Origin of the sequence: Xylanibacter rodentium (assembly GCF_013166575.1) — a bacterium.
GTDB lineage: Bacteria > Bacteroidota > Bacteroidia > Bacteroidales > Bacteroidaceae > Prevotella > Prevotella rodentium.
The window spans coordinates 57,672-100,373 of sequence record NZ_JABKKE010000014.1 but is presented as its reverse complement, the minus strand read 5'-3'; the positions used below and the strand labels follow the sequence as shown (position 1 = coordinate 100,373).

Annotated in this window: 37 protein-coding genes and 2 tRNA genes (1 of these 39 cut by a window edge); 16 read left to right on the top strand and 23 right to left on the bottom strand. The window is 49.3% G+C overall.

The features are described from left to right. Window positions 1-1,209: 1,209 nt before the first annotated feature. From HPS55_RS09375 to cbiB, 5 genes are all read left to right on the top strand, one after another. Window positions 1,210-2,268: a glycosyltransferase family 4 protein gene (locus HPS55_RS09375; protein WP_172324921.1), complete on the top strand. Its 1,059-nt coding sequence runs from the start codon at window positions 1,210-1,212 to the stop codon at window positions 2,266-2,268. Between the two features lie 737 nt (window positions 2,269-3,005). Beyond that, complete coding sequence (locus HPS55_RS09370) at window positions 3,006-4,073, top strand: glycosyltransferase (RefSeq protein WP_172177665.1); 1,068 nt, start codon at window positions 3,006-3,008, stop codon at window positions 4,071-4,073. Between the two features lie 11 nt (window positions 4,074-4,084). Beyond that, the gene (locus HPS55_RS09365) at window positions 4,085-5,623 is read left to right on the top strand and encodes a cobyric acid synthase (protein WP_172177667.1); all 1,539 of its coding nucleotides are present in this window, start codon (window positions 4,085-4,087) and stop codon (window positions 5,621-5,623) included. Then, entirely contained in the window at window positions 5,620-6,672 is a 1,053-nt protein-coding gene (locus tag HPS55_RS09360) for an aminotransferase class I/II-fold pyridoxal phosphate-dependent enzyme (RefSeq protein ID WP_172177669.1), read from the top strand. The genes HPS55_RS09365 and HPS55_RS09360 overlap by 4 nt, the downstream gene beginning before the upstream one ends. A gap of 23 nt (window positions 6,673-6,695) precedes the next feature. Further along, a complete protein-coding gene (cbiB, locus tag HPS55_RS09355; protein ID WP_172177671.1) occupies window positions 6,696-7,679 on the top strand; it encodes an adenosylcobinamide-phosphate synthase CbiB in 984 nt (327 codons plus the stop codon). Here the strand turns inward: cbiB and metG are convergent. Next, on the bottom strand, window positions 7,645-9,690 hold the full coding sequence (gene metG, locus HPS55_RS09350; RefSeq protein ID WP_172177673.1) for a methionine--tRNA ligase: 2,046 nt from the start codon (window positions 9,688-9,690) through the stop codon (window positions 7,645-7,647). The two genes, cbiB and metG, sit on opposite strands and share 35 nt — an antisense overlap. A gap of 702 nt (window positions 9,691-10,392) precedes the next feature. Between metG and HPS55_RS09345 the strand changes: the two genes are divergently transcribed. From HPS55_RS09345 to HPS55_RS09310, 8 genes are all read left to right on the top strand, one after another. After that, entirely contained in the window at window positions 10,393-11,412 is a 1,020-nt protein-coding gene (locus HPS55_RS09345) for a hemolysin activation protein (RefSeq protein ID WP_172177675.1), read from the top strand. Between the two features lie 104 nt (window positions 11,413-11,516). Further along, a complete protein-coding gene (locus HPS55_RS09340; RefSeq protein WP_172177677.1) occupies window positions 11,517-12,392 on the top strand; it encodes a YicC/YloC family endoribonuclease in 876 nt (291 codons plus the stop codon). A 129-nt stretch (window positions 12,393-12,521) separates the two neighbouring features. After that, a complete protein-coding gene (gmk, locus tag HPS55_RS09335; RefSeq protein ID WP_172177679.1) occupies window positions 12,522-13,088 on the top strand; it encodes a guanylate kinase in 567 nt (188 codons plus the stop codon). A 42-nt stretch (window positions 13,089-13,130) separates the two neighbouring features. After that, window positions 13,131-13,712 (top strand): nicotinate (nicotinamide) nucleotide adenylyltransferase, encoded by a 582-nt coding sequence (nadD, locus tag HPS55_RS09330; RefSeq protein WP_172177681.1) that lies wholly within the window; start codon window positions 13,131-13,133, stop codon window positions 13,710-13,712. Window positions 13,713-13,758: 46 nt separating this feature from the next. Beyond that, window positions 13,759-15,600, top strand: coding sequence for a sulfatase-like hydrolase/transferase (locus HPS55_RS09325; protein WP_172177683.1), 1,842 nt, complete (start codon window positions 13,759-13,761; stop codon window positions 15,598-15,600). After that, window positions 15,584-16,645: an acyltransferase family protein gene (locus HPS55_RS09320; protein WP_253945863.1), complete on the top strand. Its 1,062-nt coding sequence runs from the start codon at window positions 15,584-15,586 to the stop codon at window positions 16,643-16,645. The genes HPS55_RS09325 and HPS55_RS09320 overlap by 17 nt, the downstream gene beginning before the upstream one ends. 22 nt (window positions 16,646-16,667) lie before the next feature. Further along, entirely contained in the window at window positions 16,668-17,558 is an 891-nt protein-coding gene (locus HPS55_RS09315) for a decaprenyl-phosphate phosphoribosyltransferase (RefSeq protein ID WP_172177685.1), read from the top strand. Between the two features lie 19 nt (window positions 17,559-17,577). Beyond that, on the top strand, window positions 17,578-18,222 hold the full coding sequence (locus HPS55_RS09310; RefSeq protein ID WP_172177687.1) for an HAD family hydrolase: 645 nt from the start codon (window positions 17,578-17,580) through the stop codon (window positions 18,220-18,222). A 79-nt stretch (window positions 18,223-18,301) separates the two neighbouring features. Here HPS55_RS09310 and HPS55_RS09305 read toward each other — a convergent pair whose 3' ends face one another. From HPS55_RS09305 to HPS55_RS09250, 12 genes are all read right to left on the bottom strand, one after another. Then, complete coding sequence (locus HPS55_RS09305) at window positions 18,302-19,273, bottom strand: Rpn family recombination-promoting nuclease/putative transposase (protein ID WP_216655536.1); 972 nt, start codon at window positions 19,271-19,273, stop codon at window positions 18,302-18,304. Between the two features lie 177 nt (window positions 19,274-19,450). Further along, window positions 19,451-20,146 (bottom strand): HAD family hydrolase, encoded by a 696-nt coding sequence (locus HPS55_RS09300; RefSeq protein WP_172177942.1) that lies wholly within the window; start codon window positions 20,144-20,146, stop codon window positions 19,451-19,453. Window positions 20,147-20,170: 24 nt separating this feature from the next. Next, complete coding sequence (locus HPS55_RS09295; protein WP_172177940.1) at window positions 20,171-20,866, bottom strand: VanW family protein; 696 nt, start codon at window positions 20,864-20,866, stop codon at window positions 20,171-20,173. Next, a complete protein-coding gene (locus tag HPS55_RS09290; RefSeq protein ID WP_172177938.1) occupies window positions 20,863-21,549 on the bottom strand; it encodes a class I SAM-dependent methyltransferase in 687 nt (228 codons plus the stop codon). Before HPS55_RS09290 ends, HPS55_RS09295 begins: the two co-directional genes overlap by 4 nt. Before the next feature lie 126 nt (window positions 21,550-21,675). Continuing rightward, entirely contained in the window at window positions 21,676-23,223 is a 1,548-nt protein-coding gene (locus tag HPS55_RS09285; RefSeq protein WP_172177936.1) for a YifB family Mg chelatase-like AAA ATPase, read from the bottom strand. A gap of 70 nt (window positions 23,224-23,293) precedes the next feature. Next, window positions 23,294-24,352 (bottom strand): DUF4369 domain-containing protein, encoded by a 1,059-nt coding sequence (locus tag HPS55_RS09280; protein ID WP_172177934.1) that lies wholly within the window; start codon window positions 24,350-24,352, stop codon window positions 23,294-23,296. 115 nt (window positions 24,353-24,467) lie between these two features. Beyond that, window positions 24,468-26,147, bottom strand: coding sequence for a tetratricopeptide repeat protein (locus tag HPS55_RS09275; protein WP_172177932.1), 1,680 nt, complete (start codon window positions 26,145-26,147; stop codon window positions 24,468-24,470). A 328-nt stretch (window positions 26,148-26,475) separates the two neighbouring features. After that, window positions 26,476-26,561, bottom strand: a tRNA-Leu gene (locus tag HPS55_RS09270). 24 nt (window positions 26,562-26,585) lie between these two features. Then, window positions 26,586-26,658: transfer RNA gene (locus HPS55_RS09265), tRNA-Gly, on the bottom strand. Between the two features lie 208 nt (window positions 26,659-26,866). Then, window positions 26,867-27,694, bottom strand: a complete 828-nt coding sequence (locus tag HPS55_RS09260) for an energy transducer TonB (RefSeq protein WP_172177930.1) — start codon at window positions 27,692-27,694, stop codon at window positions 26,867-26,869. A gap of 620 nt (window positions 27,695-28,314) precedes the next feature. Beyond that, the gene (locus tag HPS55_RS14245; protein WP_253945872.1) at window positions 28,315-29,175 is read right to left on the bottom strand and encodes an energy transducer TonB; all 861 of its coding nucleotides are present in this window, start codon (window positions 29,173-29,175) and stop codon (window positions 28,315-28,317) included. 301 nt (window positions 29,176-29,476) lie between these two features. Continuing rightward, window positions 29,477-30,280, bottom strand: a complete 804-nt coding sequence (locus HPS55_RS09250) for a hypothetical protein (protein WP_172177928.1) — start codon at window positions 30,278-30,280, stop codon at window positions 29,477-29,479. A 1,085-nt stretch (window positions 30,281-31,365) separates the two neighbouring features. Here HPS55_RS09250 and HPS55_RS09245 point away from each other — a divergent pair. Then, window positions 31,366-31,773, top strand: coding sequence for a GNAT family N-acetyltransferase (locus HPS55_RS09245; protein ID WP_172177926.1), 408 nt, complete (start codon window positions 31,366-31,368; stop codon window positions 31,771-31,773). A gap of 31 nt (window positions 31,774-31,804) precedes the next feature. Here HPS55_RS09245 and HPS55_RS09240 read toward each other — a convergent pair whose 3' ends face one another. From HPS55_RS09240 to prmC, 7 genes are all read right to left on the bottom strand, one after another. Next, a complete protein-coding gene (locus HPS55_RS09240; protein WP_172177924.1) occupies window positions 31,805-32,404 on the bottom strand; it encodes a hypothetical protein in 600 nt (199 codons plus the stop codon). Further along, complete coding sequence (gene argH / locus HPS55_RS09235; RefSeq protein ID WP_172177922.1) at window positions 32,401-33,750, bottom strand: argininosuccinate lyase; 1,350 nt, start codon at window positions 33,748-33,750, stop codon at window positions 32,401-32,403. The genes HPS55_RS09240 and argH overlap by 4 nt, the downstream gene beginning before the upstream one ends. A gap of 19 nt (window positions 33,751-33,769) precedes the next feature. Next, window positions 33,770-34,183: an SRPBCC family protein gene (locus tag HPS55_RS09230; protein ID WP_172177920.1), complete on the bottom strand. Its 414-nt coding sequence runs from the start codon at window positions 34,181-34,183 to the stop codon at window positions 33,770-33,772. Between the two features lie 207 nt (window positions 34,184-34,390). Then, window positions 34,391-35,029 carry an orotate phosphoribosyltransferase gene (gene pyrE / locus HPS55_RS09225; protein WP_172177918.1) on the bottom strand — a complete coding sequence of 213 codons (639 nt, stop codon included), beginning with the start codon at window positions 35,027-35,029 and terminating at the stop codon, window positions 34,391-34,393. 233 nt (window positions 35,030-35,262) lie between these two features. Then, a complete protein-coding gene (locus HPS55_RS09220) occupies window positions 35,263-35,964 on the bottom strand; it encodes a ComF family protein (protein WP_172177916.1) in 702 nt (233 codons plus the stop codon). Then, window positions 35,954-36,466, bottom strand: a complete 513-nt coding sequence (locus HPS55_RS09215) for a regulatory protein RecX (protein ID WP_172177914.1) — start codon at window positions 36,464-36,466, stop codon at window positions 35,954-35,956. Before HPS55_RS09215 ends, HPS55_RS09220 begins: the two co-directional genes overlap by 11 nt. Window positions 36,467-36,537: 71 nt before the next feature. Continuing rightward, window positions 36,538-37,425: a peptide chain release factor N(5)-glutamine methyltransferase gene (gene prmC, locus HPS55_RS09210; protein WP_172177913.1), complete on the bottom strand. Its 888-nt coding sequence runs from the start codon at window positions 37,423-37,425 to the stop codon at window positions 36,538-36,540. 80 nt (window positions 37,426-37,505) lie between these two features. Between prmC and ribD the strand changes: the two genes are divergently transcribed. Beyond that, entirely contained in the window at window positions 37,506-38,450 is a 945-nt protein-coding gene (gene ribD / locus HPS55_RS09205; protein ID WP_172177912.1) for a bifunctional diaminohydroxyphosphoribosylaminopyrimidine deaminase/5-amino-6-(5-phosphoribosylamino)uracil reductase RibD, read from the top strand. A 245-nt stretch (window positions 38,451-38,695) separates the two neighbouring features. Here the strand turns inward: ribD and HPS55_RS14240 are convergent, their stop codons facing one another. The 3 genes from HPS55_RS14240 to argS form a co-directional block, all read right to left on the bottom strand. After that, window positions 38,696-38,929: a hypothetical protein gene (locus HPS55_RS14240; protein ID WP_253945871.1), complete on the bottom strand. Its 234-nt coding sequence runs from the start codon at window positions 38,927-38,929 to the stop codon at window positions 38,696-38,698. A gap of 325 nt (window positions 38,930-39,254) precedes the next feature. Next, window positions 39,255-39,710 carry an RNase H family protein gene (locus tag HPS55_RS09195; RefSeq protein ID WP_172177911.1) on the bottom strand — a complete coding sequence of 152 codons (456 nt, stop codon included), beginning with the start codon at window positions 39,708-39,710 and terminating at the stop codon, window positions 39,255-39,257. 12 nt (window positions 39,711-39,722) lie between these two features. Beyond that, the gene (gene argS / locus HPS55_RS09190; protein WP_172177910.1) at window positions 39,723-41,537 is read right to left on the bottom strand and encodes an arginine--tRNA ligase; all 1,815 of its coding nucleotides are present in this window, start codon (window positions 41,535-41,537) and stop codon (window positions 39,723-39,725) included. Window positions 41,538-41,889: 352 nt separating this feature from the next. Here argS and HPS55_RS09185 point away from each other — a divergent pair, with 352 nt between their 5' ends. After that, window positions 41,890-42,702, top strand: the 5' portion of a protein-coding gene (locus tag HPS55_RS09185) for a glycosyltransferase (RefSeq protein ID WP_172177908.1). 441 nt of this gene lie beyond the right edge of the window; only the first 813 of its 1,254 coding nucleotides appear in the window; its start codon is at window positions 41,890-41,892; its stop codon lies off the right edge, out of view.

Sequence of the window (42,702 nt, the reverse complement as noted above, 5' to 3'; positions counted from 1 at the left end):
TTATATATTTGTTTGTGGTTATTCAAATATACAAAAACTTCGGCAGTTTTCTTTTATTTTTTTTATTGACTTTATCACTCGAAATGTCGGATGAGCCTTTCTTTTTACTACTTTTTTATGATTTTTAATTTCATATGCAAAGGTAAAGTCCCTACAAGCAAAATGGACCGGATTTTGACACAGCCCCTTCTATTCCCTTTCCCAGAGACTTAATGTTATGATAATTCTGAAAAAAACGCATTTTATTTTTCTCAAACCAGAAAAGCCGTAAGGCCCTCTCTGCTTTCTTGACACACGTTTTTCACCCTGTTTTCTTGCCGTAAGGGCCTCCCGGCACTCCCGTAACGGCCGTTTCGCATCGCAATAAGGCCTCCGTCGCAATGCAATAACGGCCCCGTTGCAAGGCAATAAGGGTCTCTCTGCTTTCTTGACAAAGCCACATTATCGTAACACGCTGACAGTCAGCGCTTCCCGTTTGAAGCAAAAATCGAGATTTTCGGGCCACAGTGCGGAAATCGCGATACGGATATCGCTTAACATATGTTAAAGTAAAAATTATTCTAAGCATTACATATCAAATGCCCTCTATGGCTTTTTCATTCCGTCAAGAGTTCAAATCTTGATGTGACAAAATTATAAATAATACAAGTTGATCAACAAAATTAAACTACATTGTAATACGTAACTTTGCTGTACCATACATTATCGTCCGGATATTAGGATGGATGCACTCTGGATGATGGATGCACTCTGGATGGATACGCCCCAACGGGGTAACGAGCACATAGCCCGGGGCAGAGCGAAGCGGCACCCCGGGAATCAAACATCGCCAATTCCCGCGCCCTGAAAGGGCAAAAGCATAAAAATATATGGAATGTAAAAAATGTAAGTATTTGATAATTAACGCTTTTGCCCTTTTAGGGCGAATGTGTGAATCGTATTATCCCCGGGGTGCCGCTTCGCTCTGCCCCGGGCTATGTGCTCGTTCCCCGTTGGGGCGCGTTCTAGTTTAATACTGTGACTGACTTAATATATTTTTGACTATGATTTCAAACATAAACGACAAGTTTTGGACGCCTTACCCGTTGAATCGCATTTTGTCAGGAGGATGATATTGTTTAATTTTGTTAACTAACTTATATATTATATCTTAAACAAATTGAATACGATAAATTATATTTATATTTGTTGTCATAAACGGATACAGATATGAAAAATATTAAAACGACAAGGGTTGCTTTTTTCTTTGAAAACAACAGGCACTCCGGATTGGATTTCAGCAATATCAAAAATGGGAATTCAGGTTTGAGCGGTACTGCATTCATGTTCCATTTCATACCATGGCTTTTGTCAATAAGAGACAATGGGCTTGATGTTGTCTTCTATACTACACACAAAGAAATTTTTCCATCCGAGCTACACAACGAGCAGGTGGCAGACTGGACAGAAGCATGGAAACGCTGCGACGAAAATGGGACGGATTTCCTTGTGGTAAAATTTTCCTCATCAATGATGCACGACAAAAGGGATGTGATGTTTGGCGCCCACACCACAAAAATGATTGTATGGTGTCATAATTTCCTGACAAGCAGAGAACTGACGGCATATGCCCGTTGCCAGAATGTCACGCGTCTTATCGCCGTAGGTCGTGAACAGATGGATTTATATAGAGACCATCGCGCTTTTCTGAAATCCGACTATATATATAATTGTGTGGATATTCCTGATTATTATCTGTCTAAAAAGAAAAAAATCAGAAAACATACTGTTGTATACATGGGAGCTGTCATTCCGTCAAAAGGTTTACATTTACTTGCAAAAGCATGGCCGGAAGTAAAGAAAGCCGTTCCTGACGCAGAACTGTTTGTCATCGGCAACGGCAATCTCTATTCAAGAAACAAAGACACATCTGGACTCGGCGCTCTTGGACTTGCGGAGAAGGACTACGAACAAATGTTTTCCAAATATATAACAGAAGACAACAAGTTATCCGAGGGAGTGCATCTGTTAGGAGTGCTTGGAAAAGAGAAATACGATGTTCTTGCCGAAATGAAAGTCGGTGTTCCCAATCCCTCAGGACGTACAGAAACATTCTGCATCTGTGCTGTAGAGATGCAAATGATGGGTGCAAGAATAGTATCAAAACGTTGCGCCGGATATCTTGACACAGTATATAATGGAATTCTATATGACAATTCAAGAGAACTTGCCGGCTGTATAATCAGTGAGTTACTTGCCGAAAAAATAGGGGGGGGAAAATGTGCATAAGGATATTGAGAAGCTCTTTATGCCAGATACTATAGCAGCAGAATGGGAGCAACTTCTACTGCATTGTATTCCCAATGAATGCCATTTACATGAAGACACGAATCTCTACAACCCGGATTTCGAGTTAAAGCGATTTAAGGAAATCATGCGAAGAATAAAAAACAAGTATCCCATACTTTACAGTATCATACCGACTTTGGGAATATTTATCGATTGTATGAAGCGTATCCGCTTTTTCATATGGAAACGCAAAGTAAAATACTTCGGACTATGAGTTATCCGTTTATAAGTAAGTCAACAGAATTAATGCGTATAATCTGTTGACCAACTTATGATACCGCATTTATGGGATGATTGGACAGAAATTAATGGATACGCCCCAACGGGGCAACGAGCACACAGCCCGGGGCAGAGCGTAGCGGCACCCCGGGAATCAAACATCGCCAATTCCCGCGCTCTGAAAGGGCAAAAGCATAAAAAATATATGGAATGTAAAAAATGTAAGTATTTGATAATTAACGCTTTTGCCCTTTCAGGACGAATGTATGAATCGTATTATTCCCGGGGTGCCGCTACGCTCTGCCCCGGGCTATGTGCTCGTTGCCCCGTTGGGGCGCGTTCTGTCCAAACTCTAAGTTTGCAGAAGATTGCAAATATGTAAATTTCCTATAAAGAAAAACTTAAATCTTTATCCTGCCGGTGTATGATTCTTGGAATTTATATTTATCTTTGCACTCATGAAGGTCTATTTCTATCACACTCAGGACATACAGCGCATCATGCGCGAGTGGGGCGAGGGACGCTTTCCCGGCCATTACCTTTACGGAGCCACGCAGTTGGGCGACCACGGCATTGATGTCGTTTTTCACCGTTACCGCCCGCTGTTGCTTTCGCGCTGGCGTCTGATACTATATAACACGTGGCAGATTCTGACATGCCGCGAACATTTTGACGCTATTTACGCCACCCATTATCGTGGTATAGAGATTATCATATTCCTGCGGGCTATCGGACTTTTCCGCCGCCCCATCGTTATATGGCACCATCAGCCCATGGTTACGGCCGCCAACAGGCTGCGCAGATCGGTCTCCCGTCTGTTCTACCGCGGCATAGACCACATGTTCTTCTTCTCGGAAAAACTCATCGGTGACTCACTCGCCAGTCCCAATGCCCGTCCGGAGCGAATGCATCTCGGCCATTGGGGCCCGGATATCGACTTCTTCAAACGCTTGCAACGGGAACATCCCGCCGGCAGACACTACGGATTCATATCCACAGGCAAGGAGCGCCGCGACATGCCGACACTGGTCAAGGCTTTCAACGACACCGGGGCACCGCTGGCAATCTATCTGCCCGAAAGCAACGATATAAGCTACCGCCGTCTGTTCGACAGACTGGATGTGAAAGACAATATACAGGTAAACTTCGTTTCGGGGATGATACCGTACGAGCTAAGTCAGAAAGTCAACCGTGCATCCTGCGTTGTGATTTGCTGCAAAGAGACCAAATATACCGTCGGACTTACCACCATTGTCGAGGCTCTCGGGCTCGGTCTGCCGGTAATATGCAGCCGCAACCCACAGTTTCCCATAGACGTAGACAAGGAAGGATGCGGCATATCGGTGCCCTACTACGATGTCGAGGGATGGCGACAAGCCATTGCTTACATCATGGAACATCCCGACGAGGCCGCACGTATGGGCCGCAGGGCACGCGAGATAGCGGAGACACGCTACAACGACACTATATGCGCACGCGAAGCGGCCGAAGTGCTGAGAAACCTTGGATACAGAAAAAACGCATAAAGAAACAGTCTATGAAACATGGTCCGCTACATCCGGTGATGTTCACCGGAACAGGCAGCGACGTAGGCAAAAGCGTGGTGGCCGCCGCCTTCTGCCGCATATTCCGTCAGGACGGCTACACTCCTGCACCGTTCAAGGCCCAGAACATGGCACTCAATTCGTTTGCCACCCCCGAAGGACTTGAGATAGGCAGGGCACAGGCCGTACAGGCCGAGGCAGCAGGCGTAGCCTGTCATACGGACATGAACCCGCTGCTGCTAAAACCTCAGACCGACTGCACGTCGCAGGTGGTGCTCAACGGGCGGCCGGCCGGCACACGCAGTGCATCGGAATATTTCAGGAAGGAAGGCCGCGAGACACTGCGCAGTGAAGTGTGCGCCGCTTTCGACCGTCTTGCCGCGCGCTACAATCCCATTGTCATGGAAGGGGCCGGGTCAATGACCGAGCTCAACCTGAGCGATGTAGACATCGTAAACCTGCCCATGGCGGCGCATGCCGGCGCCGACGTAATCCTTGTGGCCGACATCGACCGTGGCGGCGTGTTCGCATCAGTCTACGGCAGTATAGCGCTGTTGCCTCCCGAACACAGACGGATGGTCAAAGGCGTACTTATAAACAAGTTTCGCGGCGATATCAGCCTTTTCAGACCGGGCATAAAGATTATAGAACAACTGTGCGGAGTGCCGGTGCTTGGAGTGATACCTTATTATAAAGACATACACATCGAGGAGGAAGACAGCATGGACCTGAGACGAAAATCCCTCACCGCCGGACACGACGGGCTGGTCAACGTGGCTGTCGTGCTGCTGCGCCATTTGAGCAACTTCACCGATTTTGACGCATTGGAACGTGACCCGCGCGTACACCTGTTCTATACCTCCGCCGCGGCCGACATGGCACAGGCTGACATCATCATCCTGCCCGGTTCTAAATGCACGGTGGACGACCTCTGCGAACTGCGCCGCAACGGCATGGCCCGGGCCGTGGTGCAGGCATGCCGCGACGGAGCCACCGTGCTCGGCATCTGCGGCGGATATCAGATGATGGGCCGCGAGATACTTGACCCCGGCAATGTGGAAAGCAGCATAGAGCGTATACCCGGCCTCGGCCTGCTGCCGGTGACCACAACGATGACACCGGAGAAGACGACACGTCAGGTGAGTTTCTCACTTTCCTATGCCGCCACGCCGCTCTCCTGCCCCGGAACGCCTTCGGACTGCGGGCCACAGCTCCATGGCTATGAGATTCACATGGGAGCAACCGTGCCGGAGAAAGACGCCGCTGCAAGTCCCCTGTGCATACTGTCAGACGGAACAGCAGACGGTTGCATGGCCGGCAGTCGCTGTATGGGTACATATATTCACGGCATTCTTGACAACCGGCAGTTTGTCGATTTCCTTCTTTCGCCGTTTGACGGAATGACGGAAGACCCGAAGCGGCAGTTCGATTACACTGCTTTCAAGAACGAACAATATGACAAGCTGGCCGACCATGTGCGCCGCAATGTCGACATGGACCGTATTTACAGAATAATGAAAGGCGAACAATGATAGACGGACACGGTGACGACGCCTACCGCTATGGCGGAAGAATAAGGACGAACTTCAGTTCAAACATATATTACGGAGCCTCGCACCACGGGCTCAAAGCCCATCTTGCAGACCGGCTCGACGTGATGGCAGCCTATCCCGAGCCCTATCCTTACACTCTTGGAGACATGATTGCCCGACACCACGGCATATCTGCCGACAGTGTCCTTGTCACGTCAGGAGCCACCGATGCCATCTATCTGATCGCCCAGGCTTTCCGCAGAAACGGGGAGCGTGCATGCTATGCCGTACACCGCCCCACATTCAGCGAATACGACGATGCCTGCCGTATGTTCGGATACGTGGAAGCGGCATTTCCTGACGCGAAGCACACGGCCTGCGGACTTTACGGAAGCATGGATGGTCCGAACACCATGATATGGCTCTGCAACCCCAACAACCCGACCGGCGAGGTGCTCCCTACAGATTATATCATGGATATAAACCGGCATGCCGCCATCACCGTTGTCGACCAGTCTTACGAAGACTATACCCTCATGCCGCTGCTGTCTCCCCGCGAGGCCATTGACAATACACGTATGATACTAATCCACTCCATGACAAAGACATACGCCGTTCCCGGACTGAGGCTTGGCTACATTACGGCCGCCCCCGATATAATCTCACGGCTGCGCGGCTGCATGCGCCCATGGTCTGTCAACGCATTTGCCATTGAAGCCGGCCGCTATCTGCTTGGCACCGGACAGCCGGCAATACCCGATTTGAAAGGTTATCTCGCTGATGCGGAAGCGCTGCGGCAGGCACTCGACTGTATCCCCGGCATAAATGTGCGGCCCACGTCCACCGGTTTCATGCTGGCCGAGATGTCCCGCGGCACAGCCTCCGGACTAAAGGACTATCTGGCCATGCACCATGGGATGTTGATACGCGACTGCTCCAACATACGCGGACTTTCACAGCGCCATTTCCGCGTGGCCGCGCGTTCGCGGGAAGACAACACGGCGCTTGCCGAGGCTGTACGCATGTATATGGATATCTCGGATGATTAAGACAAACGGCAGTGCCATTGAATATGAATGACACCTTATTATATATAGCATACTCCGTCGCGCCGCTTATTATAGGATGGGTGCTTGACCTTCTGCTCGGCGATCCGCCGCGCCTGCCCCATCCCGTGGTGCTCTTCGGACGGATGACGGCATGGTGCGAGCATCGCTTCAACCGCGGCAGCCGTGAGAACGCCGCTTACAGCCGCCGTGCGGGCGTGGCAGTGGCTGTATTGCTTCCGTCGGTTGTCTTTGCCGCGACATGGGGGCTGATTGTTCTTGCCGGCATGGTCCACCCGTTGGTGGCCTTGGCAGTTCAGGCTGTGCTCGTTTTCTATTGCCTTGCCGGAACCACACTTGTGCGCGAAGTGCGCGATGTGTTTCTGGCCCTCGACCGTTCTATCGACGAGGGCCGCCGGCAGGTGGCACGCATCGTAGGACGCGACACCTCGGCGCTCTCCGCCCATGAGGTGCGGACGGCAGCCATCGAAACGCTTGCCGAGAATCTCAGCGACGGGGTTGTGGCACCGCTTTTCTGGTACATGCTGCTTGGCGGGCCGGGCATGATGGCCTACAAGATGGTCAATACGCTCGACTCCATGATAGGTTACCGCACAGAGCGTTACCGTGACTTCGGCCGTGCGGCCGCGCGTATCGACGACGCGGCCAACTGGCTGCCGGCACGCATCACAGCCATGCTCATGGTCGCCGTGTCGGGATGCAGACTCTCCAACCTGCGCTTTGTGCTACGCTACAGTTCGTGCCACGCCAGTCCCAACAGCGGATGGCCGGAAGCAGCCCTCGCCGGAGCACTGGACTGCCGCTTCGGCGGACCGCATCATTATTTCGGAACACTTTTCTACAAGCCATACATAGGCTGCAACGACCGTCCGCTCAGCCTTACGGACATGAAAAAGGCGGTTGAAATCAACCGCCTCTCCGAAATCCTTATGGTCATTATAGTCGTTATCGCGCTCAGCACACCTTACTTCCCGGCTTTACATTCCTGAGTATTGAAGTGACGCTCAGGCTGCCATCGAAGTTTTCGGCCGACAGAATCATGCCCTGACTTTCTATTCCCATCAGCTTGCGCGGCGGGAAATTGGCAATGAAGAGCACATCCTTGCCAATCAAATCCTCAGGCTCATAGAACTTTGCTATGCCGCTCACAATGGTGCGGTCGGTACCCGAACCGTCGTCGATGGTGAACTTCAACAGTTTGTTGGCTTTCTTCACCTTCTCGCAGTTCTTGATGTGTCCGACGCGTATGTCCAACTTCTCGAAGTCCTCGAACGTCACGGGGGCCTTTACCGGCTCGGCCACGTAAGCGGCAGCCTCATTGGCCTTCTTGGTCTCCTCCAGCTTGTTGAGCTGATAATTGATGGTCTCGTCCTCAATCTTCTCAAATAGCAGTTCGGGTTCTGCGAGCTGATGACCGGCATGCAGCAGGTCGGTGCGGCCGAGGTTCTCCCACTCCAGTTTGTCCACGCCGATCATCTTTCTCAGTCGCGCGCTGCTGAACGGCAGGAACGGTTCGAAAGCAATGGCAAGGTTGGCAACAAGCTGTAGTGATATGTAGAGGATGGTCTCCACGCGCTTGGGATCGGTCTTCCACACTTTCCACGGCTCGCACTCGGTGATGTATCTGTTGCCGATGCGTGCCAGGTTCATGGCCTCTTTTTGCGCTTCGCGGAACTTGAATATGTCGAGATAGTCCTCCACACGTTTCTTGACGTCCTTGAACTCGTCAAGTGTGGCACGGTCGGCCTCGGTCAGTTCGCCGCACTCGGGCACCACTCCGCCCCAGTACTTCTTGGTGAGTTGCAGCGCACGGTTGACGAAGTTGCCGTAAACGGCCACCAGCTCGTTGTTGTTGCGGTCCTGAAAGTCTTTCCATGTGAAGTTGTTGTCCTTTGTCTCCGGAGCGTTGGCCGTCAGCACATAGCGCATCACGTCTTGCTTGCCCGGCATCTCCTCGAGATACTCGTGCAGCCACACCGCCCAGTTGCGCGATGTAGAAATCTTGTCGTTCTCCAGATTGAGGAACTCGTTGGCAGGAACGTTCTCCGGCAGTATATATCCGCCGTGTGCCTTGAGCATAGTGGGGAACACGATGCAATGGAACACGATATTGTCTTTGCCGATAAAGTGGACAAGGCGTGTGTCAGGGTCTTTCCACCACTTCTCCCATGAGTCGGGCAGCAGCTCCTTGGTATTCGATATGTAGCCGATGGGCGCGTCGAACCACACGTAGAGCACCTTTCCATCACCGCCCTCCACGGGCACGGGGATACCCCAGTTGAGGTCACGCGTCATGGCACGCGGCTGAAGGTCGAGGTCGAGCCAGCTCTTGCACTGTCCGTACACGTTGGGACGCCACTCCTTATGGCCGTCCAGAATCCATTCTTTCAGCCACTGCTGATACTCGTTGAGGGGCAGATACCAGTTTTTCGTCTCTTTCAACACGGGTTTGGAACCGCTTATGGCCGATTGCGGGTTGATCAGTTCGGTGGGGTCGAGGTCGCTGCCGCATTTCTCACACTGGTCGCCGTAAGCCTTTGGGTTGTGGCAGTGCGGGCACTCGCCGGTGATATATCTGTCGGCCAGGAACTGTCCGGCCTCCTCGTCGTAGTACTGTTTCGACACTTTCTCGGTCAGTTTGCCGTCGTCATACAGTTTCTTGAAGAAATCGGAAGCCAGCTTGTGGTGTGTGTCCGATGTGGTACGGCTGTATATGTCAAACGATATTCCGAAATCCTTAAAACTCTTCTTGATGATACCGTGATAGCGGTCGACAACATCCTGAGGCGTAATGCCCTCCTTGCGGGCACGGATGGTGATGGGTACACCATGCTCGTCGCTGCCACAGATGAAGATTACATCCTGCCCTTTCAGTCTGAGGTATCTCACATATATGTCCGCCGGTACGTACACTCCGGCCAGATGCCCTATGTGCACACCGCCGTTGGCGTAGGGCAGAGCCGCCGTCACGGTGGTACGCTTGTAATGGTTTTCTTCCATGATTCCTTAGTTGTATATTAATATTCTATTTTTTCTTTATTTAATTATGTGTGCAAAGTTACTGCAACTTGGGCAAAAATGCAAATTAACATTCAACCTTTTTTTCTTTAAGTTAGTCAACAAAATCAATTTAAATAATTCGGCAAAAGATTTAAAGTAAGTTGTACAACAAAATCAAACTACATTATAGTCCGAACATAGGAAGGATGCGCCCAGTTTGAACAGAATGCGCCCCAACGGGGCAACAAGCACACAGCCCGGGGCAGAGCGTAGCGGCACCCCGGGAATCAACATCGACAATCCCCGCGCCCTGAAAGGGCAAAAGCATAAAATATATGAGATGTAAAAAATGTAAGTATCTGACAATTAATGCTTTTGCCCTTTCAGGGCGAATAGGATAATTGAACATGATACCCGGGGTGCCGCTACGCTCTGCCCCGGGCTGTGTGCTTGTTGCCCCGTTGGGGCGCATTCTTCCTATGTCCTACAATGTAGCTTAATTCTGTTGACCAACTAAAAAAAACAGATTATACGTATTAAATATGTCTTTTTTGTCTTCATGTCAAAAACAACATGTCTCCCAGTCCCGTCCTTTCCATATGTATATCTGTAAAAATCAGAAAAAAGCACGTCATTTTTTCGGGCGTTCGGTTTTTATTACGTATTTTTGCGGATAAAAGAATATCAAACCGCACATTCCATATGAAACATCCCGCCAAAACCGACATCGCAGTATTGCTGTTGTTCTTTACACGTCCGGACACATTCGGACGTGTATTTGCCGAAGTGAAAAAGGCACGCCCTTCACGCCTGTTTCTCTATCAGGACGGGCCGCGCGGCGAGCAAGACATGCCCGGCATTGAGGCTTGCCGCAAAATTGCCGACGACATTGATTGGGAATGCGAAGTACACAGAATGTATCAGGATCGCAATTACGGTTGCGATCCGTCGGAATATATTTCGCAAAAATGGGCATTCTCCATTGTCGACAAATGCATTGTACTTGAGGACGACGACGTGCCGTCACAGTCGTTCTTTCCGTTCTGCAAGGAAATGCTCGACCGTTACGAACACGATGAGCGCATAACGATGATAGCAGGATTCAACACCGACGAGATAACGCCCGACGTTCCCTACGACTATTTCTTCACCTCGGCATTCTCAATATGGGGATGGGCGTCGTGGCGCAGGGTCATCGACCGGTGGGACGGCAAATACACGTTCCTTGACGACGAGTACAACATGCGGCAGCTCAAGGCCTTGATAAGGCAACGCGGATTCCGCAACGACATAATCAAGATGTGCCGCGACCATCGCGAGACCGGCCGCGAATACTACGAAAGTATATTTTGGGCGTCAATGCTTTTCAACTCAGGACTTGCAATAATGCCAACAAAGAACATGATAAACAACATCGGACTGACCACAGACTCTACACACTATTCAGCCACGTTCGAAACCATGCCCCGACGCTATCGCCGCATATTCACCATGGATCGCCACGAGACAGACTTCCCATTGCGCCATCCGCGTTATGTGATTGAGAATGTGGAATATAACAAACGGCTTTACCTCACATACGCATGGAACAATCCGTGGCGCAAGGTACAATATTCTATGGAAGAACTGATGCTGAACCTGAGTCACGGTAACTTCACCGTAATAACAAAGGCCCTGCGTCGGCGTATACGAAAGTGGATGGGACGGGACAAACATGTATGAAGAGACAAATATGTAAGTCGGTCAACAAAATTAAGCAGCACACAAGCGGAGTATATGATAAAAATATCGTAACTTTGCCGGACATTACGTAATCAATCAAAAGTATGATACAGTCGATGACAGGCTATGGGAAAGTGACAATAGCCTACAAGGAGAAAAAAATAAACGTCGAGATCAAGTCGCTCAACAGCAAGGCTCTCGATTTGTCGACACGCATAGCACCACTCTACCGCGAGAAAGAGATGGAAATACGCCAGATGCTCGCTGCGGCATTGGAACGCGGCAAGGTGGATTTCTGCATATGGATAGACAAGGATGCCACGCTTGACGCCACACCCATCAACGGTGCACTGATGGAAAACTACTACCGCCAGATAAAGGACATTGCCGCCCGCACGGGAATACCAGAGCCGCAGGAGTGGTTCGGAATGTTGTTGCGCATGCCCGACGTTATGGCAAAGACGGAACAGGAAGTGCTTGACGACGAGGAATGGATGGCCGCACGCGGAGCCATAGGAAATGCCATTGAGCAGCTACAGGATTTCCGCCGTCAAGAAGGTGCCGCACTGCAATGCAAGTTCACTGAAAAAATAGACAATATCGCCGCTTTGCTCTCCGAAATCGAACCGTACGAGAAAATGCGCGTAGAGAAAATCCGCAGCCGCATTGTGGACGGATTGAACAAAATACGCGAAGTGGAATATGACAAGAACAGACTGGAGCAAGAACTGATATACTATATTGAGAAACTGGACATCAGCGAAGAGAAACAACGACTGGCCAACCATCTGAAATATTTCAGAGAGACAATGGAAGAAGGTCACGGACAAGGCAAGAAACTCGGATTCATCGCCCAGGAAATGGGACGCGAGATAAACACCACTGGTTCGAAGAGCAACTTGGCCGAAATGCAGAACATCGTAGTGAAGATGAAAGACGAACTGGAGCAGATAAAGGAACAGGTTCTCAATGCACTTTAAGTTTAGAATTCAGAGTGATGGGTGCAGAGGTATGATTACTCTTTCAAAGTGGAATAAGCAATCGAATAAACAAAGGTAATCATACCTCTGCACCCATCACTCTGAACTCTAAACTAAATTTTTAACGTTATGGCAAAAATAATAATAATCTCCGCCCCGAGCGGAACAGGAAAGAGCACAATAATAAACTGGCTGATGCAACACGAAGAGTTACGGCTCACAATGTCGGTATCGTGCACGAGCAGGGCACCGCGAAAAGGCGAGATTGATGGCGTCGCATATCACTTCATCAGCAACGAAGACTTTCGCAAGCGTATTTCCGATGGAGAGTTTCTGGAATACGAAGAGGTGTATGGCGGCACGCTATACGGCACACTGAAACAGGAGGTGGAAGACAAACTCGCCGCCGGCTTCAACGTGGTGTTTGATGTAGACGTAAAGGGAGGATGCTACATAAAGAACTATTACGGCGACCGCGCCCTGAGCCTATTTATAGAGCCTCCGTCGATAGACACGCTGCGGCAACGTCTCACCGACCGCGGTACGGAAACACAAGACAAGATTGAAATGAGAGTGGCACGCGCCGAGATGGAACTAGGCTATGCCAAGAACTTCGACCGCACTGTGGTCAACGACAATCTGGATGTGGCCAAGCAGCAGACAAAAGACATCATCTGCGAGTTTCTCGGAAAATAATCCGACATACATAGTAATATAAACAACGGCAGAAAGAATGTAATGCAAGGAACGGGAATTTTCGGAGGGTCGTTCAATCCCATACACAACGGTCATATCGCACTGGCAAAGACCTTGCTCAACGTAACAGGACTCGACGAGATATGGTTTATGGTGTCACCACAGAATCCGCTCAAACAACAGGCCGGACTGCTGGACGACACAACGCGCCTTGAAATGGCACGGACTGCATTGACCGGCGAACCGCAGTTGGCGGCATGCGACTACGAATTCTATCTTACAAGACCATCATATACATGGAGTACCCTGCAACACCTGTCGCACGACTATCCCGACCGCCGCTTCACACTGATCATCGGTGCGGACAACTGGAAGATGTTCGGCCGTTGGTATCGCCACGAGGATATCCTCAGACACCATGACGTGGTGATATATCCGCGCCACGGAAGCATCGTCGACCAGGTGGAATTGCCGGCGGGCGTCACTTTGGCCAGCACACCGCTATTCGACATCAGCAGCACAGAGATACGCCGGCGAGTAACGTGCGGCGAATCAATTGACGGGCTTGTGCCAGATGTCATAAAACAGGACGTAAAGAGACATTACGGTATATCAAAAACATAGAAGCAGTAGAGTCGAGCCTATGGAACTTACTTCTACCAACAATCAAATGAAGAAAGTGCTACGCGTGGCCGGTGCAATTCCAAGTGTTGCATTATACCCGATAACACGTAACGCAACGTTTTTTGTCTTCATGTTTATCCTCGGCATTACATGCGGCATGTTCGAGATTCCCGACAGCAATACCACGGGACCTTATCCTCATCTTTTTACCGAACTTTTCACCGAGCTATACATATTGTGCGCGCTGCTTGCCGCAATGCCGCAGCGAGTACGCCGTTGGATACGCGGCATAGTATGTGCCGTTCTTTACGCCGCAGCCATCGCCGACGTATGGTGTTTCGTACGTCTCGGATCAACCATCAACCCATCTATGCTCATGCTCATCGGCGAGACCAACAGCAACGAGACATCGGAGTTTCTTAGCACCTACCTGACATGGAACACCATTGTCTCGCCTGTAGGCACGATACTGCTCATTATACCGATACACATCACAACTTGGGCTATATGTAAAAGCAGAACACTCGAAAGACTTACCGGCAATACCCTCCGTCCACCATTCTTCACACGCCATAACCGACTGCTCACCATTCTGTCCGGTGTAACAGTTACGGCTGTCTTCGTATATAGCCTGACAGATTGCTTCGACAACAAAAAGGCTACCGTAAGACTGATGTCGTACAATAACATCGGTTCGGTAGAACACGAACTTACCAAACCAGACAGAGCTGTACTGTATATGCCGATACACCGGCTTGCGTTCAGCATATATGCCAACCACCTGACAGCTATGCAACTGGTAAGACTTGTAGAGGCCACCAACCATATCAAGATAGACAGCTGCACTTTCCGCAGTCCGGACATAGTGCTCATCATCGGTGAGAGCTACAACCGCCATCACTCACAACTGTACGGCTACGATGTTCCCACCACACCGCGACAGCTGGAACGCGAACGGCTGGGCGAACTGGTGGCGTTCAAGGACGTGATAAGTCCGTGGAACCTGACGAGTTATGTCTTCAAATATGTGTTTTCACTGCATTCCGTTGGCGACAGCGGACAGTGGTGCGACCGCCCGCTGTTTCCAGAGATATTCAAGAAGGCGGGCTATCATGTGACTTTCGTCACCAATCAGTTCCTGCCCAAGACGGGCGAAGCCGTATATGACTTCAGTGGCGGTTTCTTTCTCAACGATCCCAAATTGAGCGCAGCACAGTTCAGCGCTCGCAACACATCGCTCCACCGGTTTGACGACGGGATATTGGCCGACTATGACAGCCTCAGCCACAAACAGGGGAGAGCCAACCTGACCATACTGCACCTTATGGGGCAGCATGTAGCCTATCACGACCGCACACCGAAAAGATGGAGTCATTTTAAGCCGGGCGACTACCGCCACCGTAAACTGAAGAGCTGGGAACGCGGATTCCTGGCCGACTACGACAACGCCACACTCTACAACGACTCCATCGTCGACGAGGTGTTACGACGGTTTGAAGACCGCGAGGCCATCGTAATATATATGCCAGACCACGGCGAGGAATGCTTTGGCGACGACATGCACATCGTAGGTCGTCTGCACTCTGCCACGATAGATTACAGACTGGCTCACGAAGAATTTGAGATACCGTTTTGGATATGGCGTTCACACAAATATGCCGAGGCTCATCCCGAAATCGACACTGAAATAAAGGCGGCCTGCAACAGACCGTTCATGACCGACAATGTGGCCCACCTGTTGCTATACCTCGGCGGTATTGCCTGTCCCGAATACTGTGACAGTCGGAATCCGCTGAGCCAAAACTATGACAGTCTGCGCCCGAGGGTTATAAAGAATACCACCGACTACGACAAACTGAGAACAGAACATCATGACAGGAAAAAATGACGAATGGCTCTCGCGGGCCGAATGTTCCGCCATGCGCGGCATAGCCATAATGGCAATTATGTTACACAACTACTGCCATTGGCTGGCATTGGCCGTGAAAGAAAACGAATATAAGTTCAGCGACGGCAACAATGCCCTGCTTTTGCAGTCGCTCATCCACCCTGACGACACTCTGCCGATACAGGTTTTATCATATTTCGGACACTACGGTGTACCGGTGTTCCTGTTCCTTAGCGGTTTCGGCCTCGTGATGAAGTATGAACAAGATAAAAAAGGAATGACAGCCACACGGTTCCTACACCATCACTACATCAAACTGTTCACAATGATGATAACAGGTCTGGCGGCTTTCGTCATCGTTGACGCCATCACACCTGGAGCACATAAATATAAGCTCACAGACATCGTGGCGCAGATGCTCATGGTAATCAACTTCATGCCCGAACCCGAACGCAGTATCTGGCCCGGCCCATATTGGTTTTTCGGACTTATGATGCAGCTGTACATCGTCTACCGTCTTGTCATCTACCGCCGGCGGCACTGGGGGGTCATGGCCATGCTCGTGCTGCTATGCTGGCTGCCGCAGGCCATGTGTGCCGACAGTCCCGAGGGCAATGCCATCAACCGTCTGCGATACAACTGTATAGGAGGGATGCTGCCTTTCTGCGCGGGAGTGATGACGGCCCGGCTGCGCCCTTCCTTATTCCTTGCCACCATAAGACGGTGGCAATGGGCTGCGGCGGCTGTTGCAACGGCTGCTGTGCTCACGATATGCTGTTTCAATTTTCACACATGGCTATGGACTCCATTACTTGTCATCGCCCTAACGACAACTACAGTCAAGGCATTGCCTGACGCAGCTCTGACACCGCTCACATGGACGGGTGGACTGTCGGCCGTGGTATTCGTCATCCACCCTATCTTCCGAAAAATATTAATACCCATATCCCACCGCGGCGACACCTATACCGGTCTGTTGCTTTACATCATCGCGACACTCACCGTGGCGTGGATGATAAAACGGGTGACGGATGCCCGACATTGAACTATAATAAATGTTTACCGATATGATATCTTTCACACATATCCTGAAAATAATACGCCCGAAGCAGTGGATCAAGAACACTTTCGTTTTTATCCCTATGTTCTTCGGAGGCAGTCTGCTTGATGCCGAATCGCTTCTTGCCGTGTTGCCGGTATTCATGGCATTCAGCCTTGCCGCCTCGTCGGTGTATTGTTTCAACGACATCATTGACGCAGACGACGACCGCCGCCATCCTGTCAAGTGCCGTCGCCCCATAGCCTCCGGAGCCATCTCTGTCACAACCGGATATTCTATCATGATTTTCATGATATCGCTCTCCGTTGCCATAACGGCCCTGACCCTGCCCGCCGGTTACCGTCTGCCCGTGGGAGCCATCATAGGCGCTTACTACATTATGAACCTTGCGTACTGCGCACGTCTGAAACAATATGCCATAGTCGACGTGTGCATCATTGCCATAGGTTTCGTGCTGCGCATTCTCGCAGGAGGCATTGCAACCGACACTGCACTGAGCAAATGGATAGTGCTGATGACATTCCTGCTAACACTATTCCTGTCGCTCGCCAAACGCCGCGATGACGTGTTGCGAATGAACAAGACGGGAGAGGCTCCGAGGAAGAACACCATACGATATAACCTCACTTTCATCAATCAGGCCATCACCATAACAGCTGCAGTCACACTGGTGTGCTACATCATGTACACAGTGTCGCCGGATGTCATCGATTGTCATCACACACAATATCTGTACCTCACGAGCATATTCGTCTTCATAGGACTGCTGCGCTATCTGCAGATTGCTATGGTAGACCAGGACTCCGGCGACCCGACAAAAATAATATGGCGCGACCGTTTCACGCAACTCACAATATTGTCATGGGGACTTACTTTCCTTGTGATAATATATTTTTAAAACAAACAGATGAGAAGAAATGAAAACCATATATGCCTTTGACTTCGACGGAACACTGACCACCCGCGACACACTCATCGAATTTATCCGGTATGCACGCGGTAACAGCGCTCTCATCATGGGAATAATACGCCATCTGCCTATGCTCATAATGATGAAGTTACGCATATATCCAAACGACAAGGCCAAACAACACATATTCGACCATTTCTTCAAGGGTATGACTGTGGATGAATTTACGACCATATGCACTGAATTTGCGCGCAACAGTCAACAACTTTTGCGACCTCATGGCATAGAAACGGTCAAACGGGCCATAAGGCAAGAATGCCCCGTAGTGATAGTAAGTGCCAGTATCGACCTATGGGTAGCACCTTTCTTTTCCGATATGGGGGCCACTATACATAACAACGGCCAGACGGATTCTGACAACAACACAGAGGCACCCATCATAATACTCGGCACAAAACCTGAAATAACAGGAGGCAGGCTCACCGGACGCTTTGCAACTCCCAACTGTTACGGAAAAGAAAAAGTAAACAGGCTGCTTGCACTATATCCACACCGCGAAAAATATCGGCTTATAGCATTCGGTGACAGCCGAGGCGACAAGGAACTGCTCACCGCAGCCGATGAATCACACTACAAGCCATTCAGGGAATAGTGACAAAATGGCCATAAGGAAAAGTGGCTGCTGAAGATACTCTGGATATGAGCTTAATTCCATTAAAAATCGGGATTACTCATAGTCTGGTTATTTCTTCTACCGACAGACCTGTGACATCGGCTATGATATCATTGCTTATGCCATGTGCTTTCAGGCTCTTTGCATGTGCTATATTTGCTTCAACCAATCCTTCTGAGCGCCCTTCGGCAAGTCCTTCCGCTCTTCCTTCCGCTCTTCCCTCTGCTCTTCCTTCTGCTCTTCCCAAAGTTCTTCCTTCGACGAGTCCTTCGAGCTTTGCCGTATCAATGACATCATTCTGTATCATGATGGCATCGATGTGCCTGTCATATGCCAGCTTTTCCTGCCTTGTCATGGCCATGTACTGCAACTTCCGCTTTGCCTCGTTGAGCCCCGGAGCCGTTGTGTCGTCCTTGATATGTCCGTTCTTGAGGTAGTCGAGCCATTCTTCCAGCGGCGTTGTCGCAACCTTGTTGAACTCGTTCACGCGTATGATGAAATATTCGGGAAATATCTCAGACGGTGCCTTCATCCTTATGACGTCGCTCTCCTTAGTGTTTATCACGAGCGTGTCGTTGGTGTGAACGCCGCGGAATACCGTCTGACCGTGATAGAGATAGTCGGCGCCTTTGCCGAGGTCGAAGTACAGGATGTTTATCGAGTATATCTTCTTGACCTTGTCGTACTTGTCTCCGAGTGATATGTGCTCCGTGATGGCCTTGGCGACACCGTAGAGGATACGCTCGAGATAGTAGAGCTCCCTGGTCAGCTGTATCTCCACGATGATTATCTCGTCCTTGCTGTTGCGGGCCTTGATGTCAACGCGGTTGAACTTGTCGTCGGCAGTCTCCTGGTTGCCCTCGCTCTCGAGAATCTCGATGATGCGTATCTCCTCGTTGAGCAATACTGTCACGAGACCTTCAAGAACACCCAATACTGTCACGAGACCTTCAAGAACACCGAAGTTGGCCTTGTCGCGAAGAATGCGCTTGGCGGCCCAGTCGAAACGGATGTATTGGTTGTTGTTCATAATCGTGGAAATTTATATTTGATTATTATCTTCTGCAAATTTACATATAAATCGTGAGATATCTACACCGACAGAATATAAAAAGTCTTTTTATAGAGGAAAGATACCAAGAAACGGCACTGCTTTTGTCCTATAGTGATGTGGATAAATCCGGTATGTATTGTCGATTGATTCAAGTCATAGAATCGACATTATATCACCAAATTGTTTTAGACGTGTGAGGTGTGGATGGTCAAATTCATCAGTCAGTTCGAGTTGCCACGTCACATGGAATGGAATATATGCGGCGTGTGCACCGATGTTGAGTGCTGGAGCTATGTCGCTGCGGAATGAGTTGCCGACCATGAGAAGGCGTTCGGGTGAAATGTTAAGATGATGACAGAGTGCACGGTAGTGAGCGGGTGTCTTGTCGCATACTATTTCCACATGGCTGAAAAATGGAGCGAGACCGGAGCGTTGCAGCTTGTTTTCCTGATCAAGCAATTCGCCTTTGGTGAACAGTGCGAGCCGATAGCGGTTTAAACTCCTTATGGCACGCAGGGTTTCTCGTACGCCGGGCAAAGGTGTGGCTGGCAGGTACAGCAGGCTTTTGCCAAGTTCTATTATCTTGCCTATCGTCTTGGCGCTCACTTTGCCTTGACTTATGTTTACAGCATTCTCTACGAGTGACAGTGTGAAGGCCTTGGTGCCATACCCCAGTAATTCCATATTGGTAGCTTCAGTTCTGAACAGCCTGCTGGAGATGTCATCACTGTCACCATATTCGGCCAGCAACCGGCAATAGTCTCGTTCCACGTTCTCGAAGTGCGACTGACAATCCCATAGGGTATCGTCGGCGTCGAAAGCTATTACCAATATGTCGTTAGTTCTCATATGTAGTGTGATTGTTGTCGTTAACTATGGGAGAGGTCGGTAGAGGGAAGTGGAGACGATACGTAATGTGGTGGTGTCGGCGATGGAAACCATTTTGTTGCCATCAGGCGATATCTTTATGTCTGTGCTAAGACTTTTGGGGTGAATAGGAATGTTGCTTGACATATGTAATGTTACTTTGTCGGTATCTATTTCAAGTTGCAGTCTGATATTGCCATCGGTATTGTTACGGAATCTCAGATCTTTGAATCCATAAAAAACGGTAGCGTCGGTTCCAATGGGAGCGAACCGGGATTTTTCGGTGTATAAGTCGACAGAATGATTGTACCGTTCAAGAATATGCAGTCCTGCCAAAAGTGCGGCATGGTGTATTATGCCGGAAGCCTGACATAGTCCTCCTCCGACATCGAATGTTACCCGACCGGCATGGATGCTGCGACCCTCGCGAAAGCGTGTCTGATCATTCGGGTTGCCTACGGTATGCCAAAATGAAAAGACTTCGCCGGGTCGGATAAGAAGATTGTTTATGCGATCTGCTGCTACACAAAGGTTGTGCTTCTTGTTTTCGAGTGTGGGAGAAGGCAATAAAGGTTGGCTGACGGTAATTGAATATGGCATTGCGGGAAATTTGTCGGTCGGTCGGGCGAAAGGGACGCGTTTGATAAAATCAAGCAGTTTGACGAAGGACATTCTCAGGGATGCTTTGGTCGAAAGTTTCATATCTTTTCAAGTTCAAAAATCAGATAGGATGATAATGTCTTCAATGGACTTGAAGCCATTGATATGTCAAGGCTTAGCATTCTTTTGCGCCAAGAAGAGGGCAGGCGATGGACGGGTATAAACATGATGCCGGTAACCGACACTATTTTGAATAAACCGTCGGAGAGTCGGGCTACGTCTGTTTGATTGAGGGCCGTGTTGCCATGCCAGCCATTGCCATGTTCCCTCCCGAAAAGCTTGCGGCGGGACAATGACGGGATGTCAAATATCAATCGGCCTTTGGGTTTGAGTATACGGTGTGATTCTTTGATTATGCCGTAGATATCTTCCTGTTCCAGATGCATCATCAAGTGGAACGAGTATACAGCGTCGAAGTAAGCGTCGTTAAAGGGAGTGGATTGTCCAAGGGATTGTTGCAAATCTTTTTTGGGGAATTTCTGACGGGCTATGGTGAGCATTTTCTCTGACGCATCAATGCCATAGCCGGCATAGTCAAGCAGTCGTCCCGTTCCACAAGCGATTTCGAGTACTTTGTTTTCTTTCCCTGTCAGCAGCCTGTTTAGCACATGCCGTTCTTCGGAGTCAATGAAGTGTCCGTATGTGTTGTCGAAACGATTTTCATCGTATGTCGGTGCGAGATTGTTGTAATAATCAATTATTTTATCACCTTGTTTCTTTTCCATTTCAATTGTCGGATTGCTGTTTGAAGTTTGTTAATTAAGGTATGTCACATATAAATGAGAACTTGGAAAACTTACATATTATGGCTGCATATTTTAATTATATCAAAATTCTGTTTTGTGTCAGTGTCAGCCCCTTCTTTCCGCCCAGTCACCGCGGTCGAGATTGCGATAGCCGATGGCTTCGGCCAGATGGAGAGACTTTATAGTTTCTGAACCGTCAAGGTCGGCAATGGTACGGGCCACTTTCAGTATGCGGTTGTAGGCGCGGGCTGACAGTTTCAAGCGTTCCATGGCTGTGCGGAGCATTTCAAGCGACGATGTGTCGGGCCTGGCATATTGGTGAATCATCCGTTCGGTCATCTGTGCGTTGCAGTGTATGCCTTTACAGTCTTTATATCGTTCCTCCTGTATCTTACGTGCGGCAATGACACGTTGGCGAATCGAGGCAGACGGCTCGCCAGGTGATGCGTTGGAAATTTCAGCGAACGGCACAGGGGTTATCTCGGTCTGTATGTCAATGCGGTCAAGCATAGGGCCGCTGATTTTGTTCATATACCGCTGTATCTGTCCCGGGGTACACACGCAGTGGTGGGTAGGGTCATCGTAGTATCCGCACGGACAGGGGTTCATCGAGGCTACGAACATGAACGAACATGGATATTCTATGGTGTATTTGGCCCGCGATATGGTAATCTTGCGGTCTTCGAGCGGCTGTCGCAGTACCTCAAGAGCACTTCGGGTAAATTCCGGAAGTTCGTCGCAGAAGAGCACACCGTTGTGTGCGAGAGATATCTCGCCGGGCTGAGGGTTCAGACCGCCTCCGGTAAGGGCTACCTGCGATATGGTGTGATGCGGAGAGCGGAACGGGCGTTGTGTGATGAGCGATGTATCGCGGCTAAGTTTGCCGGCCACACTGTGTATCTGTGTAGTCTCAAGACTTTCGGCAAGCGACAGTGGCGGCAATATTGACGGCAGGCGTTTGGCCATCATTGATTTGCCACTGCCCGGCGGACCGATCATTATCAGGTTATGCCCTCCGGCTGCCGCCACTTCGAGCGCACGCTTCACGCTTTCTTGTCCGCGCACATCGGCGAAATCGAGGTCGAACGTAGTTTGTTTTTCATAAAATTCACGGCGTGTGTCTGTCACGGTAGGTTTGAACGAGCGGTCACCGTTGAAGAAACGGATTACATCAGTTATGTTGTCCATGCCGTATACGTCAATATTGTTTACCACGGCGGCCTCTCGTATGTTCTGTCGCGGAACGATGAGCCCTTTGAACTGCTCTGCACGTGCCTTGATGGCTATAGGCAGTGCCCCGCGTACAGGCAGTAACCGGCCGTCCAGGCCAAGTTCGCCTATCAGCATATACTCGCCGAGGCTGTCACTTTCTATCTTGCCGTTGGCTGCAAGTATGGCTATTGCCAACGGCAGGTCATAGCCGCTGCCTTCCTTTCGGATGTCGGCGGGAGCCATGTTTACGGTGATATCGGCCACGGGAAATTTGTGGCCGGTGTTTTGCAGAGCGGCCACGATTCTGTCCCGGCTTTCACGGACGGCGGTGTCTGCAAGTCCGGTCAGATGGAACATTACTCCGCGTGTCATGCTTACCTCAACGGTTACCGTGGTGGCTTCCAGCCCCATTACGGCTGCGCAGAATGTCTTTACGAGCATAGGTAGTAGTGTCTTATGTTATCAGGTTGTGGAAATATTGTATGGATAGGGCTGTTGTGGAAGATAATGCTTATTTCATCATCGATTTTATTCTTTCTTCCAATTGCTTTCCGTCGAGATCCCGGGCTACTACCGTTCCTTTGCTGTCGGCCACGATATTGCCTGGCACTGTGGCCAGGCCCATCTTTCCGAGCAGTGGCGTTTCCCACATCTTGCCATCGCATATGGTCGGCCATGTGATTGAGTCACGTTCAGTATTTCTCTTATAGTCGCTCTTGTTGCCGTCAAGACATATGTTGAGCATGGCGATATCCTTGCCATATTGTTTTTTCAGTCTTTTCAGTGTGCGAAGGATGTTGTGGCTTTCATAGCTCCATGAGGCCCATGTCGTGACAATGTTTATTTTGCCGTTGAGCACTTCGGTGCGGCTGACAGTGTTCCCGTCGATGTCCTTTACTTTAAAATCGGGCAGTCTGCTCCCTATGGCACATTGTCGGAGTGCATCCAGCTGTTTGGACAATCTTATAGCGGCACCGTTGTCCGGATTGGTCTGTAATATTATTTTCGTTAGTTTGTATGCCTTGGTGTAATCGCGATGTTGACCTGTGACGAGATATTTGTTTATAAGATAAAGACTTACCGGCGACTTCGGGTGCTCGTTGACAAATGCTTCTACCGATTGTATGGTTTCTGGTGGTGTCATCTTGTTGGCATTGAGCCTGAAGTCGGTCATCAGTTTGTTGTCGTCAGTTCCTTTTATTTCCATCTCGCGCAAATGCGATGCATCGCCTTTTATTTTGGCAGTGGCTCCCGGCTCGCCGAATACCACTTGGTCGGAAAAATTTGGGAAGATGATGACAAATATTGTTTTGTCTTCCAACGGTACGTCATATACAAACCTTCCGTCGGCCACTTTTATGGTGTCGAGGTCTATTGTTGCGGCGTCAGGATTGTATATATAGAACTCTCCTTGGTTCAGATTCTTGAACCGTCCCTCTATACGGAAATGTCCGCTCTTGGCCCCACATGCCGAAAGCATGATTGCAAGAACGGTGCAGATGGTGAAAGGCAGGCCGGCTTTTGCTCTGTACCGGTACCGGTGTGAGTGTATATTCTCCGTTACATCCATTGTCGTCGTCAAAGCTGTTGTATAAAAAACTCCCCATCTCCGTTTCTCCCCGTCGTTTTCTCCGGTGGGGTGGAAATGAAGGTGGAGAGTAAAAACAAAAAATTATGTATGATGATTATTTGCTGATGCCGGCCAGCTCAAGATCCTTGGCTGCATACGAAGCCAACGACGGATCCTTGGCCAATGCGGCGGCAAGTGCGTTCTTGGCAGCGCCCTTGTTGCCCTGACGTGCATTGAGGACTGCTTTCAGATAGTCGGTCATGGCGTCAGCGTTTTTCACGTTGTTGAGGGTTTTCTCGGCTGCGCTGTAGTTCTTGTTGAGAATTTGTGCCAGAGCTGCGCTGTTGGAGTTCACCTTGTTGAAGTCCTGCTCGGCCAGTGCATAGTTGCCCTGTGCCAAGTGCAGGTTGCCGAGTACTTCGGCCAGTCCGTTGGCGTCAGCAGCCTTGGCTATGTAGTTCTCGGCTGTTGCAGCGTCGCCGGCCTGTAATGCTATCAGACCGAGGTTGGCATTGGCTTCGGCGCTCTTCGGGTTTACAGACAGTGCTTTTTGGGCATAGTTCTTGGCTGCAGCGTAGTTTCCGCGTGCATATTCGATGGTTGCAAGGTTGTTGTATGCACGGCAGTCGTTGGGATATACTTCTGTGGTCTTCTTGTATCTTGCTTCCTGTTCGTTGACCTTGTTTGTGAGAGTTGCCGAGTAGAGCATTTCTTCTACGCTCAGCTTGGTGGCGTCTTCCTTCAGCTGGTCCTCTATCTGGTCGTCGTCGCGGCCTATCACTTCGTAGTTGATAGTGAGGCGTGCACGGCGCAATTCTGGCAGTATACCGTCGGCCAGTTCTTTGAATCCGGCGCTCATGTTCTTGATTTGTTTTTCACGTTCTTCCGGGTCCTTATACATTGAGAGCACACGCAGAATAACGTCCTTGTCCTGAATGTTCGATGCTTTTACCAGTTCCTGGAATCCCTCCCAGTCCTGGGCTGTGTATTTGGCGTCGATTTCAGTTTCAATCTTTGCTTTCTTCAGCTGATCTGCCACATACTTCTCCGAGTTCTGCTTACGCTGGTTTGCAAGTTTGTCGTTCAGCTTCTCGCCACCGTCGGGCGAAGCATATGCCGACACTTCAACATTGCTGAGGTTGAGACCTTCCTGATCGGCGTTTATTTTCTGAAGCAGTTTTACAAATTCGGTTACTGAGTTGTTCTGGAGCTCGCTCTTGCGCAGATTGGCCTGTTGTATGAGGAATTTGATGTTTGCCTCCTGTTTCTGTTCTGTCACGCGCTGGAATGCGTCTTCGGCTATGCAGCCTTGGGCGTTGTTGATGGTGTTGCGATACAGCTCGGATGTTGCTATCACGCCTGTGGCCACTTTCACTGCCGGTACCTCAACGTTCTTCTTGCCCACTTTGGCGTTGAATGTGAGATACATGTCGCTCTTCTGCATCTCCGGCACGTATTTGAAGTTGGTTTTCATGGTATAGTTGCCGCCCACGAGATAAGAGATAGTCTGGTCATTGCCTTCTACTTTCTCACCTTGGAATGTTGCGCTTGTTCCTTTGGCTATCTTGCCGTTGGCATAGCGCAGTTCCGGTGTGACGGTTACCACGGCCTTTTTCTTCATGTATTTCTCGGGGAACATTCCGTTGATGGTGGCTGGCACCTGTCCGGCCTGTGCCTCAAGTGGATTGGGCACTACATTGAAGTTGTCGGCAGACAGTTCTCCGAGTTTTGATGAGCATGATGTGAGTAGCAGCATAGATGCGGCTGACAGCAATAAAAAGTTGTTTTTTTGCATAATTTAGTATTGGTTTTGTGAAACCGCAGAGTGCGTTTGCACTTTCGGATTCTGATTATATTAGTAAATATATGCAAAGGTAAAATTTAAATGTTGTATGACATTCAAAAGAGTGTGAAATTTATATTTTATTAATCATTAAATAGTGTGTTTGTCTGTCTTGCCGGCAGTTTGTTCTTCATAACCGGCAATCTTGCATATCGTCAGTCGGATTTACCGGTTGTATATGCGGAAATAGTCTTGACTGAAAGCAACAGGAAACAATCTTGATGATTGACGGGAAATACAATTCATGATTGTGAAATGCACATCGTAGATAATGCGGAGGTGCCGCGAGCGGGACTCGAACCCGCACGACCTTTTCGGGTCAAGGGATTTTAAGTCCCTCGTGTCTACCAATTCCACCATTGCGGCATCCATTACCATCTAAAACAGTAGAGCGGAAAACGGGACTCGAACCCGCGACCCCGACCTTGGCAAGGTCGTGCTCTACCAACTGAGCTATTTCCGCATCTTTTGCGGTTGCAAAGATATTATTATTTATTTGAAAGGCCAAAAGTTTTGTGCGTTTTTTGATGTGGCTTGAAAAGAAAGCCTCAAAAAGAATGCGTATGTAATGGTGGTTGGCGATTTGAATTCCACATAACCATTACTTTATGATATGATATCAGAGCTTCGCCAAATTAAACTGTCCGCATTCTTATGACTTTCGATTTCCCTTATTCAGCAGTTTCCGGTTCCGGCAGCTGAAATGTGATTGGCAGTGAGAAATACACAGCCACCGGAACCCCTTTCTGCATTCCGGGCTTCCATTTCGGCATGGCCTTGATTACACGGAGAGCTTCCTTGTCGAGTTCAGGGTCTACACTGTGGATTATTTTCGGGTCGCATACCCCTCCGTCCTTGCCTATGGCGAACCGTACGATTACGCGTCCCTGCACACCGTTCTTTTCAGCTGTTGTCGGATATGTTATGTTTTGACTCAGCCACTGTATGAGTGCGTCAGTTCCGCCGGGGAATGATGGCATTACCTCTGCAGCGTCCAAAGGTTTTTCTCCGTATTTGGGTCTTTCTTCCGAAATAACCTCTTTGGCTTTCAGTATTTCGCTGTTTTTGTGGCGCTCTTCCGGTTTTACATCCTTGGTCTTTTCCGGTAATCTGAATGTGATTGGCAATGTGAAATTCACAGCCACCGGAACTCCTTTCTGCATTCCTGGTTTCCATTTTGGCATGGCCTTAATCACACGGAGAGCTTCGTTGTCGAGTGCCGGGTCTATGCTGCGGAATATTTCCGGGTCGCATACCGCTCCGTCCTTGCCTATGGCGAACCGTACGATTACGCGTCCCTGCACACCGTTCTTTTCAGCTATCGCCGGATATGTTATGTTTTGACTCAGCCACTGCATGAGCGCGGTCTCACCGCCGGGGAAAGATGGCATCACCTCTGCAGCGTCCAAAGGTTTTTGCCCCCAAGCAATGTTGCTTGTCATACTTATCAGCATCATTGCCAACAACAGTCCTTTCTTGATAAATTCTTTGTTTGTCATAATTCTAAAAGTTTATTCTTCTTTTCCCATAAAGATATACCTATCGGTATTTTCCCTATATTTGTTTATGTATTTCGTTGCAAAGATAACATTTTTTATATCGGTGGATGCAGTCTGTGTGTTTTTTTTCTTGTATTTTAGTTTGGGTTAACATGAAGATACAAATAATAACAATCGGCCAAGTAGGGTGTCCAAAACTTGTTGTTCATTTCTGAAATCATCAAATAAGTTAGTCAACAAAATTAAACTACATATCGTCCGTACATTGGATGGATGCGCCCCAACGGGGCAACAAGCACACAGCCCGGGGCAGAGCGCAGCGGCACCCCGGGATTAAAACATTGCCAATCTTCGCGCCCTAAAAGGGCAAAAGCATAAAAATATATGGGGTATAAAAGTGTAAGTATTTGATAATGAATGCTTTTGCCCTTTAAGGGCGAATGGGTTAATTGAACATGACACCCGGGGTGCCGCTGCGCTCTGCCCCGGGCTGTGTGCTTGTTGCCCCGTTGGGGCGCATTCTGTATGTACGATAATGTAGTTTAATTCTGTTCTTATTATATATTGTCTTTTCACGGAGTCATCTAACACTCTGTTTGTTCTTATGGACTGTTGTTTCCCTATTGCAATTGGAATGTTACCGGCAGTGTGAAATACACAGCCACAGGCTCGCCTTTCTGTTTTCCGGGAATCCACCTTGGCATTGACTTGACTACACGGAGGGCTTCCTTGTCAAGTGAAGGGTCTACGCTTCTAAGAACTTTTGGATTGTAGATTGCGCCGTCCTTTCCCACGTAGAATCTCACGATTACACGTCCCTGCACTCCGTTTTCTTCTGCAATGGGCGGATATGTTATGTTCACGCTCAGCCACTGCATCATTGCTGCGTCACCTCCGGGGAACGAAGGCATCACCTCGGCAATGTCTAAAGGCTTTTCTTCATATTGGGGTCCTTCTTCTGCAACAATCTCTTTGGCTGTCAGCATATCTTCAGCTTCTGTTTTCATCGGTTCTTTTATTATTTTTTTGAAATACTCGCTGAACATCGACTTGTTTTCCGAGTTTATATCAATTTCCTTGCCCGTATCAGCTGATGTGTAGCATATCAGTTTGCCCATAGGTGTTATGTGCATGTTCGTGCTCGTGGCGTCGAGTTCCATTGATTTGATTGTTTCCTCTGTCAGTATGTCGGCTATGGTAAGCACTTTACTCAGTCTTGTGTCGTAAGTTATATGTCCGCGTGTTTCTTTCGGCAGCCCTGCGCCTCCGTTTTTCAAAAGATTGTTTATCGTCAGTGTCACATAGTACAGATATGTGTCAAATTGATAGTCGGGACCGTTGTATGAACTCAGGCATTGGCATCCCATTGATATGAAATTGTTGCCGTAAAGTTTTTTGGGAAGTTTGTCGCTTGTCATATCTGCCTTTGCCAGAAAATCCTGTAACGCAGGATTCAGCAATAGTGTATTGTTACCAAACATTCTCCCAGCCAATGTTTTCTGCAACACTTCATTGTCTGGTATGTCAAATTTACATCTGAGGATGAACTCTTGTTTGTTTAGTTTCACTAATTGGGAAAACACATTACTCTTGACATTCTGTCGATTGTCTTTGGAATTTGTTTGTGCCATGTTTATGTCCGATGCGGTATTAGCAAATACACCATTTATTGTGATGGAGAGTAATATGATTGCCGCTAATATATTTTTGGAAAATATCTTATTTTTCATAATCATTAATCTATTTGTGGAATGTTACTTGATATAATTTGATGACAAATCGTTACCATCTCGATCTCGGATGATATCTGTTAAAGTTATAAGTGGGGTAGTAATATTGTGTTTTATGGACCATACTGGTGGCATTGTACATTACACTGACGTGTTTGCCTTGTCTCATACCCGGAACCCATTTTTTCAAAGCCCTGATTTTGGATATATAAAACTGGTCAAGTACCGGTGAACCGGCACTGACAGCAATAGCCATAGCCAGTTCTCCGTTTTCGTCGATGATATAAATGATATTACAGGATTCTCCATTGCGAAGTTTGCCATATGGGGCATTTTGGACAACATCATTGACTGGTTTTGGCGGAATGGGAGCATAGTCGCATTTTTGCTCATGGTATATGCCTTTTGACTCCAAGTTGCCGGTTTGCAGTTTTCGATTTCCGTCGCTAAGCATTTTTTTTGCGTAACGAATTTCCTTTGCTATATGTCCACAACCCTTGTTGGCGGCAAGACGGTCAATTTCCGCCTCTGTCATTTCGTTGATGTTCTTGTTTATGCCGCTTACATAGCATGTGTCGTCCCACATATACAGATATAAATCTTTCATTTTTGTTATTTGCTGCTGATAGGCCAACAGACGATTGTAATTTTTTGTTTTTCTTTTTTCATCTTCCAGCTTACGGTATTCTATTGCTTGTTCTTGCCTTTTCTTTTCCTCTGCTTTCTTTCTCTTGTTTTCTATTTCCAGTGCAAGACTTTTCCGGTGTATTTTCACAGGATTGGCCAATAGCCAACAAGTTCCGCTGCTCATCAGTCCGATGATTAGTGATAAATTTAGTAATGTCTTTTTAATCATGATTTATTCGCTTTTTTAATATAATTCATCTTTCCACATCAAGATATACTTATCGGTATTTTCCTAACGTTGGATTTCATCCTGCGTTTTATTGTCATGCCAGAGTTTGGGCAAGCTCACTCTGCTTATCTGGCTTGATGAAAACGTATGTTTCATTTCACAGTGCAAAGGTAACATTTTATGTTTAAAAAATGTTATCACAGCTTTTACCCCCCCCATTTTGATTTTTATTAGCATTTATTAAACACTGTTCACTGTAGTGTGGGTTATACATTTAAAAGCTGATTGTAGAAGCAAAGCTATAAAATACGGATCTTAGAATCTGTACGTTTTATTCTGAAAAAAACGTATTTCGTTTTTTGCAAAATAGAAAGGCCAGTAGCGCCTTTATGCTTCCTTTAAACACATTTTTGGGCATGCCAACTCGCCGTAAGGGCCTCCCGACACTCCCGCAACGGCCGTTTGGCAGTGCCGGGAGGCCTGTTTCGCAATGCAATAAGGGTCTTATTGCAAGGTGAAACGGCCCTCTCTGCTTTCTTGACAAATCTTCGTGGTTGTAACGTGCTGACAGTCAGTGCTTCCCGTTTGAAGCGAAAATTGCGGTTTTCGGGCTCATGGTTGAAAATCGCGGTCAAGGTGTCGCTTAACATATGTTAAAGTAAAGATTGTTCCAACAAAGGAAGGTCGTCGGGAAGCCTGTAGGGTATAAAATCATATTCTGTTTTTGTGCCATATGATCTAAGAGGATGGGGAATCTTTGTGTTTTTCCTGGATTATACTGATATGATGTTGTTGAGGCAATATATGGGGGAGAATGTTGTTTTCAGAATGAAAATATACGGTTAAAAAAACATAATGTGATGTAATTATGGAAATTTTTAGTTAGTTTTGAATCCGAATATATTTGAATCCGACCTTTTATAGTAAGATATGACAGGGGAGGGAAACACCATGCTGATGTCTGTAGGAAATAGTGATATTGGAATATATGAATGTTTCTTTCACAGCCGGCATGGTATGGGAAGTGAGAATCTCTATGGGACATACATTAGGTGTCTGCGAAATACAATCGATTTCTGACAACAATGGATAATATTGAATATAAAGATATACATGCTTTCGGACGTGACGAGCTGGAACGTCTTTTCATGTCTGTGGAATGGTCGTCGGGTCACTATCCCGACAAACTTGTCGAGGCCATGAAGAATTACGAGACGGTATATTCGGCATGGGACGGCGACCGTCTGGTGGGTATGATATGCGCTATGGACGATGGGGTGATGACGGCCTATGTCCACTATCTGCTTGTGGATCCCGATTATCAGCATCATGGCATCGGCCGGCGTCTTGTTGAAATGACCAAGGAGAAGTATAAGGACTATCTACGTATACTTCTCGTGGCATACGAAGACGGCATAAAGTTTTACGAATCGTGCGGATTCAGCAGGTCTGACCATGGATTCCCGATGTATATTACCGAACTGTGGACGTGATGCCGCAGACTGTTAAGAATCGGCAAACCTTTCAGTTGCTCACCGTGAGCACTCTTCCGTCGAACCTTACACGGTATTCCACAAGTCGGTGACCGTCGGCCGACGCTCCGTAGTTGAGATTGTACGTACGCTTGCAGTTGTTGCAGCGGACGGCCTGTCCGTTGCTGCCTTCTGCCCATGTGAGCGGGAAGAACGTGGTACTGTGATTGTCGAGGCAATAGGGACACTGACCGTCATAGGCACGCCACTCGTTGGTTACCGAGCATCCTGTTATCAGGCTGTTGTTGGCTCCAAGAGTATAGCTGTATCTGTTTTCAATTTCTGTTGTCAGTGCCACTTCCTTGTCCTCGGCCGGGATGTCGAACGGTGCCGAGACCATGAGATACCGAACGCCCTGGCGGTTCTGTGTCTTTACGTTTACGAACAAGCCCGGATTGTTCAGCACCCTTGCCAATATATGTGTATTGTGATAGTCGGCCCGGAACATGAAATAGCACGGCCGGTCGCTGAAACGTTCTTCGGCCTTGTCGCACGAAGCGGCAATGACGATACTCAGTGCCGTCATTGCCGCCGATGCTGTAGTGTACAGTGTTCTGCGGAGCAGCTTTTTCGTTATGGTCGTTACAGTCATGGGCGTGCGCGGTCGAGCAGCTCCTTTTCTGCTTTCTCCACGGCGTCGAATCCGAAACTGTCCATCGTTGTACCCATCATTTGTGTGATGCGGTCGTTGCACAGGTTGCCTATGCTGCCCGCGTGTGTGTGACAGATGTTCTTGTCGGGCACAAACCGGCCTTCCTCAATCTCCAGTCCCACGGTCTTGTAGGCATCGCGGAACGGCATGCCCGAAGCCGCCAGACGGTTCACCTCCTCCACGGAGAACATAGGGTCGTATATAGGATTGTCCAGTATGTGCTCGTTGACCTCGATGCGGCTGATAATCCATGCAGCCATGGCAAGACAGTCTTTCAACTCGGTGAAAGCCGGCAGGAATACCTCTTTTATGATTTGAAGGTCGCGGAAATATCCTGTTGGCAGATTGTTCATTATCAGCTGAATCTGCTGCGGCAGTGCCTGTAGCTTGTTGCTTTTGGCACGTATCAGTTCGAACACGTCGGGATTCTTCTTGTGTGGCATTATCGAGCTCCCTGTGGTGCATTCCTTGGGCAGACTCACGAACGAGAAGTTCTGACTGTTGAACAGACAAGCGTCGAAAGCCAGTTTTGACAGTGTGCCGGCAACCGAGGCCATGGCAAAGGCCACGTTGCGTTCGGTCTTGCCGCGGCCCATCTGGGCATAAACCACGTTGTAGTCCATTGATTCGAAACCGAGCAGGCGTGTGGTCATTTCGCGGTCGAGCGGGAACGACGAGCCGTAGCCGGCGGCCGAGCCGAGCGGGTTGCGGTTGGTCATGCGGTAGGCTGCGCTTAGGAAAAGCATGTCGTCGGCCAGACTTTCGGCATGTGCTCCGAACCACAGTCCGAACGAACTTGGCATGGCCACCTGCAGATGGGTGTAGCCGGGCATGAGCACGTTATTGTAGCGGTCGCTCTTGGCTATGAGTTCATCGAAGAGTTTCACGACTGCCAGTGCCACCTCTTTCAGCTCGTGGCGTGTGAAAAGCTTCAGGTCTACCAGCACCTGATCGTTTCTCGACCGTCCGCTGTGTATCTTCTTGCCCATGTCGCCCAGGCGGCGTGTAAGCATCAGCTCTACCTGCGAGTGAACGTCTTCCACTCCGTCTTCTATCACGAATTCGCCGCGTTCGCATGTGTCGTATATGTCGCGCAACTCGGTCAACAGGCGTGGCAGTTCGTCGCGGCCGAGCAGTCCGATGCTCTCGAGCATTATGATGTGGGCCATGGACCCCATCACGTCATACTTGGCCAGATAGAGGTCCATCTCGCGGTCGCTGCCTACGGTGAACCGTTCTATCTCCTTGTTTATCTCAAAGTTCTTTTCCCAAAGTTTGCTTGCCATTGTCTTCGTTTCTTTTTTCTTATTCGTATGGAATCATAGCCAATGCGTCGGCTATTTTCTCTATACCTTCTTTAAGCGGGCCCGAAACCATACCTTTGATGAAAGGGTTGAGGCTGGCCTCCACCGTAACTTTCATCTTGCACGATGTCTCGGTTACGGCCACTATCTGAATCCACAGATAGAACGGTATGGGCGACTGTTCTGTCTCAAACTTGACGCACTTCGGTTCGTCGCGGTCTATGATGCGCAGCCGCAACTCGCCCACGGGCGCCACGCTCACGCTCACCGAGTCGTGGTCGAAGCGGAAGTCTTTAACCTTGTCTTCGGGCACGCGGTCGCGTATCTTCTCCAGATTCTCCAAGTTGCTAATCTTGTCGTATACAGCTGTTTGGGAATATGGTATTTGTTTTATGCTACTTTCAAATTTGCTCATAATTCTTTCTAATTGAGAATTGATAGTTGGGAATTGATAATTATGATTGGCTTCAAGAGCCGTGTTGTATGCTTGCCAATTCCGGCTTTTTATGAATTGAGAATTGAAAGTTGAGAATTGATAATTATGATATGATTCAAGAGCAACATCTTACATCTCTTTAATGGTGCATATCATAATTATCAATTCTCAACTTTCAATTCTCAATTATGCTTCACGTTTCCATTCCGACGGGTTCTGGCGCCATTCGTTGAGCACGGTAATGTCGCCTGCGGCGATATAGCCTGTCTCCGCCGCCTGTGCCACCACGTGCTCGTAGTCGGTGAGGGTGATGAGTTTCACTCCGGCTTCGGCAAAAGCCTTCTCGGCAACGGGGAAACCGTAGGTATATGACGCCACCATTCCCACCACCTCGCAGCCATGCTTGCGCAGTGCCTCGACAGCTTTGAGACTGCTGCCGCCGGTGGATATGAGGTCTTCCACGACAACGACTTTTGCTCCGGGTTGCAGTTCGCCTTCAATGAGGTTCTCCATACCGTGGTCTTTAGGTTTGCTGCGTACGTATGCGAAAGGCAACGACAGCTCGTCTGCCACGAGTGCACCTTGGGCTATGGCTCCCGTGGCTACACCGGCCACGGCCTCTGCCTCGGGAAAGTTTTCCTGTATGGCGTGGCAAAGCTCGAGCTTCACGAAATCACGCAGTTGCGGAAAAGACAGTGTCTTGCGGTTGTCGCAATAGAACGGCGACTTCCATCCGGAAGCCCATGTGAACGGATTGCCCGGCTGCAGTTTTATGGCTTTCACCTCGAGCAGTTTTGATGCGAATGTTTTTTTGATAGCGCTCATTTTCTTATATTGTTTTTTTATGTTATAACCTTCAATTTGTCTGGTGCGGCATTCTTTTGTCACGGTCGGAAAAACGAGGAATGTGAAAAAATCCGAAGTCCGGAATTATCTTTGCAAATTTACATATAAATCGCGAGATTATATACCGTCAGGAGAAATAAAATGATTTTTTCTTTAGAGGAAAGATAGGGATTCTTTGTCAAACGCAGGATGGTGGCATGGTTAGAAAGTCTTTAACTCTTCGTAAAAGCCAGTGTGATGACACTAAGGCGAATGCCTTCAATGGATGTCAGACAGCTTCCGCAGGCCATCGTGGTGGCTCCCGATGTGACAACGTCGTCAACAATGAGCACATGCCTGTTTGCCGCCGGTATGTGTCTGCCGTTCAGGCTGAAAGAGTCTTTTACATTGTCCTGGCGTTCCCACCGTGTGAGACTTGTCTGGCTTGCGGAAAATGCGGTGCGTTCCATAGCTTTGGTGTCTACCGGAATGCCGGTCACTTCACTGATGCCGCGTGCAATGAGCTCACTTTGATTGTAACCCCGCTTGCGTTTGCGGCTTTCGGTAAGTGGCACTGGCACCATCACGTCGATGCCGTCGAAGAATCCCTTTTCGGCAAACTCACACGCCATTATCCGTCCCATGGCTATGGCGGCATCGGCGCGGCCGGCATATTTCATGTTGTATATGATACGTGCTGACTCCGATCGTGGCTGGTGGTAAATCATGGCTGCTGCTTGTTCCACGGGCATAAGTCCCCAGAACAATCGGGCCATGGGATTGTCTTTGGGAGAGTTTGCAAAGCCTGTGCGCGGCAGGTGTAACAGACATGACTGGCACACGATGTCTTCCGTCGGTGACAGTCGCGCGCCGCATACGATACAAGTGCGCGGTGATATGAGGTCGAGCAGGCGGGTGAGCAGACTAATCCTCATATTCTCCGTCTGTGTATTCAATGTCCAGTCCGGTCATGCCGGTCACATCGTCGCCGAGACAGCGGCGTATCTGGTCAAAGCTGAACCCGCGGCTTATCCCGAACCTTGCCAGTTTGGTGTTGAGTTCATATTCGTTTGCGGCACGTATGCTCTTGCGCTTGCTTTTCAATAGCGGGCGCAGCACAGCCATATACTCATCCTCGCTGATATCGTCGAGCACGCGTTGCCGTATGTCACTGTCTATGTGTTTCTGCCACATGGCCTGTTCCACCTTGCGCCGTCCCCATTTGTTGTATTTGATTTTGTCGATGGCAAAGGCCCGTGCGAACCGCTCGTCGTCCACGAACCTGTTGGTCGTGAGATATTCCATGATGCGTGCCTGAGCCTCTTCGGCCACTCCCCATCGTCTCATCTTCTCGACCATCTCGTGCGAGCAGTGCTCTGCCTGTGAGCAGATGGCTGAAAGCCGCAGTCGGGCTTCCTGTTCTGTCATTTCTTTCATTATGCGTGTCTTTTGTTTACGGTGTAAATAGAGTTCCAGGACATTCGTCAGATTGTGTCATAATCCGATTTTTATTGTTTTCTGCCGGTTATGACACCTTTTATGAAGCGTTCCTTGCCGAAACTGTCGCTGCGGGTCTCGGTCATTGTGAAGCCGTATTCGTGTAGCATGGTCTGAATATCACCGGCAAACAGCGGATTGATTTCGAAGTACAGCCTTCCGTCTCGTTTCAGTGACCGTGCCGCATATCGGGCTATGGCGCTGTAGAAAAGCAGCGGGTCGTCATCGGGCACGAACAATGCCTGATGCGGCTCGTGGTCGACAACGTTGCGTTCCATGTCCGTACGTTCCCGTTGGCAGATGTATGGCGGGTTACTTACTATGATGTCCCAGCGGGCTGTGTCATCTGGAGGGACAAGCGCATCCTGTGTCTCGAATGTGACTTCCGCACAGAGTGCAGCGGCATTGAGCCTTGCAAACGAAAGAGCCTCGGCCGATATGTCCCATGCAGACACCTTTGCTGACGGTATGTCGAGCGACAGCGTTATGGCAATGCAGCCGCTGCCTGTGCCGATGTCAAGTATGGCGGGGCGGATGTTGCAGGTTTCTTTTTCGGAAAAGGTATCGGGCGCTCTGTATTTTTCATTTGAGGAGACTATCCATTCACATAGCTCTTCCGTTTCCGGTCGTGGTATCAGCACTCCCGGCCCGACCTTCATCGTGCGTCCGCAAAAGTCGGCCTGCCCCAAAACATATTGTACCGGCTCGGCTTTCATAAGCCTGTCGGTCATTTTTTGCAGTTCGTGGCAGTCTTCTGCCGATAATTGTGTAACTTTGCCGCAGTAAACATCAGTGGTCGACATGCCGAAACGCACATCAAGCACGTAGCGGACTATGGCTTTGGCCTCGCCGCTGCCGTATATGGCGGCAAGTGGCCGCCAGAGATCTTCGTAGGTCATTGTGTATGCAAATATACGGAGAATCTATGATATTCCGTGTCGGCAGGATAGAGAATTTTGTTTTCTTTGGAGGAAGAACTATGGACAGAATATCGGAAGACGAAAAATATATGCGCAGATGTCTGCAACTTGCGGCCTGCGGAAAGGACAACGCCCGTCCCAATCCTATGGTGGGGGCGGTGATAGTGCATGGTGGCCGTATCATCGGTGAGGGATATCATGTGCGTTGTGGTGAGGGACATGCCGAAGTGAATGCCTTTGCATCGGTCAAGGCCGTTGACGAACCGTTGTTGTGCGAGGCTACGATATATGTGAGTCTCGAGCCGTGTGCCCATTACGGCAAGACACCGCCGTGTGCCGGATTGATAATAAAAAAAGGTGTGCGCCGTGTCGTTGTGGGATGTGTCGACCCGTTTGCTTGTGTTCAGGGCCGTGGCATAGAGATGATTCGGAATGCCGGTATCGAGGTGACGGTGGGTGTGCTCGAGCGGGAATGCCGCGAGCTGAACAAGCGTTTCTTTACGTATCACAGTCTGCATCGGCCGTACATAATATTGAAATGGGCGCAGACATCTGACGGATTTATCGACGATGACTTCCGTCCTGTGATGATATCCAACGGATTTACGAGGATGCTGAGTCACAAGTTGCGTGCGGAGAACGATGCCATACTCGTGGGACGGGTCACTGCCGAGCGCGACAATCCCGGGTTGAATGTGCGCTATTGGGCGGGGACGGACCCAAGGAAGATTGTCCTCGGACACGACACAGACCTAAAGACACTCGTCGACAGACTGTACAGTGAGGGTGTGCAGTCGCTCATAGTGGAAGGTGGCGCAAAGACTCACAGTTCGTTCATAACCGCAGGTCTGTGGGATGAGATACGTGTGGAGACTGCCCCCTTTGCCGTCGGGCATGGCACACGTGCACCTCAACTGCCCGACAACATTACAGTAACGTCACACGAAGAATATGATGGTAATATGGTGACGATATACAAAAAGATATTCTCTGCCGGCAAGTAAGGCTCTATTTTATCAGCTTTTCACGATTTGGCTTGGGTTGACCTTGGTATGTCACTGGGTCACAAATACTTGCCAACTACCATCCTTTGCGCCTCACTCCACTTATTTTCTATGAATAAGTTGGTCGAGCAGCTTTTGAATGGCAGCGATACTTATGCCTGTTATTTCTTTCATGTCTGCAAGCGTAAGTGTAGGTTGTGTCCGCATGGCATTAAGTATTCTTGTGTAATTGGAAGTTCGAAATGCTATTCGTTCACCATCATATCACCATACATTCTCATTCTTTTCGCCTCATATTTCATCATACGCAGTCCCGCATTGCTTGCAGTCATTTCCTGCACATCACGTACATCAGCCTCTCCGATAACTTTGCCGAAGAGCAACAATATTTCCGTCTGACCATAAGTCAGTGTGCTGCCCTCAATGTGATTGCTGTTATAGTTGAAGTCAACAGTGAAGCGACGACTAAGCCTTTCCATATCCTTTTCAGACAATGGCTGTAAATCTTGCCATGCGGTCAAAGCCTTCGTATATTCAGATATTTCATAGTGGTATCATATTTGTTATCACACAGTGCAAATATACAAAATCTTTTTAATAAGGTTGTATGTATACAACCTTATTTATTGTTTTTAGCAACAAATATCAGGTATTCATATAATTGAAAATGGAGAATGGATAATTATGATTAGCTTTGGGTAAAGATACCGGTGGTGGTTTTGATACAATGGTTTTGCTGCCGCGCTGGCCAACAGTGCTAATCAGAATTATCCATTCTCAATTCTCAATAATCAATTAAATAGCTTATTTTCTTCCGAAATCGGCCGGCACCTCGCCCCACTTCTGCGTTTCCCACTTGATGATAGGAGTCTTGTATTTGTGCGTGGCGAGCCACCGTTCGGCCCGTGCTATCACGTTGTACAGCTCTTCCGTCTTCGGGGTGCGCTCCAGCTTGGTCTTGCACTTGCCCTTGTTCACCCACAGAATGGCGTTGTAGCTGTCGGAATAGATAGTCTTGCTTATGCCGCACCGGTCCATCAGTGCCAGAGCATGCACGATGGCAAGAAACTCACCGATGTTGTTCGTGCCGTGTACCGGGCCGAAATGGAACACCTGCTGCCCGGTGGCAAGGTCGATGCCACGGTATTCCATAGGTCCTGGGTTGCCTGAGCATGCAGCATCTACAGCCCAGGCATCGGCCCTAACATCCGGATGCAGCGGCAATACAGTGTCGTGACGATAGTCGGGTGGATTGTACATGTCCGAGTCCGTTTACATACGTTCCGGCACCTCGATGCCCAACAATGACATACCGTTCTTTATTATCTTGGCCACGTTGCGTGCCAGCACAAGGCGCATCTGTTTCTTGGTTTCGTCCTCCTCGCGCAGAATGCTGTAGTCGTGGTAGAACTGGTTGAATTCCTTGGTCAGCTCGTAGCAGTAATTGGCAATTCCGCTCGGGCTGTAGTCCTTGCCTGCCTGTGCCACGGCCGCACCGTATTCGTTCATCTTCTGTATCAGCGCTATCTCCTTGTCGTTGAGTATGTTGCCCGAGGTGCGGTTGGCGGGCAGCGATGCCTCTGTGCCGGCTTTGCGCAGTATGCTGCGTATGCGTGCGTGGGTATACTGTATGAACGGGCCTGTGTTGCCGTTGAAGTCGATTGACTCCTCAGGGTTGAACAGCATGTTCTTGCGCGCGTCAACCTTGAGGATGAAGTACTTCAGTGCTCCCATGCCCACTATGCGGGCTATCTCGCTGCGTTCTTCCTCGCTCATGTCGTCAAACTTGCCGGCCTCCTCGCTCGTCTTGCGTGCGTCGGCCACCATCAGTGCCATCAGGTCGTCGGCGTCTACCACCGTTCCCTCGCGGCTCTTCATTTTGCCGTTGGGCAGTTCGACCATACCGTATGAGAAGTGCACCAGCTCGCGGCCCCATTTGAAGCCCAGGCGGTCGAGCAGTATCGAGAGAACCTGGAAGTGATAGTTCTGTTCGTTGCCTACCACGTATATCATCTTGTCAATGGGGAAATCCTTGAAACGCATTTCGGCCGTGCCGATATCCTGCGTCATGTATACTGATGTGCCGTCGGAGCGCAGCAGCAGTTTCTGGTCGAGGCCCTCACCGGTAAGGTCGGCCCACACGCTGTTGTCCTCCTTGCGGAAGAAGAGGCCTTTCTCAAGTCCTTCCTCCACCTTGGCCTTGCCGCGCAGATAGGTCTCGCTCTCGTAGTATATCTTGTCGAAGCCTACGCCCATGGCACGGTAGGTCTCGTCGAATCCGGCGTATACCCAGTCGTTCATCCGTTTCCACAGTGCGCGCACCTCGGGGTCGTTCTGCTCCCATTTGACCAGCATGTCGTGTGCTTCGCGTATCAGCGGTGCCTCCTCCTTGGCTTTCTTCTCGGCTTCCTCTTCGGTCATGCCATCGGCCGTGAACTTCGCTGTAAGTTCTTTCACCTCCTCGCGATAGTGTTTGTCGAAAGCCACGTAGTAGTCGCCTATCAGATGGTCGCCTTTCTTTCCGCTCGTCTCGGGAGTCTCGCTGTTACCGTATTTCAACCATGCCAGCATCGACTTGCAGATGTGTATGCCTCGGTCGTTCACAATGTTGGTCTTCACCACGCGGTTGCCGTTGGCTTCCATTATCTGCGCCAGCGACCATCCCAGCAGATTGTTGCGCACGTGGCCCAGATGCAGCGGTTTGTTGGTGTTGGGCGACGAATACTCTATCATCACGAGCGGGCTTCCGTCTGTAGCCGCCTTGTGTCCGAATCGGGCATCAGCGTCGATGTCGGCCAGCAATGCGAGCCATGCTTCACCCGAGATTACCAGATTGAGGAATCCTTTCACCACGTTGAATGCGGCTACGGCCTCACAACTCTTCACAAGATATTCGCCTATCTCCTGCGCCGTATCCTCCGGTTTTTTCTTGGAAATCTTCAGAAACGGGAACACCACGAGTGTGATATTGCCCTCAAACTCGCGCTTGGTTTTCTGCAACTGCACCATTTTTTCCGGTACATCCTGTCCGTAGAGAGCCTTCACGGCATCTTTCACGGTGCAGCAAATTATGTCTTCGATACTCATATTTCGGGTATGTTTTTATGTTATATTTCGTTTTGGCGGCAAAGTTACCAAAAAACACCGGAATAATCAACGGAAACGGCAAGAATAGTTTTCATTACGGTACAGAGCCTTTGAACTGCCGGTACAAGGCCGTTGAACTGACAGTACAAGGCTGCCGTACTGCCGGTTCCGCGGCCTTGTACTGTCTCCTCGGTGCGGGCACTGCCATCCGGCCGGCACCATCCGGTTGGCTGAGCATGTAGATGGAATCCTGAAAAAACAGTGCCGGCAATATGTTTAAAACCGATTTTTTGCATTACCTTTGTCCTGAAGTTCACATTGATTTAATGTCGATTTAATTCAGAATGTGCCGATGAGAGTACTTATAGTGAATACGAGCGACAGTGCGGGCGGTGCCTCTGTCGCAGCCCGCCGGCTTACCGAGGCGCTGATAAACAACGGTGTAAAGGCCCGAATGATGGTGGCCGACAAACAGACGGGAGCCGTTTATGTGTCGCGATACGGACAACACTGGCGCTACAGACTTGGTTTTCTGTGGGAGCGTGTGGTGATATGGATAGCCAACGGACTGAGCCGTAAGAATCTGTTCACCGTGTCTACCGCCTGTGCCGGTGTCGACATCACGCAAACCAATGAATACCGTGAAGCCGACGTGATACATCTGCATTGGATTAATCAGGGCATGCTTTCGCTTGGAGGTATACGCAAGATAATATCCGGAGGCAAACCTGTGGTATGGACCATGCACGACATGTGGCCCGCAACATCAGTGTGTCATTATTCGCATGGGTGTGAGAAGTTTCATGGAGAGTGTTCCTGCTGTCCGTTTTTGCGCTTTCCCGGAAAGAATGACTTGGCCGCCGTGACACATCGCCGCAAAAAACGTGTCATGAGTGCAGGCAAGGTGCACTTTGTTGCCGTGAGCAGATGGCTGGCTGATATGGCCCGCTCGGCATCGCTGATGCGTGGCCATGACGTCACGGTAATACCCAATGTGCTGTCTCTGTCGCATTTCCGCATGTCCGACCGTCTCGACTCGCGCTCTATGCTTTCAATACGTGCCCGCCATGTAGTCATTTTCGGTGCGGCACGTATTGATATCCCTATAAAAGGATTCGGCTATCTTAAGTCGGCTCTCGCCTATATGACGACACGCATGGGCTAC

Bases quoted from the DNA above. Each gene is read 5' to 3' on its own strand.
- HPS55_RS09375 (WP_172324921.1), top strand. From the start codon at position 1,210: ATGAAAAATATTAAAACGACAAGGGTTGCTTTTTTCTTTGAAAACAAC.
- HPS55_RS09370 (WP_172177665.1), top strand. From the start codon at position 3,006: ATGAAGGTCTATTTCTATCACACTCAGGACATACAGCGCATCATGCGC.
- HPS55_RS09365 (WP_172177667.1), top strand. From the start codon at position 4,085: ATGAAACATGGTCCGCTACATCCGGTGATGTTCACCGGAACAGGCAGC.
- HPS55_RS09360 (WP_172177669.1), top strand. From the start codon at position 5,620: ATGATAGACGGACACGGTGACGACGCCTACCGCTATGGCGGAAGAATA.
- cbiB (WP_172177671.1), top strand. From the start codon at position 6,696: ATGAATGACACCTTATTATATATAGCATACTCCGTCGCGCCGCTTATT.
- metG (WP_172177673.1), bottom strand. From the start codon at position 9,690: ATGGAAGAAAACCATTACAAGCGTACCACCGTGACGGCGGCTCTGCCC.
- HPS55_RS09345 (WP_172177675.1), top strand. From the start codon at position 10,393: ATGAAACATCCCGCCAAAACCGACATCGCAGTATTGCTGTTGTTCTTT.
- HPS55_RS09340 (WP_172177677.1), top strand. From the start codon at position 11,517: ATGATACAGTCGATGACAGGCTATGGGAAAGTGACAATAGCCTACAAG.
- gmk (WP_172177679.1), top strand. From the start codon at position 12,522: ATGGCAAAAATAATAATAATCTCCGCCCCGAGCGGAACAGGAAAGAGC.
- nadD (WP_172177681.1), top strand. From the start codon at position 13,131: ATGCAAGGAACGGGAATTTTCGGAGGGTCGTTCAATCCCATACACAAC.
- HPS55_RS09325 (WP_172177683.1), top strand. From the start codon at position 13,759: ATGAAGAAAGTGCTACGCGTGGCCGGTGCAATTCCAAGTGTTGCATTA.
- HPS55_RS09320 (WP_253945863.1), top strand. From the start codon at position 15,584: ATGACAGGAAAAAATGACGAATGGCTCTCGCGGGCCGAATGTTCCGCC.
- HPS55_RS09315 (WP_172177685.1), top strand. From the start codon at position 16,668: ATGATATCTTTCACACATATCCTGAAAATAATACGCCCGAAGCAGTGG.
- HPS55_RS09310 (WP_172177687.1), top strand. From the start codon at position 17,578: ATGAAAACCATATATGCCTTTGACTTCGACGGAACACTGACCACCCGC.
- HPS55_RS09305 (WP_216655536.1), bottom strand. From the start codon at position 19,273: ATGAACAACAACCAATACATCCGTTTCGACTGGGCCGCCAAGCGCATT.
- HPS55_RS09300 (WP_172177942.1), bottom strand. From the start codon at position 20,146: ATGAGAACTAACGACATATTGGTAATAGCTTTCGACGCCGACGATACC.
- HPS55_RS09295 (WP_172177940.1), bottom strand. From the start codon at position 20,866: ATGAAACTTTCGACCAAAGCATCCCTGAGAATGTCCTTCGTCAAACTG.
- HPS55_RS09290 (WP_172177938.1), bottom strand. From the start codon at position 21,549: ATGGAAAAGAAACAAGGTGATAAAATAATTGATTATTACAACAATCTC.
- HPS55_RS09285 (WP_172177936.1), bottom strand. From the start codon at position 23,223: ATGCTCGTAAAGACATTCTGCGCAGCCGTAATGGGGCTGGAAGCCACC.
- HPS55_RS09280 (WP_172177934.1), bottom strand. From the start codon at position 24,352: ATGGATGTAACGGAGAATATACACTCACACCGGTACCGGTACAGAGCA.
- HPS55_RS09275 (WP_172177932.1), bottom strand. From the start codon at position 26,147: ATGCAAAAAAACAACTTTTTATTGCTGTCAGCCGCATCTATGCTGCTA.
- HPS55_RS09260 (WP_172177930.1), bottom strand. From the start codon at position 27,694: ATGACAAACAAAGAATTTATCAAGAAAGGACTGTTGTTGGCAATGATG.
- HPS55_RS14245 (WP_253945872.1), bottom strand. From the start codon at position 29,175: ATGTTTGGTAACAATACACTATTGCTGAATCCTGCGTTACAGGATTTT.
- HPS55_RS09250 (WP_172177928.1), bottom strand. From the start codon at position 30,280: ATGATTAAAAAGACATTACTAAATTTATCACTAATCATCGGACTGATG.
- HPS55_RS09245 (WP_172177926.1), top strand. From the start codon at position 31,366: ATGGATAATATTGAATATAAAGATATACATGCTTTCGGACGTGACGAG.
- HPS55_RS09240 (WP_172177924.1), bottom strand. From the start codon at position 32,404: ATGACTGTAACGACCATAACGAAAAAGCTGCTCCGCAGAACACTGTAC.
- argH (WP_172177922.1), bottom strand. From the start codon at position 33,750: ATGGCAAGCAAACTTTGGGAAAAGAACTTTGAGATAAACAAGGAGATA.
- HPS55_RS09230 (WP_172177920.1), bottom strand. From the start codon at position 34,183: ATGAGCAAATTTGAAAGTAGCATAAAACAAATACCATATTCCCAAACA.
- pyrE (WP_172177918.1), bottom strand. From the start codon at position 35,029: ATGAGCGCTATCAAAAAAACATTCGCATCAAAACTGCTCGAGGTGAAA.
- HPS55_RS09220 (WP_172177916.1), bottom strand. From the start codon at position 35,964: ATGAGGATTAGTCTGCTCACCCGCCTGCTCGACCTCATATCACCGCGC.
- HPS55_RS09215 (WP_172177914.1), bottom strand. From the start codon at position 36,466: ATGAAAGAAATGACAGAACAGGAAGCCCGACTGCGGCTTTCAGCCATC.
- prmC (WP_172177913.1), bottom strand. From the start codon at position 37,425: ATGACCTACGAAGATCTCTGGCGGCCACTTGCCGCCATATACGGCAGC.
- ribD (WP_172177912.1), top strand. From the start codon at position 37,506: ATGGACAGAATATCGGAAGACGAAAAATATATGCGCAGATGTCTGCAA.
- HPS55_RS14240 (WP_253945871.1), bottom strand. From the start codon at position 38,929: ATGGAAAGGCTTAGTCGTCGCTTCACTGTTGACTTCAACTATAACAGC.
- HPS55_RS09195 (WP_172177911.1), bottom strand. From the start codon at position 39,710: ATGTACAATCCACCCGACTATCGTCACGACACTGTATTGCCGCTGCAT.
- argS (WP_172177910.1), bottom strand. From the start codon at position 41,537: ATGAGTATCGAAGACATAATTTGCTGCACCGTGAAAGATGCCGTGAAG.